Genomic DNA, 56127 nt, shown 5'->3' on the forward strand with positions numbered 1-56127 from the left:
GCTCCCGCTGGGGCGCGCAGCGGCCCCTGACAATTTACGACTGCTTCGCAGCCGAGCGGGAGCAAGCTCCCTCGCCACAAAAGCCATCACACAACGATTGCTTCTGCCTCACCCCACACTGATCCGCCAGATCCCGAACGGCTGGTACGCCGGGTCGATCCGCATGGACTGATACTTGCCGTACCAGGTCCAGCGATGCCCGCTCATCAAGTCCTCGCCCTGGGTCTGGGCATCGTCCGGCAGGCCCAACTCCCACAGGGGCAATTCGAAACGGGCTTCCTGTGGGTTATGCGGATCGAGGCTCACCGCCACCAGGATGAAATTGCTGCCGTCGGGCGTGCGCTTGCCGAAATACAGAATGTTGTCGTTCCAGGCGTTGTAGATTTTCAGGCCCAGGTGCGTCTGCAACGCCGGGTTCTGTCGGCGGATGCGGTTGAGCTGGGCAATCTCGGCAATGATGTTGCCCGGCGCGGTGAAATCCCGTGGGCGGATTTCGTATTTCTCCGAGTCCAGGTATTCCTCCTTGCCTGGCACCGGCGCCGACTCGCACAGTTCGAACCCTGAGTACATGCCCCACAGGCCCGAGCCCATGGTCGCCAGCGCCGCACGGATCAAAAAGCCCGGGCGCCCCGACTCATGCAGAAACGCCGGGTTGATGTCGGGGGTATTGACGAAAAAATTCGGCCGATAGCATTCGCGCCAGGGCGACTCGTTGAGCTCGCTGAAATAGGTCGCCAGTTCGGCCTTGGTATTACGCCAGGTGAAGTAGGTGTAGCTCTGGGAATAACCGACCTTGCCGAGCCGCGCCATCATCGCCGGCGTGGTGAAGGCTTCAGCCAGGAAAATCACTTCCGGGTGCCGGGCGCGCACATCGGCGATCAACCATTGCCAGAACGGCAAAGGCTTGGTGTGAGGGTTGTCGACGCGAAACATTTTCACGCCTTCGTTGACCCAACCCAACACAACGTCCCGCAGCTCCAGCCACAGGCTCGGAATGGCGTCCGCTGCATAGAAATCGACGTTGACGATGTCCTGGTACTTCTTCGGCGGGTTCTCCGCGTATTTGATCGTGCCGTCCGGTCGCCAGCTGAACCACCCGGGATGCTGCTTGAGCCAGGGGTGATCCTGGGAACACTGGATCGCGAAATCGAGGGCGATCTCCAGGCCATGGGCCTCGGCGGCCTTCACCAGGCGGCGAAAGTCTTCCCGCGAGCCCAATTGCGGGTGTATCGCCTCGTGCCCGCCCTCTTCACTGCCAATGGCATACGGGCTGCCCGGATCGTCCGGCCCGGCGGTGAGGGAGTTATTCGGACCTTTGCGAAAGCTGCGGCCGATGGGATGGATCGGCGGGAAGTACAACACGTCGAAGCCCATGTCCTGGATAACCGCCAGGCGCGAGTGCACGTCGTTGAAGGTGCCATGGCGGGCGGGATCGTCGGTGATCGAGCGCGGAAACAGCTCATACCAACTGGCAAACTCCGCCCGCTCGCGCTCCACATCCAACGGGTATTCGGGACTGATGCTCAAATAAGGACGGTGATCGGCCAGGGACATGAGATCAGCACTATGCGGCATGAGAAACAGCGCCACTTGCTCGGCCGGCAACAGGCCGCAAAGCTCGTCGTGCAAGGCCGTCAAGCGCTCCCTCAACTCACCTTCGCTGCGCTCGGCCGCTTGCTGCACATGGTTGCGCCCCTCCTGCAGCTCCAGGCTGATGGGCACTCCGGCGGCGTACTTCTTCTCCAGCTCATAGCGAAAACTGGCGAACTGGTCGAACCAGGCCTCGATGCAAAACAGATAGCGCCCCTGCTCCGGCACGTTGAACTGACCACGCCAACTGTTATTGCCCAGGTCGGTCATGACCTCGCTGTTCCACACCTCGTCTTGCAGCGAACGCCAGCGAATGCGCACGGCCAGCTTGTCGTGGCCGTCGGTGAACACTTTGCTGGTCACCGTCACATCGCGCCCCGCCAGGGCCTTCGCGGCAAATTGCCCGCCGTCGATAACCGGCATGGTGTTTTCAATGGCAATACGCGGCAACAACAAGGCGTGGGACAACGGCAAGTGCGGGTGGTACGCCTGGTCAGTCGGGTATTCAGCAGTCATCGAGCATCGCTCCTTCTACGCCTCAGGGACGCGCTTGTGGCGGTTATGGCCCAACGGGTCCTGACAAAACTCACTTAAACTCCGAACCGGACCGGCGGCTAAAAGTTCAGCGCAATTTGCCCGATGCAGCCGGATCAAAGTGGACAAAGGGTGGTCAACAACCATAAGCACGACTCAAGCCAGTTAGGTGACGGAGACTCCATCCGATGAACATCCCCATCCCAGCCGAAACCCCCGACCCGAACATCGACAACCCCACCCTGCCCCCACCCGGCCCCGACCCGGAACCCATCCCGGAAAAAGACCCCCAGCTGGATCCGCAGCCGCCGTTGGGCGATCCGCCGAGCGAGGCGCCGCCGGAGCGGGTGGCGCCATAAGACTAGTTGCTCACCGGGGGAGGCAAAGCAATGAACGCCGCGCCTCGCCCTGATCAAAGATGACCGTTCGTCGGCTCGCAGAGAATGTAAGACCAAAAAATCTCGCCGAACATGTCGGAAATTTCCCACGCGAAAAACAACTAATAGACGTTGCGTTTGAAGACTCGAATCAGACGCAATTGCTTGTCACGCCATAAGATACTTCTTTTCTATCCCTTCATTGCCTCTCTTCCACTCCGCTCGCCTTACTCATTTTGAATAAAAGGTCGTGTAAGAACTTTCTCCGGAGCGTGAAAGACGCTTCGTGCAACATGGGAAATCCATGATTGCAAAATCCATCCAGACTCTCTAAATATTGCCCCACCTAATTTGACAACGAGTTCAATATGCGCATCAGGACCCTGACACTCACGTGGCTTTTCATCAAGGAGCAACTAAAGGAGCCCATCGCACTTTTCTGGATCATCTTGTCACCGTCTACGCTTTTTTATTTGCTCGCCATAACGAAGCAAGATCCAACGTACTTCACGAAGGATTACATTCTCACCGCAGGTTGGTTTTACGCTTACATTTCTTCCAGCGTTGCGCTATTCGGCTTTTCCTTTTACATAATCGGCCGCAGAGAAAGCGGTTTCATGAGGTCATTTATATACACACCGAAAACCAAGCGCCTCTTCCTTCGCTCCCACTTACTCGCCTACTCCCTTATCGCTCTGATTTACTGTGGAGTGTTTTACCTCATTACCCGACCTTCCTTTGGCAGCTACGCCCTCAACGAAGCCCTAACAATCGTCATACGCTTTTATTTCTGCTTTCTACTGTTCTGCACGATAGGCATCCTCTTGACTCTACTCCCCATGAATTTCCAGAACTCGAACACCCTATTCTCAATACTTTCTTTCTGCATGCTGGCGTTAGGCATCATGGGCTCAATCCCCCCCCTTGAAACCGCCAGCATCATGAACATCACCAACCCCTTGGCACTTGCGAATAAATTAATGACCGAAGACCCGTTTCTCGCCCCACAGTCACCCACGCTGATTATTTTATCTTTCTGGATCGCCTATGGACTCGCCCAGCGCAATTTAAGAATAAATCCTGTATGGAGCCGATACTCTTGAATCTTCTATTAGTAAAGAACATAGAGCTCAGCTATGACGACAAGTGCCTCTTGTTCCAGGCTGACCTGAAAATCAAGCAAGGTTCAACAGTCGGATTACTGGGGCCAAACGGCTCAGGAAAAACCAGCTTCTTCGACGCAATTTGCAACTTGAAAAAAATCAAGACCGGCACCATCGAGAGAAAGTTTAAAAAAATTCTCTACCTATCCCAAATCATCACTACGCCATCTGCATTCCGCATGCGTGACATCTTCCGCATGGTCACGGTACTTTCGTCCGACAAAAACATAGACCAGACAAAAGCGCTGGAAAAACTATCCAGATGGAGTCCAGAAATCGTCAATCGCTACAAAGAGATATGGAACAAAAAATCCTCATTGTGCAGTTATGGGGAAACACGCTGGTTTTTCACACTCACACTACTAAGCATCCCCGCCGATTTTATAATCTTGGACGAGCCCACAGCCGGTGTTGATCCAGAGTTTCGCCATTACATCTGGCGATGCCTTCGTGGCGCGGTAAAGGATGGGGCAACCATACTGGTCTCGTCCCATCAAGTGGATGAAATCGCCAACAACTGCGACATGTTCTACATGATTAGCCAGCGTCGTTTTCATCCCTTTGACGACGGGACAGCTTTCATGAACAAATATAAGGCGAGCACTCTGGATGATGCATTCATTCGAGCAGCTACCGAACCTGATGAACCCAGGCATGGATGAAACTCTAATGGCCTGACATCAGGACTAATCCCCCTTCTCCAACACCCGAACAATCACCGGCATCACACTGAAGATCCCCAGCGCCAGCAACGTGCTCAGCACCGCCGTCGCTTCCCGGCCCAGCCCGGCGGCGACGCCGATGGCGGCGGTCATCCATAGGCCGGCGGCGGTGGTCAGGCCCTTGACGTGGCCTTCGTCGCCTTCGTTGTTTTTCAGGATGGTACCGGCGCCGAGAAAACCGATGCCCGCGACGACGCCTTGTATCACCCGGCTCATGGCGTCGGCCTGGGAGCCGGACATTTGGGGCACCAGCACGAACAGCGCAGCCCCCAGCGCCACCAGCATGTGGGTCCGTACGCCGGCGGCCTTGCCCTTGTGTTCACGCTCGAAACCCAGGATGCCGCCGAGCAGCGCGGCCATGATCAGGCGCACCGTGACCCGGGTCATTTGCTGGGCATCGGTGATGTCGGCGAATTCCGCCTGCAGGGTTATCCAGACTTCATGCCACCAGGCTTCCATGGACCGTCCTCGTTTTCATTCGATAAACGATGGACCGCGCACGACGCCAGAGGTGCGCCCGACCGCTGATCAGTCGCAACGAACCCTCGCAGGCAGGCGCGACCTAACGTTCAGGACATCCAGCAAGGAGTGACGTCATGCTTGAGAAAATCGACGCCGATCAGAATTGCCACTTCACCACCGCCAACGGTCCGCAACGACGCCCCGCCCGCGAGCTGACCATCATCACCGACCCGGACAAGGCCATGTCCGTCGTGGAGATCAATGGTGACCGGGTCTACATCACCGAGGCCGAAGCCGATGCCCTGACCGTGGCCGGGGCAGTCGATGGGCGCAAGCACCTCAAGGCCACCGACAGCGGCTCGGCGATCTGAATCCCTGAGGGGGTCTATCTGTAGGATCGAACATCTGCCACCCGACCAACCACACCCCCTGTGGCGAGGGAGCTTGCTCCCGCTGGGCTGCGCAGCAGCCCCAAGATCTGCCACCGAGGTGTTTCAGGCTGACCGCATTCAGCTTGTTTGGGACTGCTTCGCAGCCCAGCGGGAGCAAGCTCCCTCGCCACAGGGGGTGTGGTTGGTTCGGGGGCGGTAGGCGCTCACTTATGTAGGCCTCCATGCACTGCCCCATTTGCCCCACAGTTCACTGTTCGCAACAGGGCTTGTTCGCTCGTTCGCAGGTGCATCAAAGTGTCGCAGCGACTGGGCTTCACCGCATCTGATCCGGTTTTTCTCGATACACCTGAGTCTGTTATGCAAACAGTTCGATGGTCATAGTGCGCCGGCCAGATACAGGCTGATGAGCGACCGACCATGAGCGATAGAATCCCCGTCCAGTTGATCCAGACCTTCGACCCTGCCCCGCCTAAGATAAAGGCCAGAAGCACCGACAACCTGATCCACACCCGTAGCTTCACCGGGTTGTTTCGCAACTTGCGCATCAGCGGCGCGGGGGCCTTGTTCCTGTTGTTCTTCGGCACGGTGTGGCTGGACTGGGGCGGTCGCCAGGCCGTGCTCTGGGATCTTTCCGAAAGCAAATTCCATATTTTTGGCGCGACCTTCTGGCCCCAGGATTTCATCCTGTTGTCGGCGCTGCTGATCATCGCGGCATTCGGCCTGTTTGCGATCACCGTGTTTGCCGGCCGCGTATGGTGCGGCTACACCTGCCCGCAAAGTTCGTGGACCTGGCTGTTCATGTGGTGCGAGAAGGTCACCGAGGGTGAACGCAACCAGCGGATCAAACTACAAGCGGCGCCCTGGGGGTTGAAAAAGCTGCTGCGGCGCTGTGCCAAGCACACCTTGTGGCTGGCCATCAGCCTGCTGACCGGCCTGACGTTCGTGGGCTACTTCACGCCGATCCGTCCACTGGCCGAAGCCCTGCTGACTTGGCAGATGGGGGGCGTCAGCCTGTTCTGGGTGCTGTTCTTCACCGGGGCAACCTACCTCAACGCCGGCTGGCTGCGTGAAGCGGTGTGCATGCACATGTGTCCCTATGCGCGTTTCCAGAGCGTGATGTTCGACAAGGATACGCTGACCATTTCCTACGACACGGCGCGCGGTGAGATCCGTGGCCCGCGCAAACGCGACGCAAAGCCGGCCAACATCGGCCTGGGCGATTGCATCGATTGTCAGATGTGCGTGCAGGTCTGCCCCACCGGCATCGACATCCGCGACGGCCTGCAAATGGAGTGCATCGGGTGCGCGGCGTGCATCGATGCCTGCGACTCGATCATGGACAAGATGGGTTACGCCCGCGGGTTGATCAAATACACCTCCGAACACCAGCTGCAAGGCGGCATCACCCATTTGCTGCGCCCCCGGCTGATCGGCTACACCGCCGTGCTGCTGGTGATGATCGGCGCTCTTGTCGTCGCACTGGTGCAACGACCCATGGTGTCGCTGGACGTGAGCAAGGACCGGGGCCTGTTCCGCGAAAACAGTGCGGGGCAGATCGAGAACATCTACAGCCTGAAGATCATCAACAAGACCCAGCAACGCCAGGACTATCAATTGTCGCTGGTGGACAGTGATGGGTTGCTCCTGCAAGGCAAGACGCAACTGAGCCTGGCGCCGGGGGAAATCGTCGACGTGCCGGTGTCGGTGGCGATGCTCAGTGAGCACCCTGCCAAAGGCTCCCAGGAAATGACCTTCAAGGTGACCGACAGTGATGAGCCCGGCATCTACAGCCTTGCCAAAAGCCGTTTCGTGGCACCGATGAATCGCTGAAGCCTTAAGATGCCGCCACCTGTGCCAATACGCTGCGCTACCCTGAATCGTTCAAGACCGGGCCCGCTATGAAACGCTACGAAAAATTCGCCGACGACATCGCAGAACTCATCCGCTCCGGCATGCTGGGCCCAGGCCAGCGCGTGCCCTCGGTGCGCTACGCCAGCCAGACCTACGGCGTCAGCCCGTCGACGGTATTCCAGGCGTATTACCTGCTGGAACGACGCGGCATGATCCGCGCGCGGCCGCGCTCGGGCTACTTCGTCAATTCCCACACGCCCAGTTCGTTTTCCGAGCCGGTGGTCAGCAGCCAAGTGCAGGAATCAACGGAAGTCGACGTCAGCGAACTGGTGTTTTCGGTCATGGATTCGATCAAGGATCCGACCACGGTACCGTTTGGCTCGGCGTTCCCCAGCCCGACGCTGTTCCCGCTGCAACGGCTGTCTCGCTCGCTGTCCAGCGCCACGCGGAACATGGACCCGCGCGTGGTGGTCACGGACATGTCGCCGGGCAACCCGCAGCTACGCCGACAGATCGCCCTGCGCTACATGGTCGGCGGGCTGATGCTGCCCATGGAGGAGCTGTTGATCACCAACGGCGCCCTCGAAGCCTTGAACCTGTGCCTGCAAGCCGTGACCGAGCCGGGTGACCTGGTGGCGATCGAGGCGCCAGCCTTCTACGCCAGCCTGCAAGTGCTGGAGCGGCTCAAGCTCAAGGCGGTGGAGATTCCCGTCCACCCGCGTGACGGAATCGACCTGGACGTGTTGGAGCAGACACTGGAACGCCATCCGATCAAGGCCTGCTGGTGCATGACCAGTTTCCAGAACCCCATGGGCGCGACCCTGTCCGAAGGAAGGAAACAGGCGCTGGTGGCGCTGCTGCGTCGCCATCAGGTGCCCCTGATCGAAGACGACGTGTACGCCGAGCTCTACTACGGGGTGCAGGCGCCGAAACCGGCCAAGGCGTTCGACACCGAAGGGCTGGTGATGCATTGCGGTTCGTTCGCCAAGAGCCTGGCGCCGGGCTATCGCATTGGCTGGGTCGCCGCCGGGCGATATGCGCAGAAGATCGAACGGCTCAAGCTCATGACCTCGCTGTGCGCCTCGATGCCCGCCCAGGCCGCCATCGCCGACTACCTGCAACACGGCGGCTACGACCGTCACCTGCGCAAGCTGCGCTACGCCCTGGAAGAACAGCAAAACGCGATGCTCGCCGCCATCGGCCGCTATTTCCCGGCCCAGACGCGGGTCAGCCAGCCCGCGGGCGGCTATTTCCTGTGGCTGGAACTGCCCGAGCAGATGGACTCGCTGAAACTCTTCCAGATGGCTCTGGCCCAGGGCATCAGCATCGCGCCGGGGCCGATCTTTTCACCGACCCGGCGGTTTCGCAATTGCATCCGCCTGAACTATGGCAGCCCGTGGACAGAGGTATCGGAAAAGGCCATGGAGACGTTGGGGCGGATTATTCGATCGTTTTGACAGTGGGTTGCCTGTTACTGCCCTCGCGAGCAGGCTCGCTCCCACAAGGGATCTGTTGGAGCGTCTGAGTTACCTGTCTCACCGCAAATCCACTATGGGAGCGAGCCTGCTCGCGATGAGGCCTGTACTGACAATAAAGATCACGAAGTCAGCGACCACCACCCAGGTCCACGAATGTCCCCGTGGCGTACGAAGCCTTGTCCGACAACAACCAGATAATCGCTTCGGCCACCTCATCCGGACGGCCGCCCCGGGCCATGGGGATGGCCGACTCCAGCTTGCTGACCCGATCCGGGTCGCCGCTGAGGGCGTGGAAATCGGTGTAGATATAGCCCGGGCGCACCGCGTTAACGCGGATGCCTTCGCCCGCCACTTCCTTGGACAGGCCAATGGTGAAAGAGTCCAGGGCGCCTTTCGAGGCGGCGTAGTCGACATACTCGTTTGGCGAGCCCAGGCGAGCGGCCACCGACGATACGTTGACAATGCTGCCGCCCTGCCCGCCGTGCCGGGGCGACATGCGCAACACGGCGTGCTTGGCGCAGAGCATCGGCCCCAGCACATTGGTCTTCAGGATCTTGAGGATACGGAACTCGGACATCTCATCGAGCCGGGCCTTCTGGGCGACCGTCCCGGCGTTGTTCACCAACGCCGTGACACGGCCCAGTTCGGCATCGACCCGGTTGAACAGCCCCACCACTTCATCCTCGATGCTCACGTCGGCCCGCACCGCAATCGCTTGCGCGCCCTTGGCCCGAACCCTCTGGAGAACGTCCTGCGCGGCGTTTTCATCGGATTGATAATTGATGCAGATCCGGTAGCCCAGCTCGGCCGCCAACAGTGCAGTGGCCGCCCCGATGCCGCGACCGCCACCGGTGATCACGATGACTTTATCCACGTTTGCTTCCCCCTTTCCACCCACAGACGTTGGGCCCAAGGATAGCGTTCACTGGTGTTTTCGCACAAAGCGCTGCGCTTAACGCACCAAAGCCCGCAGGTCCAGGCGTCCTCCCAGCAGCGGTGGGCACCAGTAGTAGCCGCCAGTGATGGGTCGGCTCATGCGATACAGACCGTCGGTGATACCGTCCTCCAGGCCGCTCATGCGCCGCAGTTGCGCCTCGAAGGCGTCGAGGGAAAAACCGAACGCCAGGAACATCAGGCCCGCGCGGTCACCTTCGATCCAGGGCATGGAGCGGCGCACCACGAAGGCCTCTGGAGCGAAGCTTTCCTGGGCGGTGCGCTTGACGTGGGCCGACTCCGGCGCATCGTCGATTTCCTCGTTGTCGCTCAGGCGACGCCCCATGATGTTGTCGCGCTCGTGAGGCTGCATCGCGGCGAAACCGTCGAGGTCGTGCTGCCATTGCTGGATCGCCGCGAAGCTGCCGCCTCGCAAGCCATCGGCGCCCTGGGCCAGGGCCGCCGCGACAGCCGCGTCGTCGTGGGGGTTTTCAGTGCCGTCTTCGTAGCCCGTCAAGTCATGGCCGGTCATGTGCCGGAAGGTTTCGTTCAACTGCACCAGGCGCAATGCCGGGGCCAACGCGGCTTCGATGGCGCGGCTGCGGTGCAGCAGTTCCCCGCGATCCTCGCCGTGCAGCCAGCACCACAGCGCGTGCTGGGTCGAAGGGTTGTCCACGCCAACCCCGGCCAATGCCGGAAATGCCCGCAGCCCTTGGACCTGTGCACCCAGCGCCTGGACCAGGGACTCGCCAAACCCCACGACCATACGAGCATCCAGTAGCAACGACAACCTGTCGATGGCAGCCGGCAGCGCCTCCACCGATTCCAGGGCAAAGAACAAGTGGCGGGCCTGAGGCGGAACAGGGGTGGTGAGAATGCCGGACTGGTAGTAGCTCATGTGGACTCCTTCGCAAAGAGCGCCAGTTTACCCGGCGGCAGTGGGTTTGTGTGGCTAGGGTTTCTCGTAGGAGAGCGCCTGCGACTCGGTAGGACAACTCCGAAGCCGGCGTGGAGAGCCGGAGGCGCGATTGCCGAGCACACTGAAAGCCCCTAGATTGACCACCCCTGCCACGGAGACGGTCAGCCATGCCATTTGCCAAATCACTACTCGCCAGTGTTTTCTGCTTCGCCTGTGCAAGCGCACCGGTGCTTGCCCAGGACCGCCTGCAAGACACGATCGACGGCGTTATCCAGCCCCTGATGAAGCAGCAGGACATCGCCGGCATGGCCGTGGCGATCACACACCATGGTCAACAGCGTTACTTCAACTACGGCGTGGCCTCCAAGGACACGAAAAACGCGGTGACCGACCAGACGCTGTTCGAAATCGGCTCGGTCAGCAAGACCTTCACCGCGACCCTCGGCGCCTACGCCCAGGCCCAGGGCAAGCTGTCCCTGGCGGACCCAGCCAGCCACTTTGCCCCCGAACTGCGCGGCAGCGCCTTTGACGGTATCAGCCTGCTCAATCTCGCCACCTACACCGGCGGCGGTTTGCCCCTGCAATTTCCCGACGCAGCCGATCATCCGGACCGGATGCTCGATTACTACCAAGCCTGGAAACCCCTCTACCCGGCCGGCACCCAGCGGTTGTATTCCAACCCCAGCATCGGCCTGTTCGGCTACCTGGCGGCCCGCAGCATGGGGCAACCGTTCGACGAGTTGATGGAACACACGGTGATGCCAGGATTGGGCCTCAAGCACAGCTATGTGCGTGTGCCCGAGGCACAACTGGGCCGATACGCCCAAGGCTACGCAAAGGATGGCAGGCCGGTCAGGGTCGGTCCCGGCGCTCTGGATTCCGAAGCCTACGGGGTCAAGACCAGCGCATCGGACCTGATTCGGTTCGTCGACGCCAACCTGCACCCTGACAAACTGGACGCCGCCATGCGCCAGGCCATCGCTACCACGCACACCGGGTTCTACGCGGTCGGCGGCATGACCCAAGGGTTGGGCTGGGAGTTCTACCCTTACCCGGTCACTTTGGATCAGTTGCTGGCCGGCAACTCGACCCAGGTCGCCATGACGCCAAACAAGGTAGACGCCCTCGCACCACCACGCCCTGCGCCGGCCAACGCCTGGATCAACAAGACCGGTTCTACCGGCGGCTTCGGGGCCTACGTGGCGTTCGTGCCTGGAAAGGACATGGGGATCGTCATGCTTGCCAACAAGAACTACCCGAACGAAGAACGGGTGAAGGCGGCGTACCGGATCCTGGCCGCGCTGGATGATTGATAACCGTGGCGAGGGAGCTTGCTCCCGCTGGCCTGCAAAGCAGACCCCTACGTTCAGCTAAACCGCACTGCCTGGTTATGCGACTGCTGCGCCTGAGGCGCCAGACCGGGCGAACGGCCGCAAACTCCGGTGTTTGGACTGACGTCATCGCGAGCAGGCGCGCTCCCACAGTGGAAGGGGTGATGCAATAGCCACCGGCGATCAATCATCCAATGGCTGTGGCGCAGCCGGCGGTTTGGCGGCCTTGCCGGGCTTGCCGCCTTTTGCATCCTTGGCGGCAGCAGGTTCTGGTGCAGGAGGTGGAGTGGGCGCTACCGCTTCTTTTTCGGCCGCAGGCAATTTATCGACCGCGTCGAAGACGTCCTTGAGTTCGATTGCCCCGGAATGTTCAAGCTTCTTCTCTCCGTCCTTGCCCACCAGGATGAACTTGGTCTGGGCACTGGCGCCCAGCTTGAGCGAACGGATCAACGCCATGGTGCTTTGCGGGTCCAGTTCCTTGCCGTCACGCTGGCCCATGGTATTAAGCACGGTGTAGAGCACCATGTTGCGCTGGGAAAAACCCTGCTTGCCGGCCGGCTCGTCCAGGGCCTTCTTCAAGCTGACCCAGGCGGGGTCGACGGTGCTGGGGGCAATGACGATAAAGGGTCGGGCTTTGCCCACCTCCGCCACCAGGGGGGAGTCACCGTCGGCGGCGAACAGGGGGCCGGAAATCGCCAGCAAAGTAGCGAGGGTCAAGGACCGAATGAGCATGCGCCTCTCCTTTTGATGGTCACGCTGTACTGATTGCACAAGGCAGCGATTGTTCCGCGAGAGTCGCTCGATACTGCGCCTGCCTGCCCTGAAGCTTAGGTCAGCGGATTCATTGCGCAACCGGATACAAAAGCAAGAGAGACGGCCATCAGGTGCCAGGGAAAACTATTGTGGGAGCAAGCCCGCTCCCACAAGGGTTGGCAGTCGATGCTAGAACGCCAGCTTGAACCCGATCATCGCCAGCATCACCGCCAGGCAAGGGCGCAGGAGTTCATCGGAGATCCGCCCCGACAAATGACTGCCCAGGTAGATCCCCGGCAGCGAACCCACCAGCAGGAAACCGAGGATGTGCCAGTCCATGTTGCCCATACTGGCGTGCCCCAGCCCGGCCACCAGGGTCAGCGGCACGGCGTGGGCGATCTCGGTGCCCACCAGGCGTTTGGTGAGCAGGAAGGGATAGAGGATGAACAGGGCCACGGTGCCCAGGGCGCCAGCACCAATGGACGTCAACGCGACCATGGTGCCCAGCACCAGGCCCGTCACGACGGTCAGCACGTTGAGTCGCGAGCCGGTCGGGTTGTAATGACCGCCAGCACGGTCATGGGCGAATTGCAGCAAGCGCTTCTTGAACAGGATCGCCAGGGCAGTGAAGAACAGCACGAACCCCAGGGCCTGCTTGATCACCGCGTTCATGGCTTCGGGAGAACTGTGCAGGCTACTGAGAAACCACAGCGTCAATCCCACCGCTGGCACGCTGCCCAATGTCAGCCAACCGGTGATGGCCCAGTCGATGTTGCGATTCTTGGCATGGACCAGCACGCCGCCCGACTTGGTGATGGCCGCGTACAACAAGTCCGTGCCCACGGCTGTCGCAGGGTTGATACCAAACCACAACAGGATCGGGGTCATCAGCGAACCACCGCCCACGCCGGTCATCCCGACGATAAAACCGACCACCAGGCCCGCTACGATTAAACCGACACTACCGAAATCCATCAAATCCGTCTCAGCGCGCTGCTAGAAAAAATCTGGCCGCGAGCATAGCGACTTTTCTTATAACTCCCCTATATCGATGTGATCTATCTTTATTCCTTTTGCTATCTCACTGCACTGGCAGGAAATTCAGGAACAGCAAGGGCTTGCCCTCCTTGTCCTGGCGCTGACTCAACAACCAGGTGGCTTTTTCGATGTTTCGCGCCGCGTTGCTGACAAAACGCGGATCGATCGCATCGGTCATGTAGAACTCCAGGCGGTTGCCATGGGCGGTGACCAGCATGCTGCCAATGGCATAGATGAACGCCCCGACCCGGTCCCCCAAAAACTGCGGACTCATGGCATAGCTCAGGGCGGCGAGATCTTTCTTGCCGCCCAGGGCCGGCAAGGGCTGCTGCTGTTCGATGGCCATGCGCACCTGCTTCTCGGCGGTACGGGCGTCGAGGAAACCGTAAAAGTGCGGCGACCGACAAGAAACCTGACGTTTGGGCAAGGCTCGCCATGCTTAATTAGTCTTACTTTTTAATTGATAAATTTAGATTTATGGCTATAAATCCTTTTTCTAACCACAAATAGAAAGACTACTGAACAGAAAAACCTTTGCTGCTGTCCGACCAAGTAACGGACCCGACCCGCGTTCAAAACAACAACAAAACCCAGGAAGGAAGGTCACACCATGCTTGAATCAAGACACCTGATCACCGCTCTCGGAGCTTCTCTGATGATCGCCACTTCGACATCCCAGGCTGCCGGCCTGACCAATGAACGCGCGGCGTTCGGCAAGACCAACGACGGCACGGCAGTGGAAAAATTTGTCCTGCGCAACAGCCATGGCATGGAAGCCACCGTCATTACCTACGGCGCGACCCTCCAGTCCTTGAGCGTGCCGGACAAAAACGGCAAGGCTGCCGACATCGTGCTCGGCTTCGATGATGTGCAGGGTTACCAGAAGAACGGCAGCGTGTACTTCGGCGCAACCATCGGCCGGTTTGGCAATCGCCTGGCCGACGGCGCATTCGAGCTGGACGGCAAACGCTACCAGGTGCCGCAGAACGACCACGGCAACTCGCTGCACGGTGGACCGCAAGGTTTTGACAAACGGGTCTGGAAGGCCGTGCCCCATGACGGCAAGGACTCGGTGGGCGTGACCTTCACCTACCTGTCACCCGATGGCGAGATGGGCTTCCCCGGCGCGCTGAAGACCGACGTCACCTACAGCCTCAACGAACAGAACGAATTGCGCATCGAGTACAAGGCCAGCACCGACAAACCCACCGTGCTGAACCTGACCAACCACAGTTACTTCAACCTGGCCGGTGCGGGCAACGGCGACATCCTGAAACAGGTCGCGACCTTCCACGCCGCCTACTACACGCCGGTGACCGCCAAGCTGATCCCCACCGGTGAACTGGCCCCCGTGGCCGGCACGCCGATGGACTTCACCCAACCCACCGCCATCGGCACCCATATCAAGGCGGATCATCCGCAGCTCAAGTTCGCCGAACCGAAACAGGGTGGCTTCGACTTCAACTGGGCGCTGGACGCCAAGGGTGACGTGAGCAAGCTGGCCGCCGAAGTGTATGACCCGCAATCCGGCCGACGCTTGCAGCTCTACACCAGCGAGCCGGGCGTGCAGTTCTATACCAGCAACTTCCTCGACGGCACGGTCAAGGGCAAGCACGGCAAGGTCTATCCGCATTGGGGCGCGTTCACCCTGGAAACCCAGCACTACCCCGACTCGCCCAACCAGCCGGACTTCCCCACGACACGGCTTGATCCAGACCAGGCCTATAGCCAAACCATGGTGCTGAAGTTCTCGGCGAAATAACCCCGCCTCCTGCGAAGGATCGTTGCGATACCACTTCACAACGATCCTCCTCGAACGACTGGTCTATCCTGCTGCCACACGTCTTGATGGTCGAAAACAGGAGACAGGCATGAAGACTCTGCAACTGGCCGGTGCGTCCGTGCCCGTGATTGGCCAGGGCACCTGGCGCATGGGTGAGGAACGCTCCCATCACAAGAAGGAAGTGGCGGCTCTTCGGCTCGGTGTCGAATTGGGCATGAGCCTGATCGACACGGCGGAGATGTACGCCGAGGGCGGTGCCGAAACCGTCGTGGGCGAAGCGATCACCGGCCTGCGCGACCAGGTGTTCCTGGTGAGCAAGGTCTATCCCCACAACGCCAGCCGCCGGGGCATCCCGCTGGCCTGCGAGCGCAGTTTGCGGCGTCTCGACACCGACTACATCGACCTGTACCTGTTGCACTGGCGCGCAGAGTATCCGCTCGCGGAAACCGTCGAAGCCTTCGAACGCCTGCGTGAGGAAGGCAAGATCGGCCGATGGGGCGTGTCGAACTTCGACGTGGCGGACCTTGAAGAGCTGGCAGCGCCCGCCTGCGCCACCAACCAGGTGCTCTACAACCTGCAAGCGCGCGGCATCGAATTCGACCTGCTGCCCTGGTGCCAGCGACGACAGCTGCCCGTCATGGCCTACTGCCCGGTCGGCCAGGGCGGGCATTTGCTCAAGGATCACACCTTGGGACAAATCGCCCAACGCCACCGCGCCACACCGGCGCAGATCGCCTTGGCCTGGCTGTTGCGCCAGGACAACGTCATTGCGATCCCCAAGGCCGTGCAACCTGAACACGTGCACTTGAACGCCGAGGCGGCGAACCTGAAACTCGAGCCCCAGGACCTGGCGGCCCTCGACCTGATATTCCCCCAGCCTCAGGGCAAGCAGCCGTTGGCGATGGTGTAGTGCTCACACGCAACGTGTTTTTGTGCCAAGTGTACTTTTTGTGGCACGAGCGCTTTTTGTGGCAGGAGAGCTCTTGTGGCGAGGGAGCTTGCTCCCGCTGGGCTGCATAGCAGCCCCAAAAGAAGCGGCCGCTGCGCGCCCGAGCGGGAGCAAGCTCCCTCGCCACAAGGACATCCGGCCAAACACTAACGCCGCACCCCGTCAGAACAACCCCATCTGCCCCCCCACCAACGTCGAAAAATCATCGTCCACGAACGGCAGGATCGCATCCGCCACCGGTTGCAGCTGCTTGGTCACGTAGTGGTCGTAGTCGATCGGTGCGCTGCGGGTTTCCAGCGGTTCGGGGCCGGCGACGGTGATGACGTAGCTGATCCAGCCGCCATTCTGGTACTGCCGCGCACGCCCCTGGCGCTGATTGAACTCGTCGGCAATGCGCGCGGCACGCACATGGGGCGGTACATTGCGCTCGTACTCTTCCAGCGGCCGACGCAGGCGCTTGCGGTAGACCAGCCGTTCATCGAACGCGCCGGCCAGGGTCTGGCGCACATAATCGCGCACGTAATCCTGATAAGGCTGGCGATGGAAAATCCGTCCGTAGAGTTCCTGCTGGAACTGCCGGGCCAGGGGCGACCAATCGGTGCGCACGGTTTCCAGCCCTTTGTAGACAATCTCATCGCGGCCGTCGGCCCGCGTCACCAAACCGGCGTAGCGCTTTTTGCTGCCCTCTTCGGCACCGCGGATCGTCGGCATCAGAAAACGCTTGAAGTGGGTTTCGAACTGCAATTCCAGCGCGCTCTCCAGCCCGAACTCGTCACGCATGTGCTCGCGCCACCATTGATTGACGTGCGCCACCAGGTCGCGGCCGATCTTCGCCGCTTCCTCCTCGCCATGGGCACGGCACAGCCAGACGAACGTGGAGTCGGTATCGCCGTAGATCACCTTGTGGCCCAGGGCTTCGATCAACTGCCGGGTGTGCTGCATGATCTGGTGGCCCCGCAAGGTGATGGACGACGCCAGGCGCGGATCGAAGAACCGACAGCCACTGGAGCCGAGCACACCGTAAAAGGCGTTCATGATGATTTTCAGTGCCTGGGACAGCGGCGCGTTGTGTTCCCGCTTCGCGGTTTCGCGTCCCTCGGCCACCCTGGCGACGATGGCCGGCAGGCAATGCCGGGTACGGGAGAAGCGCGCTCCACGAAAGCCTGGCACCGACTCGCGGTCGTCCGGGTGGCGCAAGCCTTCGATCAAGCCCACCGGGTCGATGAGAAAGGTGCGGATGATCGACGGGTACAGGCTCTTGTAGTCCAGCACCAGCACCGACTCGTAGAGCCCCGGCTGCGAGTCCATGACAAAACCACCCGGGCTGGCTTCGGGCGGACGTTCGCCAAGGTTCGGCGCGACGAAGCCCTGGCGGTGCATCAGCGGCATGTACAGGTGCGTGAAGGCCGCCACCGAACCGCCACTGCGGTCCACCGGCAGACCGGTGACGCTGGCACGCTCCAGCAGGAATTTGAGCAGTTCGGTCTTGGCGAAGATCCGCGTCACCAACTCGCAGTCCTTGAGGTTGTACCGGGCCAGAGCCGGCTTGTCCTCGGCGAACATGCGGTTGATCTCGTCCATGCGCTGGTAAGGGTTGTCGATGGACTTGCCCTCCCCCAGCAGCGTCTGGGCCACGTTTTCCAGGCTGAACGAGGGGAAACTCCACGTCGCCGAACGCAACGCCTCGATACCGTCGATGATCAGCCGGCCAGCCGCCGAAGCGAAGAAGTGGTTGTTGCGCGCACCGTGCTCGCGCCATTGCATCTCTTCGCCACCGCGCCCCAGGCGCAACGGCACGGCCAGTCGCCGGGCATGCTCGTGCAGCACACGCAGGTCGAACTGCACCAGGTTCCAACCGATGATCGCATCGGGGTCGAAGCAGGCGAACCATTCGTTGAGTCGCTTGAGCAGCACGGTGCGCGACTCGCAGTACTCCAGCTGGAAATCCACCTCGCCAGCGTCGCCGTTGGGCGGGCCGAGCATGTACACCTGGCGCTCGCCGCAGCCTTCAAGAGCAATGGAATACAGCTCACCCTGGGCGGTGGTCTCAATGTCCAGGGACACCAGGCGCAACGGCGGGCGATAGTCGGGGGCCGGTTTCATCTGGACGTCGACCAGCAGGCCATCGGCGGCCGGTGTCCCATCGAACCAGACCGGAGCGGTGATGAAGCGCTCCATCAGGTAGCGTTCCGGCGGGCGGATGTCGGCCTCGAACACCTGCACCCCGGCGCGGCGCAACGTGCTGTCCAGGCGCATCAATTGGGCGTGTTGCTGGCAATACAGCCCCAGCACCGGACGGTGTTCGAAATCCAGCAGGTCCAGGGGCCGCAACTCTATAGCTTTCTCCCCTTGCAGCAAGGCTTCGAGCTGGCCACGCTGGACCTGCGGCACGAACGCCACCGAAGGCTGCAACGGCAGGCGCACGTGCCGGGGGCCGCTGTCGGTCGCCAGCCAGAACTCGACTTCGGTGCCGGCCGGGGTATCGCGCCAATGCCGGGTCAGGACGAAGCCCTGCTGTAAATCCACCGCTGCAACCTCGAATTTTGCGTGAGGGGTGATTCTACCTGTGGCGCGGGGACTTCACCCGCCCAACTGAAACACCACCGAACGGCTCTTGCGGCGAGGGGATTTATCCCCGCTGGGCTGCGCAAGCAGCCCTAAAACTGTGGACTCAATCCTCCTGACACACCGAGTTGCCTGACTTGGGGCTGCTCCGCAGCCCAGCGGGGCGGTGCGACGCTTCGCTAAATCCCCTCGCCACAACAGTGCCAACCCAGAAGATTGGTATATTTCCCGAGCCATGACGCTTTTGGACGACTGGCTGCCGCTTTATCGCTTGCTCTGCGCCGTTGGGTCTACGATTCTTGAATCACCTGCAACAACAACCCCGAGGCTTCCCCATGAAAACCGTCGCGCAGTTGCTCCGGATCAAAGATGAGAAGAACCAGCAAGTGCACACCATCTCGCCGGACGACATGGTATTGCAGGCCCTGATGCGCATGGCCGAGAAAAACGTCGGGGCCTTGCTGGTGGTGAAGAACGATGAAGTCCTGGGGATCATCAGCGAACGCGACTATGCGCGCAAAATGGTCTTGCACGGTCGCTCGTCGGTGGGCACGAAAGTCAGCGAGATCATGGTGTCTCCCGTGATCACGATCGATCCGCACCAGAACGTCGAGACTTGCCTGAGCATCATGACCGAAAAACACTTGCGGCATTTGCCCGTGGTGGAGGACGGCAAGCTGGTCGGACTGTTGTCCATCGGTGACCTGGTCAAGGAAGCCATCGCCGAACAGGCCGACCTGATCCGACAACTGGAGCAGTACATTCGCGGAGAGTGAGCCGCTCCACCGGCCTATCGGGTTGCTCATTCCCAACTCACTTCTATCATTGAAGAGAGTTGCACCTGCCGAGCATCCCGATGGCCGACTCCGACCGCCTGATCATTTGTGAGCACTGCGATGCGGTGTACGAACCGGTCGAACTCCGTGCGCACGAGAGAGCCTCTTGCCTGCGCTGCCACGCGATCATCCAGCGACACAACAGCCTGGGCATCGAGCAACGCCTTGCCTTGAGCGTGACGGCAGCGGTCTTGTGGGCCTTCGCCAATGTCTACCCGATCATGAGCATCCGCCTGCAAGGCCTGAGCAACAGCGCCACCCTGTGGGACTCCATCGTGGCACTGAGCCAGGGACCGATTACCTTCATCGCCCTGGTGGCGGCGATCGCGATCATCATTGCGCCGGCCTTCCAACTGGCGCTCCTGCTCTGGGTGCTGGGCTATGCCCGTGGCCATCGGCGCGCACCGGGTTTCAGCCTGTGCATGCGCAGCCTGGAAACCCTGCGGCCATGGAGCATGCTGGAAGTCTGCCTGCTGGGCGCACTGGTGGCGGTGATCAAGCTGGCTGGGCTGCTCGACGTGCTGCCGGGCATCGGTCTGTTTGCCCTGGCGGCCTTGAGCCTGCTGATGATCCGCATCGCCGGGCGCGATGTCCGCGATCTGTGGGGGCATCCGTGAACGACCAGCCAGTCCCCCCTGCACCCAACGCCTGGGAACTGAACCTGTGCCTGTGCCACAGTTGCGGCCTGGCCTGCGACATGACCGACGAACCCCAGACCTGTCCGCGCTGCGATGCCGTCCTGCATCGACGCAAACCCGACGCCATCACCCGCACCTGGGCCTACATGCTGGCGGCGCTGGTGTTCTACATTCCAGCCAACCTGCTGCCGGTCATGAACACCCAGATGCTCGGCGAAGGCGCCGACAGCACCATTATCAGTGGCGTCATCGAGTTCTGGCAAAGCGGTGCCTGGGACATCGCCCTGATCATTTTCATCGCCAGCATCGCGGTGCCAGGCATCAAGTTCGTGGTCCTGACCCTGCTGCTGGTGACCGCACAGCGGCACAGCACTTGGGCCCAGCTCCAGCGGGCGAAACTGTATCGGCTGGTGGAAGTCATCGGCTACTGGTCGATGCTCGACGTGCTGGTGGTGGCCATGGTGGCGTCGCTGGTCAAGTTCCAGGCACTGAGCGACATCGAACCGCGCCCCGGCATCCTGTTCTTCGGCCTCGTGGTGCTGTTCACCATGCTCTCGGCCATGAGTTTCGATCCCCGGTTGATCTGGGACACCCCACCCCCCGAGGAGGCCCGGGATGAAGTCGCAAGCCACTGACGGGCCGCCCCCCGCACCGGGGCGCGCCCACGTCACCCAACGCCGCTGGACGGTGTCGCTGGTATGGATCGTGCCAATCATTGCCGTGCTGGTGGGCCTGTCGCTGGTGGTCCACAACTGGCTGCAGGAAGGCCCTACCATCACCATCACCTTCAAGACCGGCCAGGGCCTGACCGCCAACAAGACCCAGGTGAAGTACCGCAACGTGGTGATCGGCCAGGTCACGGACGTGCAACTGAGCAACGACCAGCGAAACGTCACCGCCACGGTCAAGCTCGCCAAGACCGCCGACACGTTCACCCACGAGGACTCGGTGTTCTGGGTGGTGCGGCCGCGCATCGGGGCCGGCGGCATTTCGGGCATCGACACCCTGCTCTCCGGGGACTTCATCGGTGCCGATGCCGGCCAATCGAAAGTCCGCGCCAAGTCCTTTACCGGCCTTGAGGCCCCGCCGCCGATCACCTACGGCGAACCGGGCAAGCGCTTCACCCTGCACTCCCAGGACCTCGGCTCACTGGACATCGGCTCGCCGGTGTACCTGCGCAAGATCCCGGTGGGCCAGGTGGTCTCCTACGCCCTGGACGCCGATGGCAAGGGCGTCAACATCGAGGTCTTCGTCAACGCGCCCAACGACGTGTACGTCACTGAAAACACCCGATTCTGGAATGCCAGCGGCGTGGACGTGAACGTCGGAGCCAATGGTTTTGCCGTCCAGACCGAATCGCTCTCGGCGCTGTTGCTGGGCGGCATCGCGTTTCGGGCGCCGCCCTACAGCCCGAACGACGCCCCGGCCAGCGAGGACAAGACGTTCGACCTGTTTGCCGACGAGCAGAGCGCCCTCGCCCCTCCCGACGGCAAGGCGCAATACCTGGCGCTGCGCTTCGACCAGGCATTGCGTGGGCTGCGGGTCGATGCGCCGGTGGAATTCCTCGGCGTAGAGGTTGGCCGGGTGGTTTCCATCAACCTGGACTTCGATGAACAGCAGCGCAGTTTCCCGGTCAATGTCGGCGTGGTGTTCTACCCCCAACGCCTGGGCAAAGCCCACGAAAAACTGCTCAAGACGCTCAACCACGATCCCGAGGACGAAGCCGCTTCCGCCCGGCTGATCGGCAGCTTCGTCGAGCGCGGCCTGCGCGCCCAGGCCCGCAACGGCAACCTGCTGACCGGGCAGCTGTATATTTCCCTGGATTTCTACCCCAAGGCGGACAAGGTCGCCTTCGACGCCAACGCCCGTCCCGTCCGTATCCCTACCATTCCGGGCAGTTTCCAGCAGCTGCAGGAGCAACTCCAATCGATGGTGGAGCGGATCAACAAGCTGCCGCTCGAAAGCATCGCCGGCAACCTGGATGGCAATCTGATGGAACTGCGCAAAGGCCTCGCGCAATTCAACGGCAAGACCTTGCCAAGTGTGCAAAACACCTTGCAGGACGTCAGCAAGACCTTGCACTCGGCCAACTCGACCCTGGCCGAAGATTCGCCGCAACGCGAACAGCTGACCCAGACCCTGGACGACCTCGGGCGCATGTCGCGTTCATTGCGCGAGCTGTCCGACTACCTCGGTCGCCACCCCGAATCATTGCTGCGCGGACGTCCCAAGGACGCACCGGCGCAGGACCTCACATTGCCGGCCAGGCAATGATCACAGGAGCTGCCCATGCCAACGATGCTGAACATTTCCCTGGTGGCCGTCGCTCTGCTGCTGGGTGCCTGCCGCAGCGATCCGGTTCACTACCACACCCTCAGTCCGGCCCAACCCACCAGCCCCCCGGGCATTGCGGCGGACATCCAGGTCGAACAGGTCAACGTTCCGCCCCAGGTGGATCGGCCCCAGATGGTCATTCGCCAAGGCAACAGCGGCTTGGCGATCCTGGAGACCGAATGGTGGGGCGCCAGCCTGGCCGATGAGCTGCACAGCAGCCTTGAAGAGCAGTTGAGCAACCCCGGCGCCGCGAAAATATTGCTGCGGGTGGACGTACAGCGCTTCGATTCGGTTCCCGGCCGCTATGCCCGCATGGACGTGCAATGGCGCTTGCGTAGCCTGATGAGCCCGCAAACTCGTCCCCTCACCTGCCGCAGCAGCCTGCAGACGCCGGCAGGCGCCAGTCTCGACGAGTTGGTCGCGGCCCATCAGGACAATGTCCGGCAACTGGTCGGCCTGGTGGGACAAGCCGTCTCGCGCAACGCCTGCCCGTGACTCATCCTGGCCAGTGCGACGACAGCACCGGTGCCACCCGCGGATGGCGGTCGATGCGCTCCAGCAGTCCGTGGAAGGCGGGACGGGCTTCGAGCATCGCCTCTCGCGTGCCGGCCCACTTCGTGATCACCGCGGCCAGAATGTCCAGCGCGCCCGGCTCGGCGCCGCCCAGGAATGGCCGCGCCGGAAACTGATCGGCAAACACCGCCCAGTTGCGATAGAGCCGTTGCCGGGTGCCCGAGATCAACTGCTGTTGGCTCGCTTCGTCGGCATCGGCCAGCCAGCGCTGGGGAAAATCGATGATTCCGATGGGGGTGTAGCAATTGGCGGCGATGTAGACCAGGCCGCGCAAGGATTGGGCGCGCTGGACGGGGTCGGCGGGCAGCAACTTCGCCTGCGGGTACGTCAGCCCCAGGTGAATCAGAATGGCCGCCACCTCAGTCAGCACCGAACCGTCCGGCAGACGCAGGGTTGGCACCTGCTTCTGCGGGTTCAACGCTTCGAGCTCACGGGCGGCCTCCGTGTCTTCGGTCGAATAGGCCTCGACCTGACGATACGGCACACCACACAAGCTCAACGCCACCTCCACCGCCGCCGAGCCGCATTGCTTGTCGCCAAATAACTCATACATGAACCTGCCTCCTGCTGTGGATTACTTCGGTAGAGCCCACACGTCCATCGGTGTTCCATCACGCTGACTGGCGAACGAGCCATCAGCGCCATCGATGTTCACCATCACGCCAATGAAGTTCTCATGATGATTGCCCGACGCAACAATGGCACCACACCCACCCACTGCAACACCGGAGCACACCACCATGAAACGCCAAGTCATCCTCAGCCTCGCTTTCTCGGTACTGGCCGCCAACGTATTCGCCGCCTCCTCTCAACCCGTCGTGGCCGAAGGCGGCTCCGACCGCCTGATCGAAAACCGCGTCGCCGAAGGCGGGGCCGATCGGATTCTGGAACGCCGCGTCGCCGAAGGTGGCTCCGACCGCCTGATCGAAAAACGCGTCGCCGAAGGTGGGGCTGATCGGGTTCTGGAACGCCGTGTCGCCGAAGGTGGTTCCGACCGCCTGATCGAAAACCACGCATGAATGGCAACACACCCTGTGGCGAGGGAGCTTGCTCCCGCTCGGCTGCGAAGCAGTCGTGACTCGGCGAGTGCGGCGTTTCTGATGCTCCACACTCGGCAGGTTTTGGGGCCGCTTCACGGCCCAACGGGAGCAAGCTCCCTCGCCACGGGTTTATAGTTTTTTTTCAGTAGGCTGTTCGCTGCCCCAATCCTGACTAACGTCCCGCCCGCACCATGCACCGCCGATAACGCTCATCCACCCGCTTGGCAAACCAGGCCGTGGTCAACTGGCGTGTGATCTTCGGGCTCTTGAGCACGATCCCCGGCAACACCGCCCGCGGCAACGGCTTGCCTTCGGCCTGTTCAGCCAATTCAAACACCCGCTTGTAGAGCGTGCTGTCCTCGAACGCCAGGCTGTCACCCAGCGCCAACTGATCGTGAAGGGTCGGGTTGCGCATTCCCAGGGACTTGCCCAGCGTACGCACCGCCCGCTCCGTGCTGCCCGGCAGGATGGAATCGTGCAGGATCAGATCACCGTCCAAGGCCAACGTGATCCCCGACGCCCGACTCACCGCATGCTGAAACGCCGCATTGCGACTGGCGTACCACCCGGCGTTGAAATCGGCGAAACGATACAGCGGCTCGGTGTAGCTCACCGGGTAACCCAGCAAATGGGCGATACCGAAATACATCCCGCCGCGCCGACTGAACACTTCGCGACGAATCGAGCCATCCACCGTGTAGGGATAATTCCGCGCATTGGCCTGTGCAAACGCAATGCTGACCTGCATCGGGCCAGCCGTGTGCACTGGATTGAAATCGCCAAACAATGTCTTGCCCAGCGGCACCATGCCGATGAAATCGTCGAAAATTTCGCTCAGTTCCTTCTCGCTGCGCGCCGCGTTGAGCCGATCGCTGTAGCTTTTGCCGTTGGACGAACGCACCTGGAGCGCGCCGCTGACCAGCAGTTCAGGAATGTGCACCTTCGCCGCCCGGCGGTTGATTTCCTCCCGCGCAATCTTGCCCAGCCCCGGTACGGGCGGATCGGCCTGGAACGTCGACTCCTGTTCGGTCACCGCCAGCACCGCGCAGATGTTCTGCGTCGTGGAGGGAATCTGCTGTGCCGAAAAGGCCACATAGATGTCATTCGCCCAGCCTTCACGATCCGCCGTCTTGACCGGCAACAATTGGACGATCTGCTTCTTGACCTCGGCGGGCTGACGCTCAGGCTCCTGCGCCTGGCGACTGCCGCAACCGGCCAAGGCCATTAATGCAGCGAGGCTGATCATCAATCGGTTGAGTCGCATGGTGCCTCGTCGGTTGTGTCCAGTTCGCAGCAACCATACGATCAAAAGTGGATGCGGGCCATGCCCAGTTGCTCGGCACAATAAGAATGGGGTCTGCCTGAAGACTTGCCGGGGCCTGCTTAGCAGGCCAGCGGGAGCAAGCTCCCTCGCCACAGGAATCAGATCCCGCTCAGCGCCAGGTCCATGGCGAAGTAAGTGAAGATCAGGTCTGCCCCTGCCCGCTTGATGGCGCCAAGGCTTTCGCGCACCACGCGGGCTTCGTCGATCGCGCCAGCCTGGGCGGCGAATTTGATCATCGCGTATTCACCGCTGACCTGATAGGCCGACAGCGGCAGGTTCGAGGCCTGGCGAATGTCGCGGATGATATCGAGGTAGGCGCCGGCCGGCTTGACCATCAGTGCATCGGCTCCCTCCTGCTCATCGAGCAAGGATTCGCGCAGCGCTTCGCGGCGGTTCATCGGGTTCATCTGGTAGCTCTTGCGGTCGCCCTTCAGCGCGCTGCCGCCCGCCTCGCGGAACGGGCCATAAAGCGCCGAGGCAAACTTGGTTGAATAAGCCATGATGGCCGTCTGGCTGAAACCGGCGGCGTCCAGCGCCTTGCGAATCGCCTGGACCTGTCCGTCCATGGCAGCCGACGGTGCGATCACATCGGCACCGGCGCGGGCCGCCGCCACGGCTTGCTTGCCCAGGTTGACCAGGGTCCGGTCGTTGTCCACTTCGTGGCCGTGCAGGACGCCGCAATGACCGTGGTCGGTGTACTCGCAAAAGCAGGTGTCGGACATCACGATCATTTCCGGCACCGCGTCCTTGCAGATCCCCGCCATGCGCGACACCAGGCCACGCTCGCTCCACGTGTCGCTGCCGTCGCTGTCCAAGTGATGGGACACGCCAAAGGTCATCACTGCCTTGACGCCCGCCCGTGCGTAACGCTCGATCTCGCTGGCCAACTTCGACTCAGGAATGCGCACCACGCCTGGCATGCTCTTGATCGGCACGAAATCATCGATCTCTTCCTCGACGAAAATCGGCAACACCAGGTCGTTCAAGGTGAACTCGGTTTCCTGGAACAGGCTGCGCAGGCTTGCATTGCGACGCAGACGGCGTGGACGTGCTTCGGGGAACTGGCTGGACATGGGACTCCTGGGCAAAAAACGCTGTTCGATTGCAGGGGGCAAAGCTTATGCCCTGGTGGGCCAGGGCACAAACATCGGCTGGAAAACAGAGTGTCACCAGCGGTGGGCAATAATCTGCTCACACGGTCAGCAGGTCATTGATGCAAATCACCGCCGTGGTTCACTCCGGGATCTTGAGCCCGCGCGCCACGGCCGGCCGTGCCAGGAAACGCTCCAGCACCCGCGTCATAATCCAAGTTGTACGACAAGGCATTACCAGCACGTCATGGAATGTGCGTCGCTCGTTCTTAATTTCGCAACATCGCGTCGCTAACGTTTATCCATCTGCCGCTGACGGTCGCAACGGTCCGGCCAGGATCGAACCAAAGGGCCTCAAGAGACTCTGAGCAGTACCCCGAGGAATCGAAACGGTGTCACGACAGGGAACACGCCCAAGGCTGGAAGCCTTGCGGTGCCAGGGTTTGTCAGCCTGACTCAAGCGTGCCGAAGAAGATTATTCGATGAGCAATCCACTGCGTTTCACCTCACATCTCAAACGCCGTTCGTGGCTGATGCTGCCGACGCTGCTTATGGCGTGTGGCCTGGTGCTGTCGCTGGAATCGAGTGTCAGCCGCGCACAGCCAGCCGACGGTGTACAGACCCTGGTCTTCCTGCGCCATGCAGAGAAACCCGCCGGCGGCCTGGGCCAGCTCAATTGCCAGGGTCTGAACCGCGCCATCGACCTGGCCACCCTGCTGCCGGAAAAGTTTGGCAAGGCCGACTACGTATTCGCGGCCAACCCTACGCGCAACGTCGAAGAGGGTGAGCAAGACAATTCCTACAGTTACATTCGCCCGCTGATGACCATCAGCCCCAGCGCCATCAAGCTCGGGCTGCCGGTCAACATCAATTTCTCGGCCAACGACACCAGCGAGTTGGCTGACGAGCTGCTGCACGACAAGTACCACAACGCCACCATCTACACCGCCTGGTCCCACGGCTACTTGCCGGAGTTGATCAACAAGGTTGCCGGCGAGGCAGTGGGCACGAAGCAGACCATTACCAAGGACTGGGAATCAGGCGATTTCGATTCGCTCTACGTGCTGACCCTGACCTGGCACAACGGCAAGGCCAGCCTTACCAGCCAGAGCTACAAGCAAGGCTTGGACAATGGCAAGCAGAGTTGTCCGACCTGAGTCATTGCAGGCACTGCAAAACTCAGAATATTGTGGGAGCAAAGCTTGCTCGCGATAGCGGTGTACCAGTCGACATTATGATTGGCTGAATCATCGCCATCGCGAGCAAGCTTTGCTCCCACAGGTTCTTTCACCGCCACTTCCTGTGGAAGCTGATCTCCAACAGCGGATTTTGGGTAATCACCCTCCCCGCGCTGCCCGCTCCCGCAAATACGCCAGCACCGCCGCCTGCTCTCCCGAGAACTCGATCCGCAAGCCCTTCTTTTCCCGTTGGAACACGTACATCGGGTCGTAATATTCACGCAACAGGCCTTCGATCCAGCCACGATGCGCGTCAACCGCGCCGCTGGCGGCCTGCTCGGCCAGGGCCGTTTCCAGGATGTCCCTCAAGCGTCGATGACGATCACCGCCCAGGCGCTTGTAAATGTTGTCCAGGCTGGCGAGCAGTCGCTCGGAAAACAGTGAGAACCCCTGATCGCCATGCACGGCGACAAATTCGCCGCACAGGTCAACGACGTAGTCCTTCAGGATCCGCTCGACCCGGCGCTCCACGCTGTCTTCGAGCCAGACCATGGGGACCTGCTGCATGCGCTGGTACAAAGGCAGCGGCAAGGCACAACTGCCGACCACGCGACTCTCGTCTTCCAGCACGAACTGCTCGATGCCGGCGGCGCGTTTTTTCAGCAGATCCACCGCCAGGCGGTTTTCAAAATCGATATTGGACGGCTGGCCGGTGGCGCGCTTGCCGAAGCTTGAACCGCGATGGTTGGCGTAGCCTTCCAGGTCCAGGCTGTTGCCCAGTTGATTCAACGCTTCGGTCTTGCCGGTGCCGGTCATGCCGCCCAGCAGCACCAGGTCGCACTGGGCAACCGCCTGCTCGATCGTCTCCAACAGGAACGTACGCATGGCCTTGTAGCCGCCACCGACCCTGGGGTAATCGATGCCCGCTTCGTCCTTGAGCCATTGCTGGACGATCTGCGAACGCAAGCCTCCGCGAAAGCAATACAGCAGGCCGCCGGGATGAGCCCGGGCGAATTCGGCCCAGGCCTGGATACGCTGGTCCTTGATCTCGCCGGACACCAGTTGATGCCCCAGGACGATGGCGGCCTGCTGCCCCTGCTGCTTGTAGCAGGTACCGACGCGTTGCCGTTCGTGGTCGGTCATCAACGGCAGATTGACCACGCCCGGAAAAGCGCCCTTGAGAAATTCGACGGGCGCGCGGGTGTCCATCATCGGCCGGTCATTCAGGAAGATATCGCGGTAATCGGTGACGTCATTGCTCATCAAGACACCTCGACCGCGTAGGTCTGTCGCTCGACCAGTTCGCCAATGGGCGCCAGCGCCAGGCCCAGTTCAGCGGCAACCCGCAGGAACTCGCCTTCGCCTTCGGGGGTGACGGCCATCAGCAAGCCGCCGCTGGTCTGTGGATCGCACAGCACGCGCTTGTGCAGCTCCTGGACGCGGCCGACCTTGCTGGCGTAGCTGTCGTAGTTGCGCAGCGTACCGCCCGGCACGCAGCCCAGGTCGAGGTAGTACTCCACACCCGGCAAGCGCGGCACGGCGTCGTAGCGAATGCGCGCCGTCAATTGGCTGCCGTCGGCCATTTCCACCAGGTGCCCCAGCAGGCCGAAACCGGTGACGTCGGTCATGGCCGTCACGCCGTCGAGCTTGCCGAAACGGCTGCCGGGTTTATTGAGGGTGCACATCCAGTCACGGGCCAGGCCGATGTCTGCGCTGCGCAGCTTGCCCTTCTTTTCCGCCGTGGTGAGGATGCCGATGCCCAGGGGCTTGGTCAGGTACAAGCGGCAACCGGCCGTGGCGGTGTCGTTGCGCTTCATGTGGCGTTTTTCCACAAGGCCGGTCACCGCCAGGCCGAAAATCGGCTCCGGCGCGTCGATCGAGTGGCCGCCGGCCAAGGGGATGCCCGCCTCGTCACACACCGAACGACCGCCACGAATCACTTCCCGCGCAATTTCCGGGGCCAGTACGTTGACCGGCCAGCCGAGAATGGCGATCGCCATCAGCGGATCACCGCCCATGGCGTAGATGTCGCTGATGGCATTGGTGGCGGCGATGCGGCCGAAATCGAAGGGATCGTCGACAATCGGCATGAAGAAATCGGTGGTCGAGACCACGCCGCGCTCCTCGTCGATGGCGTACACCGCGGCATCATCCCGGGAGGCGTTGCCGACCCACAACTTCGGGTCGAGGTTTTGCGCGCCGCTGCCGGCCAGGATCACTTCCAGCACCTGTGGGGATATCTTGCAGCCGCAACCCGCGCCGTGGCTGTACTGGGTCAGGCGAATCGGCTCGCTCATGGGCACACCTCTCGTAATTCAAGTGGGGCGAGTCTACCAGCAATGGCAAAGCAGCTAATCTGTACGGTGCAGCCGATGGAATTTTCCTGTCCTTGGGGAATCATTTGAACATCAACCGAGCCCCATCCAGGAGCAGCCATCCAGGAGATCGCCGATGCCCCTTGCCCCTGCCGCCACCGACGGCACTCATCTTGATTATGGCCTCGACACGCTGTTCGGTCGCCAGACCAAAAGCCTCGATTGCCACTTCGACGTCCGCCGACTCGACGACGGCGAGCCGCCGTGGTTCGCGCTGCACGTTCGGCCACCGCTGCCGGACGACCTGGAGAAGGCCCAGATCGTGGTGTTCGACGCCGAAGGACGGCGCATCAGCGGCATTGTCCGGCGCACCGAACGGCTGGCCGACGACAGCCTGCAATTGGACGTGGAGCCGGACTGATCCTGCCGCCCCGGCGTGCCGGGCGGCGCGACAGGGCTGGAGTCAGGCGCAACGCCCATGGGATGATCGGCCTTCAAGCGCGACCATTCGTGGAGAGTTCAATGTCATCGCTGAGTAAACACGCCGCCATTTTGCTGCTGACGACGCTGGCCAGCCTGGCCGTGGGGCCGGCCCTTGCCGCGCAACCCAAGGCCAGCAGCGATGCACCACCGCAGAAGGTCTCGATGCTGGGCGGCAAGTTTGCCTTCACCTTGCCCAAGGGTTTCACCGCCACTCCCCTGTCCGCCGGCGAAACCGCCCAAGGCACCGGCGGCGCCAGCGGCACGATGTACAGCAACGCGAGCAGCCGAACCGTGGTGATCGCTGCTGAAAACACCCTCATCGGCGGCGCCAACGTGAAGGACAACGACGGCGCGTTTCTCGACACGACCATGGCCGACTTCGCGGCCCAGCGCGTCAAGGCGTTGCCGGATGCCAAGATCCTGAGTGAAAAAAGCCTGGTCCGAAAAGGCACCGGCCTGGGCCTGCGCCAGCTCGACACCCGCGCCACCCAAGGCGGCGGACCCACCCTCGATACCACACTGCTGGGCGCCTCCGGCACGCGCATGGCCGTGGTGCAAATCATCTCCCGGGCCAGCGACCAGGCCGGTCATGAGGCATTGGTTAAACAGATCGCCAGCGGCCAATGATGGCCTTGGCAAGGTTTGCCTGAATTCCCTGTGATGTGGGTCACCGCTATCGCGAGCAAGCTTTGCTCCCACAAGGATTGAACGGGACATCAGGGATTGAGCCGCTCCAGCCAGGCCCGCAGGTCCTGCACTTCCAGGGCGCTGATATGGTGGCCGACTCCTGGGTAGGCATGGAATTCCGGTTCCAGCGCCAGGGTCTTCAGGAAGGTGTCGGCTTCGGTGCCGTCGCGGTAAGGGATGATCGGGTCGGCCGTGCCGTGGCCAATAAACACCGCCAGGGCCCGTCGCGGCTCGGCGGGTGTCAGTTCTGTGCGCAGCACTGGCAGGACCCGCCCGCCCATCGCAGCGATGCCGCCGACGGCTTCGGGGTGTCGCAGGGCCACTTCGTAACTCATCATTGCGCCCTGGCTGAACCCCACCAGATACACGCTGCTGGCGTCCGCCTGGTATTTGGCCCGGGCTTTGTCGATGAAATCCAGCAACATCTGGCCGCTGGCCTTCAGGTCGCTGGTGTCACCGTCATAGGCACCCTCGCCTTTCTTGGCGAACCACTGGTAACGCCCTGGCTCCATGGCTTTCGGCGCCCGCACCGAGAGGTAGTTGTAGTGCCCGGGCAACTCGTCCTTGAGGTCGAACAGATCCTCTTCGTTGCTGCCGGAGCCATGCAGGAAGATCACCAGCGGCCGATTCCTCGCCTGCTCATCGGCATGGGCCAGGTAATTGAGGGGCAGGTCCGTGTGCAGCGAGGGTTGGGCCTGCAGGCTGGCGGACACCAGCAGCAGACACAGGGTGAGCGCTTTGAGCATCAATCTTCCTCCATCATTCGATAGCCGCACGGCAAACCGTGCGGTGAGGTAGACAGCACTTTTCAGGCGTTGCTCAATTTCCCCCGCCAAATCTCAACAGTCGCACCCAATGACCGTGTCCGGCACGCGCTGCACCGTACCGGCCAGGTGGAACCCCTCGTCGAGCCAGCCCATGACACCGCCGATCATTTCCTTGACCGGGTAACCCAGCGTGGCCAGGCGCACCGCGGCCTTGTTCGCACCGTTGCAATGGGGGCCGGCGCAATAGACCACAAACAGGGTGTCATCGGGATAAGCGGCCAACAGCGAAGCCGTGAGCGAGCGGGTCGGCAGGTTGACGGCCCCCGGGCTGCTCGACGGCCTCGGCGCGACCACGCACTGGCGCTACACGGATGAGCTGGCCAACAGCTTTCCCGCCATCCTGGTGGACCCGCACGTGTTCCTGTGACTCAAGCTGTGCCTGAGCCCGTGGCGAGGGGGCTTGCTCCCGCTCGCCTGCGCAGCAGGCGCCCGTTGCCAGGTCGATCGTCGCCATGGCACCACACTGGGGGTCGCTGCGCAACCCAGCGGGAGCAAGCTCCCTCGCCACAGGAGATTGTGGCTCGCCCGCCGGTCAGCGGCAGACACTCAGGGGTGCAGGCGCTTGCGCAACAAATAAGTGTCCATGATCCAGCCATTGGCCTTTCGCGCAGCCTTGCGGGTACGCTCGATGTTATCGGCCACGTCGCCCAACCGACCGGCGATCAGGATTTCATCCGGCGTGCCCACATAGGCGCCCCAATAGATATGGGTATCCGGGTCGCCAACCTGACGATACGCATCCTCGGCGTCGAGCATCACCACCACGCTCGTGGCATCCCCCACCTGTCCCGCCGCCAGGCGGCGCCCCGTGGTGATTTCCAGCGAATCGCCAATGCTGTTCAACGGCACTTTATGGCGCGCCGCCAGGGCCTGGACGCTGGTGATACCGGGGATGACCTCGAACTCGAAGGTCGCGCAACGACCCGCTTCGAGAATGGCCTGGAGGATACGCACGGTGCTGTCGTACAACGCCGGATCGCCCCACACCAGAAAACCGCCACACTGCCCGTCAGGCAATTGCTCGTTGATCAGCCGTTCGAAGGTGGCCTGCTTCGCCAGGTTCAGGTCCTCGACACTGGTCGCATAGTCCAGGTCCCCGCGCTGGCGCTCCGGGCTGTCGGCCTCGACGAAACGGTAGGTACGATCAACGATGTAGCGGTGGCAGATTTCCCGTCGCAGGTCCAACAGCTTGTTCTTCGCCGGCCCCTTGTCCATGAGAAAAAACACATCCACCCGATTCAATGCCTTGACCGCCTGCATGGTCAGGTAATCCGGGTCGCCGGCACCGATGCCGATGACGAACAGCTTTTTCATGCCTGTCACTCCTGTTCCAGTCCCTGGGTGCGCATTCGCCATACCCCGTTGAAACGCAGCTCAACGGTGGACAATGGCTCGATGTCGAGGCGGTTGAATGTGGCCGCGGGGCAGTCCAGGACATTGACCAAGGCCGCACGGATGACGAAGGGGTGCGTGACCGCCAGCCAATGGCCGGGCCGGTCTTGCAGGCTGGCCAGCCAATCGCCGACGCGCTGACACAAGCGGGCCACCGACTCCCCTCCATGAGGGGCCGCCTCGGAGTCGTCGAGCCAGGTTTGCACGGCTTGCGGCTCGGCCCTGTACACCTCGTCGAGCGACAGCCCGCGCCAGCGTCCGAAATCACAATCGGCCAGGGCCTGGACCACCTCGGGGTGGGCACCGAATAAATCGACCGTCTGGCGAGTACGCAACTCCGGCCCACAGAGCAGGTGCCGCACGTTGCGGTAGCGATGACCGAGCTGCGGGCCCACTTCCGGGCGCTGCGCCAGCCAGTCGGCGTCCACGGGCTCTTCCAGCCCGAAGCGGGCCTGTTTCTGGGCGACGGTGCGGGCGTGGCAGATCAAGGTCAAACGAGTGGCTTGCACGCAGGACTCCAGGGAGATTGAAGGGTTTCGCCAGAGCGATATTCATGGCTTTTCTTGTACAGCACCTTATATAAGATCAAATAACCGATACAAAAAGACGTTATGTCTGACACTGCCGCGAGCTATCGGCTGACCTACTTCACCGTCACCCGCAGAGCCAGGTCTTACAGGGGGTTCGCACCCTTATCGGTCGCTCTAAACGGCGGGTAAAAACCACTGGACATGGAGCACCCGCTCCATAAATATTCGTTCAGAAAGCAATCAACCCTCCATCCAGGCAAGGAGCACGGATGCCGCCTTTCAGAGACCCGATCACCGATGCCGGCCTGGCGTTGACGCCGTCAGCACGCAAGGCTGTACACGCCCTGCTCGATCACTCGCCACGCAATGGCCCGGGTTTGGCTGCACCACAGCGCCGCCCTGCTTGAACTCTGCCAGACCCCGCGGTCAATATTTACCTGGCCTTGAAGGTCGAGGAACCGGCCTTGAACAAGGCGATGTCACCTGCCGAGCATTACGAGCACTATGCGTGAAACTATTGAATGTACCGAATCGGGGCTTTACACCGAACCGGCCTATCGGTTGGTCCGGGAAGACTCCGAACACCCGCTGGTACTGGTCTGCGAGCACGCCAGCCGGCGTATTCCCAGCACCCTGAACGACCTGGGCCTGGATGAGACCGCCGCGCAGGAACACATCGCCTGGGACATCGGCGCCCACGCCCTGGCCGAACGCCTGTCCGAGACCCTGGGCGCGACCTTGATCTCGGCCAATTATTCGCGGCTGCTGATCGACCTGAACCGCCCGTTGCACGTGCCGGACAGCATTCCGGCCCAGAGCGAGATCTACCAGGTACCGGGCAACCACGACCTGGACGAGGCCACGCGCGCGTACCGCCAGCAGTGCCTGTTCCACCCTTTCCATGACCAACTGCGGACGTTGATCGACCAACGCCTGGCTGCCGACCGGCCAGTACGCGTGGTAGGCATCCACAGTTTCACGCCGGTGTTCTATGGCCAGCCACGCGCCCTGGAAGCCGGCGTGCTGTTCGGCGAGGCCAGGGAATATGCGCAGCGCGTCGTCGAAGGGCTGAGCCGGCATTCGCTGCGGGTGGCGGGCAACCAACCCTACAAGATCAACCCGTTGAGCGACATGACCGTCCCGGTGCACGGCGATGCACGTGGCCTGGATTCGGTATTGATCGAAGTACGCAACGACCTGCTGCGCACCCCCGAGGCGGTGCGAACCTGGAGCGCCTACCTGGCGCCGCTGCTGTAGAGAGGCCGCGGCACCGCCCGATCCAGCCGGGCAATAAGAAAAGCTGGCAGGCCGAAGGATCGGCCAGCCATCGCGACGACGCGAGGCTATCGACAGTGATCGTCATGGAACAGGAGTGTTATCCATGCTGGCCTTACGACCAGTCCAACCTACCGATCTGCCGCAACTGCAACAGCTGGCCCGTGACAGCCTGGCGGGCATCGCCTCGCTGGTGGACGACAGCGAACACCTGAAGGAAAAGATCCTCGGCTCGTGCGCCTCGTTCCTGGCCGATGTGCGAAGTCCGGGTGGGGAAAACTATCTGTTCGTCCTCCAGGACCTGGCAACCGGGCGCCTGGCAGGTTGTTCGCAGATCCTCGCCTGCACCGGTTACAACGAACCGTTCTACAGCTTGCGCAACCGGCCATTTTCCAGCGAATCCCGGGAGCTGAATATCCAGCACGGTGTGCCTGCGCTGTCGCTGTGCCAGGACCTCGCCGGCCAGACGCTGCTGCGTGGTTTTCACATCGATGCCGAGCGGGCGCGCACCCCGGCGTCGGCGTTGCTGTCGCGCGCCCGATTGATGTTTATCGCCGCCCATCCCCAGCGCTTTGCCAAATCGGTCATCACCGAAATCGTCGGGTTCAGCAGCGAGGACAACCGATCACCCTTCTGGGACGCCGTCGGCCAGCATTTCTTCGACCTGCCCTACGCCGAAGCCGAACGCCTGCGCGGCCTGCGGAGCCGATCTTTTCTCGCCGAACTGATGCCCCAGTACCCGATCTACGTGCCCATGCTGCCGCCCGCCGCCCGGGCCTGCATCGGCCAGGTGCACCCTGCGGCCCAGGAAACCTTCGACATCCTTGTGCGCGAGGGTTTCGAGCCCCACAACTACGTCGACATTTTCGACGGTGGCCCGACGTTGCAGGCGCGCACCGCGAGCATCCGTTCCATCCGTCACAGCCGCGTGGCCACGGTCCGACAAAGCCAGCAGATCGACGCCCGGGGCCGCTACCTGGCGAGTAATGAAGGCCTGGACACCTTCCGCGCCGTGGTCGCCGAGCTGGACGTGAGCGCCGAAGGCCCCGTGGACCTGACGCCTGACCTGCTGGCTGCGCTGGGGGTCGAGGACGGTGAGCAGATCCGGATAGTCGCCCTATGAAACCCGGACAAGGGCGCACGCCCCCTCCGTCCCGGGACCGACACGATGAAGGAACCGCCTCATGATCGTCCGTCCGGTCGCCATCACCGACCTGCCCGCATTGCTGGACCTCACCCGTTGCGCAGGTCCCGGCTCCACCAGCCTGCCGGCCAGCGAGGAGCGCCTGGCCCACCGGGTGCGCTGGGCCCAGCGTACCTTCGCCGGACAGGTCGAGCGCGCCGATGCCGATTACCTGTTCGTGCTTGAGGACCAGGACCGCCGAGTGGTCGGGGTCAGTGCGCTGACCGGCGCGGTGGGGCTGCGCGAGCCTTGGTACAACTATCGAGTCGGGGTGACTGTCAGCTCGGCGCCGAGCCTGGGGATCCAGCGGCAGATCCCGACGCTGTTTCTCAATAACGAGATGACCGGCCAATCGCAAGTCAGCTCGTTGTTCCTGCATCCCGAACAACGCCGGGGCCATAACGGACGCCTGCTGTCCCTCGCGCGCCTGCTGTTCGTGGCTGAATTCTCCCAACTGTTCGGCGAAAAACTGATAGCCGAACTGCGGGGCCACGCCGATGCCCAAGGCTGCTCACCGTTCTGGGACAGCCTGGGCCGACATTTTCTAAAGAAGGACTTCAGCTACGCCGACCAGTTGTCGGGCATGGGCAACAAGGCGTCCATCGCCGAACTGATGCCACGCCAACCGCTGTACACCTGTCTGCTCACCGAACAGGCCCAGGCCGTGATCGGCAAGGCCCACCCCAATACCGAACCGGCCATGAAGATCCTCGGCGCCGAGGGCTTCAGCCACAAAGGCTACATCGACATCTTCGACGCAGGGCCGGTGATCGAGGCGCCGGTGGCGAAGATCCGCACGGTGCGCGACAGCCAATCGCTGACCCTGGCCATTGGCACTCCGGATGAACAGGCCCCGGTGTGGCTGATCCACAACCGACGCCTGGAAAACTGCCGGATCATCGGCGCCCGAGCTCACCAACACGGCCAGGACCTGCTCGTCGACCGCTACACCGCCATGCGCCTGCAAGTGCAACCGGGGGACACCATTCGCGCCGTGCCATTGCTCGGCCATGGACGACCGGTAGCCGCCTAGCCCCATTCATGATGCGCAGCCGGCATCGCCCATGCGCATTCGTCATCATTATTATCTGTTGCCCGTGATAGCCTTTGGTACTTTCGGCGTTGACACTTTTGCTCAAGCCTTTCCATTCCATTGGTGGAACACACATGTCCAGGCTTTCCCATCAAGATTTGCGCCGTAGCTTCCGCCAGTTGCTGGCATCAGACACCTGCTATCACACCGCCTCCGTGTTTGACCCGATGTCAGCGCGCATCGCCGCCGACCTGGGTTTTGAAGTGGGGATCCTGGGAGGGTCGGTCGCGTCGCTGCAAGTATTGGGGGCCCCGGACTTTGCGCTGATCACCCTCAGCGAATTCGCCGAACAGGCCACCCGCATCGGTCGCGTGGCCCAACTGCCGGTGATCGCCGACGCTGACCACGGCTATGGCAATGCCTTGAACGTGATGCGCACCATCATCGAACTGGAGCGGGCCGGCGTGGCGGCGTTGACCATCGAGGACACCTTGCTGCCCGCCCAGTTCGGGCGTAAATCCACCGACCTGATCAGCGTATCCGAAGGCGTCGGCAAGATTCGTGCGGCGCTGGAGGCGCGGGTCGATCCGGAAATGGCGATCATTGCCCGCACCAATGCCGGGATCTTGCCAGTGCAGGAGATCATCAGCCGCACCCGCCAATACGAACGTGCCGGCGCGGACGGGATCTGCATGGTGGGCGTGCAAAACTTCGAGCATCTGGAGCAGATCAGCGAGAACCTGACCGTGCCGTTGATGCTGGTCACCTATGGCAACCCGTTGCTGCGCGACGACAAGCGCCTGGCCGAACTGGGCGTGCGAGTGACCATCGACGGCCACGGCGCCTACTTCGCGGCGATCAAGGCCACCTACGACAGCCTTCGCGAACAACGGCAAATCTTCACCCAGGCATCGGACCTCAGCGCCACCGAACTGACCCACACCTACACCCAGCCCGAGGAATACATCCGCTGGGCCGAGGAGTACATGAGCGTCAAGGAGTGAGCTGACTCCCAAGCCCCCATGCGCTCCCCCTGTGGCGAGGGAGCTTGCTCCCGCTGGGCCGGTCCGCGTTCGGGCGCAGCAGCCCCAAACAAGCAGAATGCGTTCAGCCTGGAGCACCTCGGTGGCAGTTCTTAGGGCTGCTTCGCAGCCCAGCGGGAGCAAGCTCCCTCGCCACGGTTAAACGCGCCCTCAACGCCCGCTGCGCAGCATCTCACGCGGCACGTGCTTGCCGATCTCGAACTTGCCGATCGCGGCACGATGGACTTCATCCGGCCCGTCTGCCAGGCGCAGGGTGCGCTGCATGGCGTACATGTAGGCCAGCGGGAAGTCGTTGGACACCCCTGCCCCGCCATGGATCTGGATCGCCCGGTCGATGACCTTCAGGGCCACGTTCGGCGCGACGACCTTGATCTGGGCGATCTCGCTTTTCGCCACTTTATTGCCCACGGTGTCCATCATGTACGCCGCTTTCAACGTCAGCAGGCGCGCCATGTCGATCTCCATCCGCGAGTCGGCAATCTTGTCGATGTTACCGCCCAGGCGCGCCAACGGCTGGCCGAATGCGGTGCGGCTGACGGAACGCTTGCACATCAATTCCAACGCTCGCTCGGCCATGCCGATGGAGCGCATGCAATGGTGGATCCGGCCCGGACCGAGGCGCCCCTGGGCAATTTCAAAGCCACGGCCCTCGCCCAACAGGACGTTCTCGTAAGGCACCCGCACATTGTCGAACAACACCTCGGCATGGCCGTGCGGTGCATCGTCGTAACCGAACACCGGCAAGGGCCGGATGATCTTGACCCCGGGGGTGTCCACCGGCACCAGGATCATCGAGTGCTGGGCATGGCGCGGCGCGTCCGGGTTGCTCAGGCCCATGAAGATCAGGATCTTGCAGCGCGGATCGCAGGCGCCTGACGTCCACCACTTCTTGCCGTTGATCACCCACTCATCGCCGTCGCGCTCGGCACGGGCGGCCATGTTGGTGGCGTCCGAGGAGGCCACGTCCGGTTCGGTCATGGCAAAGGCCGAGCGAATCTCACCGCGCAGCAGCGGTTCGAGCCAGCGCCTCTTCTGTTCTTCATTGGCGTAGCGCACCAGCACTTCCATGTTGCCGGTGTCCGGCGCCGAACAGTTGAACGGCTCCGGCCCCAGCAGCGAACGGCCCATGATCTCTGCCAGCGGCGCGTATTCCAGGTTGGTCAGGCCGGCCCCCAGTTCGGACTCTGGCAGAAACAAGTTCCACAAGCCTTCGGCCTTGGCCTTCACTTTGAGCTCTTCCATGATGGCCGTGGGTTGCCAACGGTCGCCTTCGGCCACCTGCCGCTCGAACACCGCTTCGGCCGGGTAGACATGGGCATCCATGAACGCCGTGACGCGTTCACGCAGTTCCTGAACCTTGGGGGAATAGGCAAAATCCATCGGCAGCACCTTCTTGGCAGAGGTTGGTTTCGGTCATGAAATCGATGCTAGTTCAGCTACGAAAATTTACCTAACCTATTCTCGGCGTGTATTAACATTCATCACCGATATATGTTTCACTGATTTCCATCGCCTCCTGACACCTCATACAAGCCCAATAACAAGAGTGCAGCGCCATGAATCTGAGCAAGGTCGATCTCAACCTTTTCATTGTCTTCGACGCGATCTACACCGAAGCCAACCTGACCCGCGCCGGACAGATCGTCGGCATCACTCAACCGGCGGTGTCCAACGCCCTGGCGCGTCTGCGCGAAACCTTCAACGACCCGCTGTTCGTGCGCACCGCCCAAGGCATGGTGCCCACGCCGATGGCCCAGAACATCATCGGGCCGGTGCGCAACGCCTTGTCGCTGCTGCGGGTGTCGGTGCAGGAAAGCCGGATCTTCAACCCGTTGCAGGCGGTCAAGACCTACCGCATCAGCATGACCGACCTCACCGAAGGCGTGATCCTGCCGCCGCTGTTCCAGCGCCTGCGCCGCCTGGCGCCGACCGTGGCGATCGAGAGTTTCCTGTCCAAGCGCCGGGAAACCACCAAGGAACTGGCGGCAGGTCGCCTCGACTTCGCCGTGGACGCCCCGCTCAACACCGACCCACAGGTGCGTCACGTCAAGTTGATGGAAGATCGCTACGTGTGCGCCATGCGCAAGGGCCATCCGTTGGCAGGCAAGGAAAAGATCAGCCTCGACGACTACCTGGCACAGACCCACGTACACATCTCCAGCCGTCGCAACGGCCTGGGCTATGTAGACCTGGCGTTGGGCAAGATGGGCATCCAGCGCAAGATCGCCCTGCGCTCCCAGCATTACCTGATGGCGTCCCAAGTGTTGCAACAGACCGACATGGTCATGACCGTCCCCGAACGTTTTGCCCGCCGTCACGACCTGCACGCCTTTTCACTGCCGGTCAACGACGTGCCACCGGTGGAAACCCACCTCTACTGGCACGAAAGCACCGACCAGGACCCGGCCAACCGCTGGATGCGCGAGCAGATGATCGAGTTGTGCCAGCAGGTGACGGCTCATGAGAAGAAGCTTGAGAAGGTGGTGTAAGGCTATAGACCGCGTCATCGTTTTTCGCGAGCAAGCCCGCTCCCACATTGGACCTGCAGTGCACGCAACGTTTTGTGTACGACGCAAACCTGTGGGCGCGGGCTTGCTCGCGAAGGGGTCTGCCTGGACAACACACCGGCGATTGCTTGACGCGAACGTCAACCAACCCTTAGCTTAGCGCCAGCCCCTTTCGTTTCGAGCGCTTCCATGAGCAGCCAGACCTACAGCATCTCCGACCTCGCCCGCGAACTGGACATCACCACCCGGGCCATTCGCTTCTATGAAGAACAAGGCTTGTTGAGCCCGGAACGACGGGGCCAGGAACGTATTTACTCTCCGCGCGACAAGGTCAGCCTGAAGCTGATCCTGCGCGGCAAGCGCATCGGCTTTTCCCTGGCCGAGTGCCGCGAGTTGATCGAGCTCTACGATCCCTCCAGCGGCAATCAGAAACAACTGCACAGCATGCTGGCGAAAATCGCCGAACGCCGCGAGCAGCTCGAACAGCAACTGCTGGACATCGAACAGATGAAACTGGAACTCGACACCGCCGAAGAACGCTGCATCCAGGCGCTGGAGCAGACGCTCAAGAGCCAGGAAATCATCCAGTAACGACACGACTCCATTGTGGGAGCGGGCTTGCTCGCGAAGGGGCCCGGACAGTCAGTATCAATGTCGACTGATACACCGCCTTCGCGAGCAAGCCCGCTCCCACAGTGGAACAGCACTCGCCACTACTACAGGTCAATTCCCCATGTCCCTCCCCTCCTTTGTACGCCTGATCGAAGTTGGCCCGCGCGATGGCTTGCAGAACGAAGCACAACCCATCAGCGTCGCCGACAAGGTGCGCCTGGTGGATGCCCTGAGCGCCGCCGGCCTGGGCTACATCGAAGTCGGCAGCTTCGTCTCGCCCAAGTGGGTGCCGCAAATGGCCGGTTCCGCCGAAGTGTTCGCGCAGATCCAGCGCAAGCCCGGCGTGACCTATGGCGCCCTGGCGCCGAACCTGCGCGGCTTTGAAGACGCGCTGGCGGCGGGAGTAAAGGAAGTGGCGGTGTTCGCCGCGGCATCCGAAGCGTTCTCCCAACGCAACATCAACTGCTCCATCCAGGAAAGCCTGGAGCGCTTCGCGCCGATCATGGACGCGGCCAAGCGCAACGGTGTCAGCGTGCGGGGCTACGTGTCCTGCGTATTGGGTTGCCCGTACGAAGGCGACGTGAAGCCCGAGCAAGTGGCGTGGGTCGCCCGCGAACTGTACGCCATGGGCTGCTACGAAGTGTCCCTGGGGGACACCATCGGCACCGGTACCGCCGGCGCCACGCGCAAGATGTTCGACGTGGTGTCGGCACACGTGCCCCGCGACAAGCTGGCGGGACATTTCCACGACACGTATGGCCAGGCCATGGCCAACGTGTACGCCAGCCTGCTGGAAGGTATCGCGGTGTTCGACAGCTCGATTGCCGGCCTCGGCGGCTGCCCCTACGCCAAGGGCGCCAGCGGTAACGTTGCCACCGAAGACGTGCTGTACCTGCTCAACGGCCTGGGTATCGAAACCGGCATCGACCTGGACGCGTTGATCGCCGCCGGCCGGCAGATCTGCGACGTGCTGGGGCGTCCGACCGGCTCGCGGGTCGCCAAGGCACGCAGTGCGCAATAAGGGTGTTACCGCGCCCCGTGTAACGCAGGCGAAACGAGTAACACGGAAACATTTTGTTGGGCTTACGGGCTCTGGATTTTTGCTCAAAAAATTCAAGCCGTTGATTTTAAAAGCTTTTTAAAAGTTGGCACGCACCCTGCTATATCTCTGGCACAACAAGAATAAAAAAAAGCGACAAACCTAATAAAAACAAGACGTAACGACTCTGACATAACAAAAACAACACGGCAGAGACGCAGCTAACAGATTTTTTTGGAGAAGATGTGCTTTTCAGGGTGCTCCCAGGAGTGACCCGCGACCGGGCAGAGAACAATAAAACTACCTTCAGGTAGCTCCCGAATCGGTTGGATCGCAAAGCGAAAAAGCAGATCAGCGCTCAAAAAAATACGTTTGCTCTTGATCCCGGATGAGGATCGCCAAAAACAGCGGTAAAGGGCCACGGCTGCCAAAAACAACAACAGGCCGCCCCTCAATAATAAAAAAAGAGCACGCGACGACAAAATTAAAGGGGAGCCTCGGCTCCCCTTTGTGCTGTCTGGGGTTCTGTTTTTTTTTGCCCCCGTGGCGAGGGAGCTTGCTCCCGCTGGCCTGCGAAGCGGGCCCTTGCATTTCTTCAGGCAAACTGCATGGCCCGGTTTACGACTGCTGCGTCCGAGGCGTCAGATCGACCGAACGGGAACAAGCTCCCTCGCCACAATTCTTCGATGCTGATCTCACTCCTGCGCAATGTCTGGATCTTGTCGGTGACCGTCACAGTTGACGTTAACGTAAAGGACGATTGACAGCCTCTCTCCGCAGGCTTACGTTAACGTAAAGGTGAGAGCTATCCCACCGCTCTTCACGCCCGATAAAAAAGCCAAAAGGTGTCCCATGAGCTACCCCACCCTGAACTTTGCCCTCGGCGAAACCATCGACATGTTGCGCGACCAGGTGCAGGCCTTCGTCAAGGCCGAGCTGGCACCTCGGGCGGCGCAGATCGACGCCGACAACCTGTTTCCCGCCGACATGTGGCGCAAGTTCGGTGACATGGGCCTACTGGGCATCACCGTTGCGGAAGAATACGGCGGCGCCGGCCTGGGCTACCTGGCCCACGTGGTGGCGATGGAAGAAATCAGCCGCGGTTCGGCTTCGGTCGCCCTCTCCTACGGCGCCCACTCCAACCTTTGCGTGAACCAGATCAACCGCAACGGCAACCATGAGCAAAAAACCAAGTACCTGCCCAAGCTGATCAGCGGCGAACACATCGGCGCCCTGGCGATGAGCGAGCCGAATGCCGGTTCCGACGTGGTTTCGATGAAACTGCGCGCCGACAAACGCGGCGACCGTTTCGTGCTCAACGGCAGCAAGACCTGGATCACCAACGGCCCCGATGCCAACACCTACGTGATCTACGCCAAGACCGACCTGGACAAGGGCCCACACGGCATCACCGCGTTCATCGTCGAGCGCGACTGGAAAGGCTTCAGTCGCAGCAACAAGTTCGACAAGCTCGGCATGCGCGGCTCCAACACCTGCGAGCTGTTCTTCGATGACGTCGAAGTACCGGAAGAAAACATCCTGGGCGTGCTCAACGGCGGCGTGAAAGTCCTGATGAGCGGCCTCGACTACGAGCGCGTGGTCCTGTCCGGCGGCCCGACCGGGATCATGCAGGCCTGCATGGACCTGATCGTGCCCTACATTCACGACCGCAAGCAGTTCGGCCAGAGCATTGGCGAATTCCAACTGATCCAGGGCAAGGTCGCCGACATGTACACCCAGCTCAACGCCAGTCGTGCGTACCTGTACGCCGTGGCCCAGGCCTGCGAGCGCGGCGAAACCACGCGCAAGGACGCCGCCGGGGTGATCCTCTACAGCGCCGAGCGCGCCACGCAAATGGCCCTGGACGCCATCCAGATCCTGGGCGGCAACGGCTACATCAACGAATTCCCCGCCGGTCGCCTGCTGCGTGACGCCAAGCTGTACGAAATTGGTGCCGGCACCAGTGAGATCCGTCGGATGTTGATCGGTCGCGAACTGTTCAACGAAACCCGCTAACGGAGCTGACCATGACCACGCTGCACACCCAGCTCAACCCGCGCTCGCCGGAGTTCATCGCCAACCGCGAGGCGATGCTCGGGCAGGTCGAGGCCCTGCGCACGCTGCTCGCGCAGGTCCGCCAAGGCGGCGGCCCCAAGGCCCAGGAACGGCACACGTCGCGGGGTAAATTGCTGCCCCGTGAACGCATCAACCGCTTGCTCGACCCCGGCTCGCCGTTCCTGGAAATCAGCCCACTGGCTGCCTATGAGGTCTATGGCGAAGACGTGCCGGCCGCCGGCGTAATTGCCGGCATCGGTCGCGTGGAAGGCGTCGAGTGCATGATTGTCGCCAACGACGCGACGGTCAAAGGCGGTTCCTACTATCCGCTGACCGTGAAGAAACACCTGCGCGCCCAGACCATCGCCCAGCAGAATCGCCTGCCGTGCATTTACCTGGTGGACTCCGGCGGCGCCAACCTGCCACGCCAGGACGAAGTGTTCCCGGACCGTGAACATTTTGGCCGGATCTTCTTCAACCAGGCCAACCTGAGTGCCCAGGGCATCCCGCAGATCGCCGTGGTCATGGGCTCCTGCACCGCCGGTGGCGCCTACGTGCCGGCCATGGCGGACGAGGCGATCATGGTCCGTCAGCAGGCGACCATTTTTCTCGCCGGCCCGCCGCTGGTAAAAGCCGCCACCGGTGAGGTGGTCAGTGCCGAGGACCTCGGCGGGGCCGATGTGCACTGCAAGATTTCCGGTGTCGCCGACCATTACGCCGACAACGACGAGCACGCCCTGGCCCTGGCCCGCCGCAGTGTTGCCAACCTCAACTGGCGTAAGCTGGGTGAGGTGCAGCAACGCCTGCCCGTTGCCCCACTGTATTCGAGCGAGGAACTGTACGGCGTGGTTTCGGCCGACGCCAAGCAACCGTTCGACGTGCGCGAAGTCATCGCGCGGATGGTGGATGGTTCGGTGTTCGACGAGTTCAAGGCGCTGTTCGGGACGACGCTGGTGTGCGGTTTTGCCCATCTGCACGGCTACCCGATCGCGATCCTCGCCAATAACGGCATCCTGTTCGCCGAGGCCGCGCAGAAAGGCGCGCACTTCATCGAGCTGGCCTGCCAGCGCGGCATCCCGCTGCTGTTCCTGCAGAACATCACCGGTTTCATGGTGGGCCAGAAGTACGAGGCCGGCGGCATTGCCAAGCACGGCGCCAAACTGGTGACCGCAGTGGCATGCGCCAAGGTGCCGAAATTCACCGTGATCATCGGCGGCAGTTTCGGTGCCGGTAACTACGGCATGTGCGGCCGTGCCTATGACCCGCGATTCCTGTGGATGTGGCCCAACGCGCGGATCGGCGTGATGGGCGCCGAACAGGCGGCCGGCGTGCTGGTGCAGGTCAAGCGCGAACAGGCCGAGCGCAGCGGTCACCCCTTCAGCCCTGCCCAGGAAGCTGAAATCAAGCAACCGATTCTCGATCAATACGAAGAACAGGCCCACCCCTACTATTCCAGCGCAAGATTGTGGGACGACGGCGTGATCGATCCGGCGCAAACCCGCGATGTGCTGGGCCTGGCCTTGTCCGCTGCACTGAACGCGCCCATCGAACCGAGCCGCTTCGGCGTGTTCCGCATGTAACCGGGGAATGTCCATGGATAACTTCAATACCCTCGAGCTGCTCACCGACCCACGAGGCGTTGCCACGCTGTGGCTGAGCCGCGAGTCGAAAAACAACGCCTTCAACGCCGAAATGATCCGTGAACTGATCCTCGCCCTGGACCACGTCAGCAGCGATCCAAGCCTGCGGTTCCTGCTGATCCGCGGTCGTGGCAAGCATTTCAGTGCCGGCGCCGACCTGGCGTGGATGCAACAGTCGGCAGAGCTCGACTACCACACCAACCTCGACGACGCCCGGGAACTGGCCGAGCTGATGTACAACCTGGCCAAGCTGAAAATACCTACGCTGGCCGTTGTCCAAGGTGCGGCGTTCGGCGGCGCGCTCGGGCTCATCAGCGCCTGCGACATGGCCATCGGCGCGGATGATGCGCAGTTCTGCCTGTCGGAAGTACGCATTGGCCTGGCGCCGGCGGTGATCAGCCCGTTCGTGGTGCAAGCCATCGGCGAACGCGCGGCACGGCGTTACGCCCTGACGGCGGAACGATTCGGCGGGCAGCGTGCGAAAGAGATTGGTTTGTTGTCGGAAAGTTACCCGGCCGACACGCTGGACCATCAGGTCGAACAATGGATCGACAACCTGCTGCTCAATAGCCCGGCGGCCATGCGCGCCAGCAAGGAACTGCTGCGTGAAGTCGGCGCCGGCGCACTCACCCCGGCGCTGCGCCGCTACACCGAAAATGCCATTGCCCGCATTCGTGTCAGCCCTGAGGGCCAGGAGGGCTTGCGAGCCTTCCTGCAAAAACGCGCGCCGAACTGGCAAGCAGCATTGAATAACAAGGAGCCGCGTCGATGAGCGCCCCCGTCATCACCACCTTGCTGGTGGCCAACCGTGGTGAAATTGCCTGTCGCGTGATGCGCACCGCCAAGGCCATGGGCCTGACCACCGTGGCCGTGCACAGCGCCACCGACCGCGACGCCCGCCATAGCCGCGAAGCCGACATCTGCGTCGACCTGGGCGGCAGCAAGGCCGCCGAGAGCTACCTGCAAATCGACAAACTGATCGCCGCCGCCCAGGCCAGTGGCGCCCAGGCGATCCATCCGGGGTACGGTTTCCTTTCGGAGAACGCCGGGTTCGCCCGGGCCATTGAACAGGCCGGGCTGGTTTTCCTCGGACCGCCCGCCTCGGCCATCGACGCCATGGGCAGCAAATCCGCGGCCAAGGCCTTGATGGAAACCGCAGGCGTGCCCCTGGTGCCCGGCTATCACGGCGAAGCCCAGGACCTGGAGACGTTCCGCGCCGCCGCCGAGCGCATCGGCTACCCGGTGCTGCTCAAGGCCACGGCGGGCGGTGGCGGCAAAGGCATGAAAGTCGTCGAGGACGTCAGCCAACTGGCCGAAGCCCTGGCCTCGGCGCAGCGTGAGGCGCAGTCATCGTTCGGTGACTCGCGGATGCTGGTGGAAAAATATCTGCTCAAACCGCGCCATGTCGAAATCCAGGTGTTTGCCGACAAGCATGGCCACTGCCTGTACCTCAACGAACGTGACTGCTCGATCCAGCGCCGGCACCAGAAAGTTGTCGAAGAGGCCCCCGCCCCCGGCTTGAACCCATCCCTGCGCCAGGCGATGGGTGAAGCTGCCGTGCGCGCGGCCCAGGCGATTGGCTACGTAGGTGCCGGTACGGTGGAGTTCCTGCTGGATTCGCGCGGCGAATTCTTCTTCATGGAAATGAACACCCGCCTGCAGGTGGAACACCCGGTGACCGAAGCGATCACAGAGTTGGACCTGGTGGCCTGGCAGATCCGCGTCGCCCAGGGCGAACCGCTGCCGATCACCCAGGAACAGGTGCCATTGCGGGGCCATGCCATCGAAGTGCGGCTGTATGCCGAAGACCCTGACAACGACTTCCTGCCTGCCACCGGACGCCTGGCGCTGTATCGCGAATCTTGCGCAGGTCCGGGACGACGGGTGGACAGCGGTGTCGAGGAAGGCGATGAGATCTCACCCTTCTACGACCCGATGCTCGGCAAACTGATTGCGTGGGGCGAAGACCGTGAACAGGCGCGGTTGCGGCTGTTGGGCATGCTCGACGAATTTGCCATTGGCGGGCTGAAAACCAATATCGCCTTTTTGCGGCGTATCGTGGCCCACCCGGCGTTCGCGGCGGCTGAGTTGGACACAGGATTTATCCCACGCTACCAGACGCAACTGCTGACGGAGCCTGGTGAATTAGATGACGATTTCTGGTTCGCCGCCGCTCAAGGTTTCGCCTTGAGCCTGACGCCGCAGGTGCGGTCCGACGACACCGTCTCACCTTGGGCCGGCACCACCGGGATGCGCCTGGGCCTGCCCAATGAAACCACCCTGCACTTGAATTGCGAAGGCCTGGATCAGGCGGTGACGCTGGACATCAGCACCGCGGGTGCGCAGCTCAAGGACGAGCAGTTGGTGATCGAACGCAACGGCGTGCGCCGCAACCACCGAGCCATTCGCCAAGGCGACAGCCTGTATTTGCAATGGGGAGGTCGCCTGCATCGTATTGAGGTGTACGACCCACTCGCGGCCGCCGAAGCCAGCCACAGCCATCAGGGCGGCTTGACCGCGCCCATGAATGGCAGCATCGTCCGGGTGCTGGTGCAGGCCGGCCAGGCGGTGGAGGCCGGAACGCAACTGGTGGTGTTGGAGGCGATGAAGATGGAGCACAGCATCCGGGCGCCCAAGGCCGGCGTGATCAAGGCGTTGTATTGCCAGGAAGGTGAAATGGTCAGTGAAGGCAGCACATTGGTCGCGTTCGAAGAATAGGCATCGGCCCGTCCCAAGGGCCGATCCAGTCAGAACCTGATGGTGGCCTGAACCACCACACCGATGATGCGACACTGCTCGGTGTACAGGGTTTTTGGGTAAGTGGGGTTGAGCGGCACCAGGTATTGCTGCCCGCTCTCCTCGATCAGTTTGCGAAAGGTTGCATCGCTGCTTCCCGGCAACTGGGCGATCACCAGTTTGCCGGGCACCGCTTCAACGGCCGGGTCCACCAGGATCGACATGCCTTCGGGGATACTTAACCCGGTCGGTGCGGTCATGGCATCACCCACCACCACCAACCAGAACGCGTCCCCCTGGGCGTGGTAATCCGTCAGCTCGTAACGGCCAGCATCACCGTCACGGACTTCGCCCACGTCGTGCCAGTCACTGACCGGGTAGCGGAAGTACGGGTTGTACTTCTGTGCCAGGCGCAGGCCTTCTTCCGTGGAGGTGTCCGGCTCGCGAATCACCACCATGACTTCCAGGAATTCCATCCCCAGCTCGCGCAGGACCCGGTTCATGTCTTCGACACTGGGCTGTCGGCGCTTGGTCAGCCAATGGCCGACCCCGCCCTGAGACATGCCCAACCGCTCTGCGAGCACCACTTGCGTGATGCGCAGCTCCTTCATCTTGGCCTTGACCAACTCTATCCATTTATCCATGTGCGGCACGATACGTGGGTGGCTCTGCGTGGCAAAACACAAATTGTAGTATTTAAATTGTCGTCACAATTACGATAAGTACTATTCTGGATCGAGGATTTCAACCCCGCACGGAGAACTTCGACATCATGGATATAGCTGCCCAAGACACGCCCACGCCGCCTCTCGACAAGTCATTCAGCTCGCTACAGGATTGCCCGGCGGCCCAGCGCGCCCTCGACTATTACTTGAAACCAGGTGTTTCAAGTGCCGAAACCGAACACCGTTTTTTCGACGTAAACCATAAGGTCAGCGGGGAGGAAGCCCTGGTTCATGCGTGCGACCTGCTGCGCTGTGCAGCGGCGACCGCACACGAGTCGGCCAATCGCCTGCAAGGGTCAAACCGTGACCTGGCGTTTTCAGTGGTGCATATGATTGATCTGGTCAAGGTGATGCTTGACCGCTCCCTGGATGGCTACCCTACCCGCTAGGCGTAACCTTGGGACAACACCGCGAACGCGGACGACAGGAAATATTTTCCAATGGATGCGATAAAACCATTTGACTTGCAAATGATAATGATTATTATCTCATCAACTGGTCGCGAGATCAGTCGATAGTCCAGGAGGCCTTAGGTCGGACTTCTGGAATATCTCCTCATCAGGCTAATCACGGTTTTTGACCCGGCTTTTTGCCGGGTCTTTTTTTTGCCGATTTTCGGCTTATGGCTTCAGGCTAATGAAGTCTTTGGGTACTGCTCATTCGATGGCGGCGATGATAGCAAATGACCATCCATTTACAAGTACTCACTCACCAGGATTCGCCGGCCAAACAGCCCGGAAATCACCGACCGGCAGCACTTGAGAATCCCTGGCCGACGTCCTAAGCTGCTTTGGCGTCCAGGGAGGGCGCCCCCTCTTTGTAATGATGTAAATCCCCCGACATTCCCTTTCACGCGCTAAAGTTACGGCCATAAAATCCTGTTCAGGAATCATGACCGTGGCTAAATCCTCCTTTGATATCAGTGCCAATTTCGACAGCGGCAACATCGAAGTCATCGACATCAGCAACCCGCTGCAATCGCTGCTGAAAATCCGGCCCGACACCCGCAGTGCCCATTTCCAGTGGTTCCACTTCAAGGCCAGCGGCCTGCACGTTGGCCAGGAGTATTCCTTCCGCCTGCTCAACGCCAGTCAATCGTCCTATAACAAGGCGTGGACGGGTTATCAGACGGTGGCGTCCTACGATCACGTCAACTGGTTCCGCATTCCCACTCAGTTCGAAGGCGACGCCCTACGCTTCCACTTGGAAGCAGAACAGTCCCACGCCTGGTTCGCCTACTTCGAACCCTACAGCCGTGGCCGTCACGATTGGCTGATCGAGCAAGCCTTGCACAAGGCTGGCACTGAGTTGCTGGCCGTCGGCAAAAGCGTGGAAGGTCGCGACATCCCATTGCTACGCAAAGGCAGCGGAGCCGAAGGCCGGCGCAAGATCTGGATCATCGCCCAGCAGCACCCCGGCGAACACATGGCCGAATGGTTCATGGAGGGCGTGATCGAACGCCTCCAGCAGCATGACGATGCGTCACTGAACCGATTGCTCGCCAAGGCGGACCTGTACCTGGTGCCGAACATGAACCCGGACGGTGCCTTCCACGGCCATCTGCGCACCAACGCCATGGGCCAGGACCTCAACCGTGCCTGGCAGAACGCCAGTCCTGAAATCAGCCCCGAAGTATTTTTCGTACAGCAGCAGATGGAAAAATATGGCGTCGATCTGTTCCTCGATGTTCACGGTGATGAGGAGATCCCTCACGTCTTCACCGCCGGTTGCGAAGGCAACCCGGGCTACACGTCACGCATCGCTGCACTTGAAGAGCGCTTTCGCAGCCACCTCAAGCACCAGACCAAAGACTTCCAGACCACCCACGGCTATACCCGCGACGAACCCGGCCAGGCCAACATGACCCTGGCCTGTAACGCGGTCGGCCAGAAATATGATTGCCTGTCCCTGACCCTGGAAATGCCGTTCAAGGACCACAACGACCATCCGAACCCGCAAACTGGCTGGTCCGGCAAGCGCTCGATGCAACTGGGCAAGGATGTGTTGAGCACCCTTGAGTCGATGGTCGACGAGTTGCGCTGATCGAACGACCTGATCGCCCGTGACGAGGCAGCCTGCTGCCTCGTCACGGGCTCCCCCCTCAACCCTTGCCACGCAACATGCTGTCCAACACCTCATCGCGCCGCACCCAGGCGTGGAACAAAGCCGCCGCCAGGTGCACCAGCACGGTCAGGAACAACAGGTACGCCAGGTAAGCGTGCGCCTGGCGCAACAAGGCGAACGTCTCGGCATTGGCCGCAAGGATCGAAGGCAGCTGCACCGAGGCGCTGAGCATCACCGGATCCCCCGCCGCCGAAATCATCCCCCAGCCCAACAGTGGCAAGACCACCATCAAGGCGTACAAGAGCACATGGGACGCGTGGGCCGCCGATACCTGCCACTTGGGCAGATCGGCCGGTAGCGATGGCTGGCGCGTGGAAAAACGCACCACCAGCCGCACAATGACCAGCGCCAGAATCGCGATACCCAAAGGCTTGTGCAATTGGAGCAACCACTCATGGCGTGCGGATACCGAGGCGACCATTCCTGCGCCGATGAACAACATGGCGATGATCATCAATGCCATCGACCAGTGCAGCAGCCGAGTCAGCGGGGCGAAGTGACGAGGGGCGCTCATGGGCGTGGCTCCTGGTTGGCGGGTAATGGGCTTACTTCACGAGTACGCCGCAAGTAGGAATTGGCGTACGCGGCCGAACGCGCGACCAACAGCGGATCCGCGGAGCCTTCGATGCCGCTGGGCAGGATCAGCGGGTCATAGTTGATGTCACGGCAGTCGCCGTTGTCCTGAGGCTGGGTGCGCTCGAGCACCAGCGTGCCGGCGTTGAGTACCTTGCGGTCAGCGGGCCAGGCTTTGCTGGCATCGTTCACCGGGTCCTCCGGATTGGCCAGGGTGATGTTCAACTGCCAACGCAGCGGCCCTACAGCCAGGCGTTTCACCAGGTCCTGCTCCAGAAAATCTGCACCCTGGGATGGCGTCGCCTGCGCAGCATCCTGGCTCAGCGGCACCACACCCCAACGCACGGCCTGGCGTTGTCCAGCGGCATTGACCAGGTAAAACGCATTGATGCCGTTGTAGGTTTCGCTGGCATAACTGGCCGACGGTTTGGCGGTCTTGATCCATTGCAGGAACGGCGTCGTCTCCGGATGGGCGGCAAAGAACGCCGGCACGGCCGCAGGATTCGGCTTGCCGGTGGCCGGGTCCGGCGACTGGGCTTGCTGCAACTGGTAGAACGCTTCGGGCGTGCCCACCGGGAATACCGGCATGCTGTTCATGCCCGTGCGCCACTGCTGGCCGTTGGCCTGGGTGAATCGCAGCGCCAGGCTGCGAATCGGCACGCTGCCGTCCGGTGCGTAGGGGCTGCCGCTGGGCAAGGCGAAGCGTCCGACCACCGGCGTGCGCGCCTGGGTGAACACCTCAGCGCGGGAATAGGCGCTGGCTTGGCCGTTGCTCTCGAAGTAGCCGGCGACGCAGACACCCTTGGCATGATTGCGCCGAAAGCCTGGGTGTACGCCGTTGTTTTTTTCCAGCACGTTCACCAGGGAAGCAGGCGTCAGGCGGTGTGGGTCAAAGGTGCCATTGACGTAGGCAAACGCGCCCGCCAGCAAGGCAATGGTCGTAGCAATACCGCCCAGACGCAGCGCCCGACTGGCGACACTCAACGGCGGCCGGTTCGGTTCAAGGGAAGGGTCAACCATGGGGGAAGCTCCAAGGCTCAGGGCCATCGGCGAAAAGGACCTGTCTGACGCAGGCCCGGAGGGTTTATTCCCACACCTCGTATTTATTTTTCCGATGCTGGAATAATCTCGTTCGCGGATCGTCTTTCCAGTCTCGGCGCAGTGACTGCCTCAAAGAAACCCACCATGAACGAACTCGACGAACAGTTGCGCATGCTTATCCCCCGGTTGCGGCGCTTTGCCGTGTCGCTGACGCGTAACCCCAGCAATGCCGATGATCTGGTGCAGGCGTGCCTGGAGCGAGCCTTGTCGAAATGGAACGACAAGCGTCCGGACGGCGATCTTCGGGCCTGGCTGTTCTCGATCCTTTATCGGCAATTTCTCGACGCCCATCGCCGCTCCCGACGTTATGCACGCATGCTGGAATTCTTCACCGGCGGCCAGGATGCCCAGCCTTCGGTCGAGCGCAGCGTGATCGCCCAATCATCCCTGCAAGCGTTCGATCAATTGCCCACCGAACAACGTGCACTGTTGTTGTGGGTGTCGGTGGAAGGCTTGAGTTACCAGCAAGTCGCCGACATTCTCGGCGTGCCAACCGGCACGGTGATGTCACGCCTGTCCCGCGCCCGCCAGGCGTTACGTCAACTCAGCGAAGGCGAAATCACCCGCCCTGCCCTGCGGATACTCAAATGATCAACATGCCCCCCAGCGACCATGACTTGCACGCCTACGTTGACCACCGGTTGAACGAGGCCGATCAGCGCCTGATGGACGCGTACCTCGACCATCACCCTGACGTCGCCGCTCGCGTGCGGGGTTGGCAGCGGGATGCCCAACACCTGCGCAGCGCCCTGGGCGGTGTCCTGCAACAGCCCGCCAATCCGGACCTCGACCCGGCCATCATTCGCCAGCGCCTGAAACATCGATCACGCCGCTACCTGGCCAGCGCCGCCGTGTTGGTGCTGGCGGTCGGTGTCGGCGGGTTCAGTGGCTGGCAAGCGCGGGAAATGACGTTCCTCAGCGCCGCCGCCCCGATGGCCGACGCACTGCAGGCGTACCGGTTGTTTGCCCAACAGGGCATTCTGGCGGCCGATTACCAGACCGGGGACGCCCACGGTATGCAAGACTGGCTCGACCGCTATTTCAGCCAGGCCAACCGCTTGCCCGACCTGTCGGGCGCCGGTTTCAGGCCGGTCAGCGGTCGTCTGCTCAGCACCGAGCAAGGCGCGGCGGCGATGGTGGTTTATCAGGATGCGAACGGCCAGAAGATCAGCTTCTACATACGCCCACCGGGCCCGAAAAATTTCCTGCTGCCCCGGGGCAGTCGTCGTGACGGGGAACTGCAGGCGCAGTACTGGTCCGGGCCGGGCTACAACTATGCGATGGTGATTCCGAGCGACACGCCGGCGGCGCAGCGGCTTGAGCAGACATTGAAATTCTGATCATTCCCTACCCAGCGAAAAAACCCTGTGGGAGCAGGCTTGCTCACCCCTGCCCAAACACCTGCGATGGCCGGCGCAGCAAGGGGTCGAACGGGTTGATCCGCGGGCCGATCTGGGCGGCCTCGCGCTTGAGCATTTCCACCACGGTGGGCAGGCGGTCCGGTCCGAGTCGATCGCTCACCGTCGCCACGCTCAAGGCTGCCACGGCCCGACCTTCGCGGTCGAGGATCGGCACGGCCACCCCGGCCATGCCTTGCAGCACACCGGTGTTGCGCCCGGCGTAGCCCAAGGCACGGACGTTCTCCACTTCCGAACGCAGGAAGACTTCGTCGTACAGGTGGAAATCCTTGAGGCGCGGCAGGTTGTAATGGATCACCGTGTCGCGTTCTTCCTCCGGCAGGAACGCCAGGATAGCCAGGCTCCCCTGCCCCACGCCCAACGCGACCCGTCCGCCGATATCACCTGTGAAGGTGCGGATCGGAAACGGTCCTTCACTGCGGTCCAGGCAGATAGCATCGAAGCCGCTGCGCGCCAGCAGGAACAGCGAATCCCCCAGTGACGCCGACAGCCGCAACATGGCCGGCCGTACCAGTTCGCGCAGGTTGCCGGTGTTGCCGGCACGAGCGGCCAGGGCGAAAAAATCCAGGCTCAGGCGATAGCGTTTGCTGCGCGCATCCTGCTCGACCATGCCCTCGTCCATGAGGCTGCGCAGCAAGCGGTGGGTGGTCGGTTGGGACAGGCCTATGCGCTGGGCCAGCTGTGTCACTCGCGCGCCACCCTCGGTGTCATCGCCCAGGCTGCGCAGCACGGCAAACAGTCGGGAGACAGCGCCAACGCCCACGTCGGCCTTTTCATTATTCCGATCAGTGGAATTCAAATCGATATTTCCAATCAGTTAATTTGCTCACCGAATAAAACTGAAAATAGTCTTCGCTTCAGTGAAATAGTCCATTGAGCCCATCCTAGTCTTCGTCCTACTCTGCGTCCAGACAGGGGCGATTCGAACAACAGCGGCTGCCGATTCATCGAGCGCCAACGCACCCGGAAACACCC

General features: G+C 61.8%; 53 protein-coding genes and 4 pseudogenes. 35 read left to right on the forward strand and 22 right to left on the reverse strand.

What is annotated here, in order from left to right:
• Window positions 1-108: 108 nt before the first annotated feature.
• Window positions 109-2106, reverse strand: a complete 1998-nt coding sequence (locus ACODSJ_RS06255) for an alpha-1,4-glucan--maltose-1-phosphate maltosyltransferase (RefSeq protein ID WP_489100884.1) — start codon at window positions 2104-2106, stop codon at window positions 109-111.
• A gap of 206 nt (window positions 2107-2312) precedes the next feature.
• Between ACODSJ_RS06255 and ACODSJ_RS06260 the strand changes: the two genes are divergently transcribed.
• From ACODSJ_RS06260 to ACODSJ_RS06270, 3 genes are all read left to right on the forward strand, one after another.
• Window positions 2313-2483 carry a hypothetical protein gene (locus ACODSJ_RS06260; protein WP_489100885.1) on the forward strand — a complete coding sequence of 57 codons (171 nt, stop codon included), beginning with the start codon at window positions 2313-2315 and terminating at the stop codon, window positions 2481-2483.
• 386 nt (window positions 2484-2869) lie between these two features.
• Window positions 2870-3604, forward strand: coding sequence for an ABC transporter permease (locus tag ACODSJ_RS06265; RefSeq protein ID WP_489100886.1), 735 nt, complete (start codon window positions 2870-2872; stop codon window positions 3602-3604).
• Window positions 3601-4326: an ATP-binding cassette domain-containing protein gene (locus ACODSJ_RS06270; RefSeq protein ID WP_489100887.1), complete on the forward strand. Its 726-nt coding sequence runs from the start codon at window positions 3601-3603 to the stop codon at window positions 4324-4326. Before ACODSJ_RS06265 ends, ACODSJ_RS06270 begins: the two co-directional genes overlap by 4 nt.
• Window positions 4327-4350: 24 nt before the next feature.
• Here ACODSJ_RS06270 and ACODSJ_RS06275 read toward each other — a convergent pair whose 3' ends face one another.
• Complete coding sequence (locus ACODSJ_RS06275; protein WP_489100888.1) at window positions 4351-4845, reverse strand: MgtC/SapB family protein; 495 nt, start codon at window positions 4843-4845, stop codon at window positions 4351-4353.
• A 137-nt stretch (window positions 4846-4982) separates the two neighbouring features.
• On the opposite strand from ACODSJ_RS06275, the gene ACODSJ_RS06280 reads away from it, so the two are divergent.
• From ACODSJ_RS06280 to mapR, 3 genes are all read left to right on the forward strand, one after another.
• A complete protein-coding gene (locus ACODSJ_RS06280) occupies window positions 4983-5219 on the forward strand; it encodes a DUF3203 family protein (RefSeq protein WP_489100889.1) in 237 nt (78 codons plus the stop codon).
• Between the two features lie 438 nt (window positions 5220-5657).
• Window positions 5658-7070, forward strand: coding sequence for a cytochrome c oxidase accessory protein CcoG (gene ccoG, locus ACODSJ_RS06285; protein WP_489100890.1), 1413 nt, complete (start codon window positions 5658-5660; stop codon window positions 7068-7070).
• A gap of 68 nt (window positions 7071-7138) precedes the next feature.
• A complete protein-coding gene (gene mapR / locus ACODSJ_RS06290; RefSeq protein WP_489100891.1) occupies window positions 7139-8548 on the forward strand; it encodes a GntR family transcriptional regulator MpaR in 1410 nt (469 codons plus the stop codon).
• Window positions 8549-8696: 148 nt separating this feature from the next.
• Here mapR and ACODSJ_RS06295 read toward each other — a convergent pair whose 3' ends face one another.
• Complete coding sequence (locus ACODSJ_RS06295) at window positions 8697-9443, reverse strand: SDR family oxidoreductase (protein WP_489100892.1); 747 nt, start codon at window positions 9441-9443, stop codon at window positions 8697-8699.
• 78 nt (window positions 9444-9521) lie between these two features.
• Complete coding sequence (locus ACODSJ_RS06300) at window positions 9522-10400, reverse strand: Dyp-type peroxidase (RefSeq protein WP_489100893.1); 879 nt, start codon at window positions 10398-10400, stop codon at window positions 9522-9524.
• A 188-nt stretch (window positions 10401-10588) separates the two neighbouring features.
• Between ACODSJ_RS06300 and ampC the strand changes: the two genes are divergently transcribed.
• Complete coding sequence (gene ampC / locus ACODSJ_RS06305) at window positions 10589-11734, forward strand: class C beta-lactamase (protein ID WP_489100894.1); 1146 nt, start codon at window positions 10589-10591, stop codon at window positions 11732-11734.
• Window positions 11735-11935: 201 nt separating this feature from the next.
• On the opposite strand, the gene ACODSJ_RS06310 is transcribed toward ampC, so the two are convergent.
• The 3 genes and pseudogenes from ACODSJ_RS06310 to ACODSJ_RS06320 all read right to left on the reverse strand — a co-directional run.
• Window positions 11936-12484, reverse strand: a complete 549-nt coding sequence (locus tag ACODSJ_RS06310; protein WP_489100895.1) for a DUF4174 domain-containing protein — start codon at window positions 12482-12484, stop codon at window positions 11936-11938.
• A gap of 210 nt (window positions 12485-12694) precedes the next feature.
• Complete coding sequence (locus ACODSJ_RS06315) at window positions 12695-13480, reverse strand: sulfite exporter TauE/SafE family protein (RefSeq protein ID WP_489100896.1); 786 nt, start codon at window positions 13478-13480, stop codon at window positions 12695-12697.
• 124 nt (window positions 13481-13604) lie between these two features.
• A pseudogene (locus ACODSJ_RS06320) lies at window positions 13605-13928 on the reverse strand (hypothetical protein); the annotation flags it as partial.
• A gap of 225 nt (window positions 13929-14153) precedes the next feature.
• Between ACODSJ_RS06320 and ACODSJ_RS06325 the strand changes: the two are divergent.
• Both ACODSJ_RS06325 and ACODSJ_RS06330 read left to right on the forward strand, forming a co-directional pair.
• The gene (locus ACODSJ_RS06325) at window positions 14154-15305 is read left to right on the forward strand and encodes an aldose epimerase family protein (protein ID WP_489100897.1); all 1152 of its coding nucleotides are present in this window, start codon (window positions 14154-14156) and stop codon (window positions 15303-15305) included.
• 109 nt (window positions 15306-15414) lie between these two features.
• Window positions 15415-16236 (forward strand): aldo/keto reductase, encoded by an 822-nt coding sequence (locus ACODSJ_RS06330; RefSeq protein WP_489100898.1) that lies wholly within the window; start codon window positions 15415-15417, stop codon window positions 16234-16236.
• Between the two features lie 201 nt (window positions 16237-16437).
• Here ACODSJ_RS06330 and ACODSJ_RS06335 read toward each other — a convergent pair whose 3' ends face one another.
• A complete protein-coding gene (locus tag ACODSJ_RS06335; protein ID WP_489100899.1) occupies window positions 16438-18801 on the reverse strand; it encodes a DNA polymerase II in 2364 nt (787 codons plus the stop codon).
• Window positions 18802-19175: 374 nt separating this feature from the next.
• On the opposite strand from ACODSJ_RS06335, the gene ACODSJ_RS06340 reads away from it, so the two are divergent.
• From ACODSJ_RS06340 to ACODSJ_RS06360, 5 genes are all read left to right on the forward strand, one after another.
• Window positions 19176-19616, forward strand: coding sequence for a CBS domain-containing protein (locus ACODSJ_RS06340; RefSeq protein WP_489100900.1), 441 nt, complete (start codon window positions 19176-19178; stop codon window positions 19614-19616).
• Between the two features lie 80 nt (window positions 19617-19696).
• Entirely contained in the window at window positions 19697-20293 is a 597-nt protein-coding gene (locus ACODSJ_RS06345) for a paraquat-inducible protein A (protein WP_489100901.1), read from the forward strand.
• On the forward strand, window positions 20290-20949 hold the full coding sequence (locus ACODSJ_RS06350) for a paraquat-inducible protein A (protein ID WP_489100902.1): 660 nt from the start codon (window positions 20290-20292) through the stop codon (window positions 20947-20949). The genes ACODSJ_RS06345 and ACODSJ_RS06350 overlap by 4 nt, the downstream gene beginning before the upstream one ends.
• Entirely contained in the window at window positions 20930-22588 is a 1659-nt protein-coding gene (locus ACODSJ_RS06355) for a PqiB family protein (protein WP_489100903.1), read from the forward strand. Before ACODSJ_RS06350 ends, ACODSJ_RS06355 begins: the two co-directional genes overlap by 20 nt.
• Before the next feature lie 15 nt (window positions 22589-22603).
• On the forward strand, window positions 22604-23143 hold the full coding sequence (locus ACODSJ_RS06360; RefSeq protein WP_489100904.1) for a PqiC family protein: 540 nt from the start codon (window positions 22604-22606) through the stop codon (window positions 23141-23143).
• 1 nt (window position 23144) lies between these two features.
• Here the strand turns inward: ACODSJ_RS06360 and ACODSJ_RS06365 are convergent, their stop codons facing one another.
• The gene (locus ACODSJ_RS06365; protein ID WP_489100905.1) at window positions 23145-23774 is read right to left on the reverse strand and encodes a glutathione S-transferase family protein; all 630 of its coding nucleotides are present in this window, start codon (window positions 23772-23774) and stop codon (window positions 23145-23147) included.
• Between the two features lie 187 nt (window positions 23775-23961).
• Here ACODSJ_RS06365 and ACODSJ_RS06370 point away from each other — a divergent pair.
• A pseudogene (locus ACODSJ_RS06370) lies at window positions 23962-24231 on the forward strand (hypothetical protein); the annotation flags it as partial.
• Window positions 24232-24433: 202 nt separating this feature from the next.
• Here the strand turns inward: ACODSJ_RS06370 and ACODSJ_RS06375 are convergent.
• Window positions 24434-25525, reverse strand: coding sequence for a DUF1615 domain-containing protein (locus tag ACODSJ_RS06375; protein ID WP_489100906.1), 1092 nt, complete (start codon window positions 25523-25525; stop codon window positions 24434-24436).
• Between the two features lie 158 nt (window positions 25526-25683).
• Entirely contained in the window at window positions 25684-26658 is a 975-nt protein-coding gene (gene hemB, locus ACODSJ_RS06380) for a porphobilinogen synthase (RefSeq protein WP_489100907.1), read from the reverse strand.
• A 500-nt stretch (window positions 26659-27158) separates the two neighbouring features.
• Here hemB and ACODSJ_RS06385 point away from each other — a divergent pair, with 500 nt between their 5' ends.
• Entirely contained in the window at window positions 27159-27833 is a 675-nt protein-coding gene (locus ACODSJ_RS06385; RefSeq protein ID WP_489100908.1) for a histidine phosphatase family protein, read from the forward strand.
• Window positions 27834-28013: 180 nt separating this feature from the next.
• Here the strand turns inward: ACODSJ_RS06385 and mnmH are convergent, their stop codons facing one another.
• Entirely contained in the window at window positions 28014-29117 is a 1104-nt protein-coding gene (gene mnmH, locus ACODSJ_RS06390) for a tRNA 2-selenouridine(34) synthase MnmH (RefSeq protein ID WP_489100909.1), read from the reverse strand.
• Complete coding sequence (selD, locus tag ACODSJ_RS06395) at window positions 29117-30151, reverse strand: selenide, water dikinase SelD (RefSeq protein ID WP_489100910.1); 1035 nt, start codon at window positions 30149-30151, stop codon at window positions 29117-29119. The genes mnmH and selD overlap by 1 nt, the downstream gene beginning before the upstream one ends.
• A gap of 154 nt (window positions 30152-30305) precedes the next feature.
• Between selD and ACODSJ_RS06400 the strand changes: the two genes are divergently transcribed.
• Both ACODSJ_RS06400 and ACODSJ_RS06405 read left to right on the forward strand, forming a co-directional pair.
• On the forward strand, window positions 30306-30590 hold the full coding sequence (locus tag ACODSJ_RS06400; protein ID WP_489100911.1) for a hypothetical protein: 285 nt from the start codon (window positions 30306-30308) through the stop codon (window positions 30588-30590).
• 101 nt (window positions 30591-30691) lie between these two features.
• Entirely contained in the window at window positions 30692-31279 is a 588-nt protein-coding gene (locus ACODSJ_RS06405) for a DcrB/PsbP domain-containing protein (protein WP_489100912.1), read from the forward strand.
• 89 nt (window positions 31280-31368) lie between these two features.
• On the opposite strand, the gene ACODSJ_RS06410 is transcribed toward ACODSJ_RS06405, so the two are convergent.
• Together ACODSJ_RS06410 and ACODSJ_RS06415 are read right to left on the reverse strand one after the other, a co-directional pair.
• Window positions 31369-32085, reverse strand: a complete 717-nt coding sequence (locus ACODSJ_RS06410) for an alpha/beta hydrolase (protein WP_489100913.1) — start codon at window positions 32083-32085, stop codon at window positions 31369-31371.
• 93 nt (window positions 32086-32178) lie between these two features.
• Window positions 32179-32433, reverse strand: a pseudogene (locus ACODSJ_RS06415) (rhodanese-like domain-containing protein); the annotation flags it as partial.
• Between ACODSJ_RS06415 and ACODSJ_RS06420 the strand changes: the two are divergent.
• Window positions 32420-32524: pseudogene (locus tag ACODSJ_RS06420) on the forward strand (AraC family transcriptional regulator); the annotation flags it as partial. The pseudogenes ACODSJ_RS06415 and ACODSJ_RS06420 overlap by 14 nt on opposite strands.
• Window positions 32525-32712: 188 nt before the next feature.
• On the opposite strand, the gene cobF reads toward ACODSJ_RS06420, so the two are convergent.
• A complete protein-coding gene (gene cobF, locus ACODSJ_RS06425; protein ID WP_489100914.1) occupies window positions 32713-33480 on the reverse strand; it encodes a precorrin-6A synthase (deacetylating) in 768 nt (255 codons plus the stop codon).
• Window positions 33481-33485: 5 nt separating this feature from the next.
• Entirely contained in the window at window positions 33486-34067 is a 582-nt protein-coding gene (locus ACODSJ_RS06430) for a histidine phosphatase family protein (RefSeq protein WP_489100915.1), read from the reverse strand.
• A 290-nt stretch (window positions 34068-34357) separates the two neighbouring features.
• On the opposite strand from ACODSJ_RS06430, the gene ACODSJ_RS06435 reads away from it, so the two are divergent.
• The 5 genes from ACODSJ_RS06435 to ACODSJ_RS06455 all read left to right on the forward strand — a co-directional run bounded on the left by ACODSJ_RS06435 (window position 34358) and on the right by ACODSJ_RS06455 (window position 38583).
• Entirely contained in the window at window positions 34358-34495 is a 138-nt protein-coding gene (locus tag ACODSJ_RS06435) for a hypothetical protein (protein ID WP_489100916.1), read from the forward strand.
• A gap of 97 nt (window positions 34496-34592) precedes the next feature.
• On the forward strand, window positions 34593-35345 hold the full coding sequence (locus ACODSJ_RS06440; RefSeq protein WP_489100917.1) for an N-formylglutamate amidohydrolase: 753 nt from the start codon (window positions 34593-34595) through the stop codon (window positions 35343-35345).
• Between the two features lie 124 nt (window positions 35346-35469).
• Complete coding sequence (locus ACODSJ_RS06445) at window positions 35470-36486, forward strand: arginine N-succinyltransferase (protein ID WP_489100918.1); 1017 nt, start codon at window positions 35470-35472, stop codon at window positions 36484-36486.
• A 61-nt stretch (window positions 36487-36547) separates the two neighbouring features.
• Complete coding sequence (gene astA / locus ACODSJ_RS06450) at window positions 36548-37579, forward strand: arginine N-succinyltransferase (protein ID WP_489100919.1); 1032 nt, start codon at window positions 36548-36550, stop codon at window positions 37577-37579.
• A gap of 134 nt (window positions 37580-37713) precedes the next feature.
• Window positions 37714-38583 (forward strand): isocitrate lyase/PEP mutase family protein, encoded by an 870-nt coding sequence (locus ACODSJ_RS06455; protein WP_489100920.1) that lies wholly within the window; start codon window positions 37714-37716, stop codon window positions 38581-38583.
• Between the two features lie 189 nt (window positions 38584-38772).
• Here the strand turns inward: ACODSJ_RS06455 and ACODSJ_RS06460 are convergent, their stop codons facing one another.
• A complete protein-coding gene (locus ACODSJ_RS06460) occupies window positions 38773-40002 on the reverse strand; it encodes an acyl-CoA dehydrogenase (RefSeq protein ID WP_489100921.1) in 1230 nt (409 codons plus the stop codon).
• A 176-nt stretch (window positions 40003-40178) separates the two neighbouring features.
• Here ACODSJ_RS06460 and ACODSJ_RS06465 point away from each other — a divergent pair, with 176 nt between their 5' ends.
• The 7 genes from ACODSJ_RS06465 (at window position 40179) to ACODSJ_RS06495 (ending at window position 49193) form a co-directional block, all read left to right on the forward strand.
• Window positions 40179-41111, forward strand: a complete 933-nt coding sequence (locus ACODSJ_RS06465) for a LysR family transcriptional regulator (protein ID WP_489100922.1) — start codon at window positions 40179-40181, stop codon at window positions 41109-41111.
• Between the two features lie 207 nt (window positions 41112-41318).
• A complete protein-coding gene (locus ACODSJ_RS06470; protein WP_489100923.1) occupies window positions 41319-41720 on the forward strand; it encodes a MerR family transcriptional regulator in 402 nt (133 codons plus the stop codon).
• A 142-nt stretch (window positions 41721-41862) separates the two neighbouring features.
• The gene (locus ACODSJ_RS06475; protein WP_489100924.1) at window positions 41863-42762 is read left to right on the forward strand and encodes a hydroxymethylglutaryl-CoA lyase; all 900 of its coding nucleotides are present in this window, start codon (window positions 41863-41865) and stop codon (window positions 42760-42762) included.
• A gap of 870 nt (window positions 42763-43632) precedes the next feature.
• The gene (locus ACODSJ_RS06480) at window positions 43633-44796 is read left to right on the forward strand and encodes an isovaleryl-CoA dehydrogenase (protein WP_489100925.1); all 1164 of its coding nucleotides are present in this window, start codon (window positions 43633-43635) and stop codon (window positions 44794-44796) included.
• An 11-nt stretch (window positions 44797-44807) separates the two neighbouring features.
• Window positions 44808-46415, forward strand: a complete 1608-nt coding sequence (locus ACODSJ_RS06485) for a carboxyl transferase domain-containing protein (RefSeq protein WP_489100926.1) — start codon at window positions 44808-44810, stop codon at window positions 46413-46415.
• A gap of 13 nt (window positions 46416-46428) precedes the next feature.
• Entirely contained in the window at window positions 46429-47247 is an 819-nt protein-coding gene (locus ACODSJ_RS06490) for a gamma-carboxygeranoyl-CoA hydratase (RefSeq protein ID WP_489100927.1), read from the forward strand.
• Window positions 47244-49193, forward strand: a complete 1950-nt coding sequence (locus ACODSJ_RS06495; protein ID WP_489100928.1) for an acetyl/propionyl/methylcrotonyl-CoA carboxylase subunit alpha — start codon at window positions 47244-47246, stop codon at window positions 49191-49193. The genes ACODSJ_RS06490 and ACODSJ_RS06495 overlap by 4 nt, the downstream gene beginning before the upstream one ends.
• A 29-nt stretch (window positions 49194-49222) precedes the next feature.
• On the opposite strand, the gene ACODSJ_RS06500 is transcribed toward ACODSJ_RS06495, so the two are convergent.
• A complete protein-coding gene (locus tag ACODSJ_RS06500; protein ID WP_489100929.1) occupies window positions 49223-49855 on the reverse strand; it encodes a LexA family protein in 633 nt (210 codons plus the stop codon).
• Between the two features lie 128 nt (window positions 49856-49983).
• On the opposite strand from ACODSJ_RS06500, the gene ACODSJ_RS06505 reads away from it, so the two are divergent.
• Entirely contained in the window at window positions 49984-50325 is a 342-nt protein-coding gene (locus tag ACODSJ_RS06505) for a DUF6124 family protein (protein ID WP_489100930.1), read from the forward strand.
• A 502-nt stretch (window positions 50326-50827) separates the two neighbouring features.
• Window positions 50828-51979 (forward strand): M14 family metallopeptidase, encoded by a 1152-nt coding sequence (locus ACODSJ_RS06510; protein ID WP_489100931.1) that lies wholly within the window; start codon window positions 50828-50830, stop codon window positions 51977-51979.
• Window positions 51980-52037: 58 nt separating this feature from the next.
• Here the strand turns inward: ACODSJ_RS06510 and ACODSJ_RS06515 are convergent, their stop codons facing one another.
• Window positions 52038-52574, reverse strand: coding sequence for a cytochrome b (locus tag ACODSJ_RS06515; RefSeq protein WP_489100932.1), 537 nt, complete (start codon window positions 52572-52574; stop codon window positions 52038-52040).
• On the reverse strand, window positions 52571-53653 hold the full coding sequence (locus ACODSJ_RS06520; protein WP_489100933.1) for a catalase family peroxidase: 1083 nt from the start codon (window positions 53651-53653) through the stop codon (window positions 52571-52573). The genes ACODSJ_RS06515 and ACODSJ_RS06520 overlap by 4 nt, the downstream gene beginning before the upstream one ends.
• Window positions 53654-53818: 165 nt before the next feature.
• Here ACODSJ_RS06520 and ACODSJ_RS06525 point away from each other — a divergent pair, with 165 nt between their 5' ends.
• On the forward strand, window positions 53819-54325 hold the full coding sequence (locus tag ACODSJ_RS06525; protein WP_489100934.1) for a sigma-70 family RNA polymerase sigma factor: 507 nt from the start codon (window positions 53819-53821) through the stop codon (window positions 54323-54325).
• Window positions 54322-55074: an anti-sigma factor family protein gene (locus tag ACODSJ_RS06530; RefSeq protein ID WP_489100935.1), complete on the forward strand. Its 753-nt coding sequence runs from the start codon at window positions 54322-54324 to the stop codon at window positions 55072-55074. The genes ACODSJ_RS06525 and ACODSJ_RS06530 overlap by 4 nt, the downstream gene beginning before the upstream one ends.
• Before the next feature lie 43 nt (window positions 55075-55117).
• Here ACODSJ_RS06530 and ACODSJ_RS06535 read toward each other — a convergent pair whose 3' ends face one another.
• On the reverse strand, window positions 55118-55951 hold the full coding sequence (locus tag ACODSJ_RS06535; RefSeq protein WP_489100936.1) for an IclR family transcriptional regulator: 834 nt from the start codon (window positions 55949-55951) through the stop codon (window positions 55118-55120).
• Window positions 55952-56127: the final 176 nt, after the last annotated feature.

The sequence above is a fragment of the Pseudomonas sp. FG6 genome, assembly GCF_057809015.1.

What these genes read in the sequence shown, in the direction of transcription:
- ACODSJ_RS06400 (WP_489100911.1), top strand. Translation starts at nt 30,306, where the DNA reads ATGCCCCTTGCCCCTGCCGCCACCGACGGCACTCATCTTGATTATGGC.
- ACODSJ_RS06470 (WP_489100923.1), top strand. Translation starts at nt 41,319, where the DNA reads ATGAGCAGCCAGACCTACAGCATCTCCGACCTCGCCCGCGAACTGGAC.
- hemB (WP_489100907.1), bottom strand. Translation starts at nt 26,658, where the DNA reads ATGTCCAGCCAGTTCCCCGAAGCACGTCCACGCCGTCTGCGTCGCAAT.
- ACODSJ_RS06515 (WP_489100932.1), bottom strand. Translation starts at nt 52,574, where the DNA reads ATGAGCGCCCCTCGTCACTTCGCCCCGCTGACTCGGCTGCTGCACTGG.
- ACODSJ_RS06375 (WP_489100906.1), bottom strand. Translation starts at nt 25,525, where the DNA reads ATGCGACTCAACCGATTGATGATCAGCCTCGCTGCATTAATGGCCTTG.
- ACODSJ_RS06265 (WP_489100886.1), top strand. Translation starts at nt 2,870, where the DNA reads ATGCGCATCAGGACCCTGACACTCACGTGGCTTTTCATCAAGGAGCAA.
- ACODSJ_RS06495 (WP_489100928.1), top strand. Translation starts at nt 47,244, where the DNA reads ATGAGCGCCCCCGTCATCACCACCTTGCTGGTGGCCAACCGTGGTGAA.
- ACODSJ_RS06280 (WP_489100889.1), top strand. Translation starts at nt 4,983, where the DNA reads ATGCTTGAGAAAATCGACGCCGATCAGAATTGCCACTTCACCACCGCC.
- ACODSJ_RS06410 (WP_489100913.1), bottom strand. Translation starts at nt 32,085, where the DNA reads ATGCTCAAAGCGCTCACCCTGTGTCTGCTGCTGGTGTCCGCCAGCCTG.
- ACODSJ_RS06510 (WP_489100931.1), top strand. Translation starts at nt 50,828, where the DNA reads ATGACCGTGGCTAAATCCTCCTTTGATATCAGTGCCAATTTCGACAGC.
- ACODSJ_RS06445 (WP_489100918.1), top strand. Translation starts at nt 35,470, where the DNA reads ATGCTGGCCTTACGACCAGTCCAACCTACCGATCTGCCGCAACTGCAA.
- mnmH (WP_489100909.1), bottom strand. Translation starts at nt 29,117, where the DNA reads ATGAGCAATGACGTCACCGATTACCGCGATATCTTCCTGAATGACCGG.
- ACODSJ_RS06435 (WP_489100916.1), top strand. Translation starts at nt 34,358, where the DNA reads ATGCCGCCTTTCAGAGACCCGATCACCGATGCCGGCCTGGCGTTGACG.
- ACODSJ_RS06340 (WP_489100900.1), top strand. Translation starts at nt 19,176, where the DNA reads ATGAAAACCGTCGCGCAGTTGCTCCGGATCAAAGATGAGAAGAACCAG.
- ACODSJ_RS06315 (WP_489100896.1), bottom strand. Translation starts at nt 13,480, where the DNA reads ATGGATTTCGGTAGTGTCGGTTTAATCGTAGCGGGCCTGGTGGTCGGT.
- ACODSJ_RS06480 (WP_489100925.1), top strand. Translation starts at nt 43,633, where the DNA reads ATGAGCTACCCCACCCTGAACTTTGCCCTCGGCGAAACCATCGACATG.
- ACODSJ_RS06490 (WP_489100927.1), top strand. Translation starts at nt 46,429, where the DNA reads ATGGATAACTTCAATACCCTCGAGCTGCTCACCGACCCACGAGGCGTT.
- ACODSJ_RS06385 (WP_489100908.1), top strand. Translation starts at nt 27,159, where the DNA reads ATGAGCAATCCACTGCGTTTCACCTCACATCTCAAACGCCGTTCGTGG.
- ACODSJ_RS06460 (WP_489100921.1), bottom strand. Translation starts at nt 40,002, where the DNA reads ATGGATTTTGCCTATTCCCCCAAGGTTCAGGAACTGCGTGAACGCGTC.
- ACODSJ_RS06355 (WP_489100903.1), top strand. Translation starts at nt 20,930, where the DNA reads ATGAAGTCGCAAGCCACTGACGGGCCGCCCCCCGCACCGGGGCGCGCC.
- ACODSJ_RS06500 (WP_489100929.1), bottom strand. Translation starts at nt 49,855, where the DNA reads ATGGATAAATGGATAGAGTTGGTCAAGGCCAAGATGAAGGAGCTGCGC.
- ccoG (WP_489100890.1), top strand. Translation starts at nt 5,658, where the DNA reads ATGAGCGATAGAATCCCCGTCCAGTTGATCCAGACCTTCGACCCTGCC.
- astA (WP_489100919.1), top strand. Translation starts at nt 36,548, where the DNA reads ATGATCGTCCGTCCGGTCGCCATCACCGACCTGCCCGCATTGCTGGAC.
- ACODSJ_RS06455 (WP_489100920.1), top strand. Translation starts at nt 37,714, where the DNA reads ATGTCCAGGCTTTCCCATCAAGATTTGCGCCGTAGCTTCCGCCAGTTG.
- ACODSJ_RS06255 (WP_489100884.1), bottom strand. Translation starts at nt 2,106, where the DNA reads ATGACTGCTGAATACCCGACTGACCAGGCGTACCACCCGCACTTGCCG.
- ACODSJ_RS06345 (WP_489100901.1), top strand. Translation starts at nt 19,697, where the DNA reads ATGGCCGACTCCGACCGCCTGATCATTTGTGAGCACTGCGATGCGGTG.
- ACODSJ_RS06485 (WP_489100926.1), top strand. Translation starts at nt 44,808, where the DNA reads ATGACCACGCTGCACACCCAGCTCAACCCGCGCTCGCCGGAGTTCATC.
- ACODSJ_RS06300 (WP_489100893.1), bottom strand. Translation starts at nt 10,400, where the DNA reads ATGAGCTACTACCAGTCCGGCATTCTCACCACCCCTGTTCCGCCTCAG.
- ACODSJ_RS06505 (WP_489100930.1), top strand. Translation starts at nt 49,984, where the DNA reads ATGGATATAGCTGCCCAAGACACGCCCACGCCGCCTCTCGACAAGTCA.
- ACODSJ_RS06475 (WP_489100924.1), top strand. Translation starts at nt 41,863, where the DNA reads ATGTCCCTCCCCTCCTTTGTACGCCTGATCGAAGTTGGCCCGCGCGAT.
- ACODSJ_RS06440 (WP_489100917.1), top strand. Translation starts at nt 34,593, where the DNA reads ATGCGTGAAACTATTGAATGTACCGAATCGGGGCTTTACACCGAACCG.
- ACODSJ_RS06405 (WP_489100912.1), top strand. Translation starts at nt 30,692, where the DNA reads ATGTCATCGCTGAGTAAACACGCCGCCATTTTGCTGCTGACGACGCTG.
- ACODSJ_RS06330 (WP_489100898.1), top strand. Translation starts at nt 15,415, where the DNA reads ATGAAGACTCTGCAACTGGCCGGTGCGTCCGTGCCCGTGATTGGCCAG.
- ampC (WP_489100894.1), top strand. Translation starts at nt 10,589, where the DNA reads ATGCCATTTGCCAAATCACTACTCGCCAGTGTTTTCTGCTTCGCCTGT.
- ACODSJ_RS06525 (WP_489100934.1), top strand. Translation starts at nt 53,819, where the DNA reads ATGAACGAACTCGACGAACAGTTGCGCATGCTTATCCCCCGGTTGCGG.
- ACODSJ_RS06260 (WP_489100885.1), top strand. Translation starts at nt 2,313, where the DNA reads ATGAACATCCCCATCCCAGCCGAAACCCCCGACCCGAACATCGACAAC.
- cobF (WP_489100914.1), bottom strand. Translation starts at nt 33,480, where the DNA reads ATGAAAAAGCTGTTCGTCATCGGCATCGGTGCCGGCGACCCGGATTAC.
- ACODSJ_RS06530 (WP_489100935.1), top strand. Translation starts at nt 54,322, where the DNA reads ATGATCAACATGCCCCCCAGCGACCATGACTTGCACGCCTACGTTGAC.
- selD (WP_489100910.1), bottom strand. Translation starts at nt 30,151, where the DNA reads ATGAGCGAGCCGATTCGCCTGACCCAGTACAGCCACGGCGCGGGTTGC.
- ACODSJ_RS06325 (WP_489100897.1), top strand. Translation starts at nt 14,154, where the DNA reads ATGCTTGAATCAAGACACCTGATCACCGCTCTCGGAGCTTCTCTGATG.
- ACODSJ_RS06465 (WP_489100922.1), top strand. Translation starts at nt 40,179, where the DNA reads ATGAATCTGAGCAAGGTCGATCTCAACCTTTTCATTGTCTTCGACGCG.
- ACODSJ_RS06365 (WP_489100905.1), bottom strand. Translation starts at nt 23,774, where the DNA reads ATGTATGAGTTATTTGGCGACAAGCAATGCGGCTCGGCGGCGGTGGAG.
- mapR (WP_489100891.1), top strand. Translation starts at nt 7,139, where the DNA reads ATGAAACGCTACGAAAAATTCGCCGACGACATCGCAGAACTCATCCGC.
- ACODSJ_RS06520 (WP_489100933.1), bottom strand. Translation starts at nt 53,653, where the DNA reads ATGGTTGACCCTTCCCTTGAACCGAACCGGCCGCCGTTGAGTGTCGCC.
- ACODSJ_RS06275 (WP_489100888.1), bottom strand. Translation starts at nt 4,845, where the DNA reads ATGGAAGCCTGGTGGCATGAAGTCTGGATAACCCTGCAGGCGGAATTC.
- ACODSJ_RS06310 (WP_489100895.1), bottom strand. Translation starts at nt 12,484, where the DNA reads ATGCTCATTCGGTCCTTGACCCTCGCTACTTTGCTGGCGATTTCCGGC.
- ACODSJ_RS06360 (WP_489100904.1), top strand. Translation starts at nt 22,604, where the DNA reads ATGCCAACGATGCTGAACATTTCCCTGGTGGCCGTCGCTCTGCTGCTG.